This window comes from Arthrobacter sp. SO3, from assembly GCF_020532825.1.
GTDB lineage: Bacteria > Actinomycetota > Actinomycetes > Actinomycetales > Micrococcaceae > Arthrobacter.
Map to the genome: position 1 here is coordinate 19960 of NZ_MQTS01000192.1, position 56662 is coordinate 76621.

A 56662-nucleotide genomic window follows, 5' to 3' on the forward strand; every position below is an offset into this window, starting at 1 on the left:
TCACGAACCTCATGGGCGACGCGGGCCCGGACCGGTTCGTCAACGATCTTGCGGCCGTCCTTGCAGAACACACCCCCGGCCCGCAGCCGCACATCGGAGGCCGGATCGGGCTGCACTTCTACACCTTTGGCGGCCTGTCGGCGACGGCGGACTGGGTCCGGCAGTTCGTCTCCGAGCAAGGCTGAGGGGGCAGCGGTGGCACTCCACACCGAATCCCTGAAAGACCAGTCCTGCCTGATTGTCCACGGCCCCGACCAGCCCGGGATTGTCGCAGCGGTCGCGGCGCTGGTCACCCGCAACCACGGGAACATCGTCTCCCTCGACCAGTACTCAAGCGATCCGGCGGCGGGCGATTTCTTCCAGCGGGTGGTGTTCAACCGGCCCGACCTTGCGGCCGCGATGCCCGCGATTGAGGCCGACCTGGACAAGACCCTGGCCCCGCTGGGGCTCGCCTGGACGCTCACGGACCGGTCCGTCCCCAAGCGCATGGCCATCCTGGTGTCGACGTCCGACCACTGCCTGCTCGAACTGCTCTGGCGGCACCGACGCGGCGAGCTGCCCGTGACCATCCCCATGGTGGTCTCGAACCACACGAACACAGCCGAGGACGTCCGCTCCTTCGGGGTGCCCTTCTTCCACGTGCCATCACTGGGCTCCGACAAGTCGCGTGCGGAAGCCGAAATCCTGAAGCTGCTCGAGGGGAACGTGGACTTTGTGGTGCTCGCGCGCTACATGCAAATCCTGTCACCGGACTTCCTGGACCGGGCGGGCGTGCCACTGATCAACATCCACCACTCGTTCCTGCCCGCGTTCGTCGGGGCGGCCCCGTACCGCAAGGCCAAGGAGCGCGGCGTCAAGCTGATTGGCGCGACGTCGCACTACGTGACCAAAGACCTCGACGAGGGTCCCATCATTGAGCAGGACGTCGCCCGGGTGACGCATGCCCATTCGGCCACCGATCTCCAGGCCCGCGGCGCGTACGTCGAGCGGGCGGTCCTCTCGCGTGCCGTCCAGTGGCATGCCGAGGACCGGGTCATCCGGCACGGCAATCAGACGATCGTTTTCTGACCCAACCGATCCCAATGCCGCAGGCTTCGGCCCGGGGCACCGACAGAACAGAGGTTCAACGTGGCACCCAAGAATCTGCAGGAAGTCCTCAACGCGTCCCGGGGCGCAGTAGACCTCCTCCGCAACTCGCAGATCGGCTCGTACATCTACCCGGTGGTTCCGGCCGACTTCCAGAACTGGATCAAGGAGCAGACGGCCTGGCGCCAGACGGCCGTGCTTTACGACCAGTCCCACCATATGGACAATCTGTTCATAAAGGGCTCGGACGCGATCAAGCTGATCACGTCCACGGCCATCAATTCGACCGCCGTCTTCCCGGTCAACAAGGCGAAGCAGTATGTGCCCACGACGGACTCCGGGCACGTCATCGGCGACGGCATCCTTTTCCGCGAGGCCGAGGACGAGTTTGTCTACGTCGGACGCGCCCCGGCTGCAAATTGGCTGCTTTTCCACGGTGAGACCGGCGGCTACGGAAATCTCGACATCACGGTGGACCGCCGTTCTCCGTCACGGCCCTACGGCCACCCGGTGACCCGCCAGTACTACCGCTTCCAGATTCAGGGCCCGAATGCCTGGCAGGTGATCGAAAAGCTCAACGGGGGCAAGCTCGAGCAGCTCAAGTTCTTCAACATGTCGACCATGACGATCGACGGCACGACGGTCCGCACCCTCCGCCACGGCATGGCGGGCGCACCCGGCCTGGAGGTCTGGGGCCCGTACGCGGACCACGACCGAATTCGCGACGCGATCGTCGAGGCGGGCGTTGAGTTCGGGCTGGTTCCCGTCGGTTCCCGCGCCTACCCGTCCAACACCCTCGAATCCGGCTGGATTCCGTCGCCGCTGCCGGCCATCTACACCGGCGAAGCGGAGCGCGGCTATCGCGAATGGCTTCCCGCGGACGGATACGAAGCGACCGGAACCCTCGCCGGGTCTTTCGTGTCCGAGAACATCGAGGACTATTACCTGACCCCCTGGGAGCTCGGCTACGGTTCGTTCGTGAAGTTCGACCACGACTTCATCGGCCGCGACGCCCTGGAACGGGTCGATCCTGCCTCGCAGCGCAGGAAGGTGACCCTGGCCTGGGACGCTGGGGATGTCACGTCGATCTTCGCGTCGCTGTTCAACGTGGAAGGACCGAGCTACAAGTTCTTCGACCTGCCGCTGGCAAACTACGGCTCGGCGAACTACGACTCCGTTGTCGACGCCGACGGAACGGTCGTCGGCTACTCGATGTTCACGGGCTACAGCGCGAACGAGCGGCGGGCACTCTCGCTCGCTACGATCGACGCCAATGTTCCCGAAGGGACCGAGCTGAGGGTCGTATGGGGAGAGCCGAACGGCGGAACCGCCAAGGCCGCCGTCGAGCCGCACGTGCAGACCGAAGTGCGCGCCGTCGTCAGCCCGGTGCCCTACTCGACAGTCGCACGCGCCACCTATCAGGGCGGGTGGCGGACCAACTACCAGTCGGCCTAGGCTGGGAACCTCGGTACAAGGGGGCGACTCGCCCCCTTGTACCTCCAGCCACCCAAGGAGTACCGCATGAGCCTTCGATATGCGCTGCTTGCGTTGCTCCGCGTAGGCCCGCTCTCCGGCTACGAGCTGCAGAAAGAGTTCTCCTTATCGGTGGGGCACGTGTGGCATGCCCCCGACTCCCAGATCTACCCCGAGCTGCGCAAAATGGAGGCCGAAAAACTCATCGAGGGCGAAGAGCAACCGCGGGGCCAGCGCGCCACCAGGCGCGTCTATCACGTGACCGATGCCGGTGACCGGGCGTTCCTCGCCTGGATGCAGGCACCGCTGGAGTACGCACGAGTCCGCGATCCGGCCCACCTGCGGGCCGCTTATCTGGAAGCGACATCCCCCGCGGCGGCCCGCGAGTTCCTCCGCAGGCACATCGCGCAGTGGGAGCGCGAGCTGGCGCAGTGGGAGGGTGAACTCCTTCGGATCGCCGAAGTGTCCAACCCGATGCTGGTACGGCGCCTCGCGGTCACAGAACCCCAGGACCGCGAACGGACGATAGCGTTCAAGCGGTTTACTTATGAGGGCCTCGTTGACCGGGCCCGGGTCGAGATTTCATGGGCCCAGCGCGGACTCAAGCTCATCGATGAACTGGAAGCCGCCGGCGGAGTGACCCCTGATCCGAGCGCCGCCCGCGTGTAGCGTCCGTCACCGCCCAGGCGGAGCTGCACCTGCCCGCATCCACCCCGTTCGCCTTCCATCCCGTGCCGTCCAGCCCGTTGCCGTCCCGGTCCCTGGTCCGGTACGGCAACGGGATGCGGTTATGCCAGGCAGGCGGTTACCCGAAGTTCTCGGCCGTCGCGTATCCCTTTCCGTTGTACTTCTGGACGATGACCGACGACACGGCGGGCTGACCGTCGACTGTGGTGTCGATCGAGGTGCCCGAGAGCATCAGGGGTGCCTGCAGGCCCTTGATGTTCCGCAGGGCGGTCATGAAGCTGTCCCGCGTCGGACTGGTCATGTTCTTGAATGCCTGCTCCAGCGTGGCTCCCACCATGTAGCTCCACATGCAGTGCGGGAACGCCGGCATGTCCGGGTAGTTGCCGTACTGCTTGAGTTCCGAGAGGAACTTAACGACGTCGGGATCCTTGGCGAACGCCGGGCTCTGCGGCGCCTTGGCGAACGACACCGAGTAGATGCCCGGGTAGGCAGCCGCGCCGCCCGGCTCAAGGATCGCCGTAGGACTCGAGGTGTTGGACGGCAGGAACCAGCTGGGCTTCCAGCCGATCTGCTGCGCCTTCTGCAGCGCGGCGATCGTGAGCGGGGTGACCGACATCGCGTTGAAGAAGACGTCCGCCCCGGAGGAGGCGAGCTGGGTGAGCTGCGCATCCACCGAGGTGTCGGTGGCCTCGTAGGTTTGTTCTCCCACCACCGAGATGTTGCTGGCGTCCTTGATGGCCTCCTTGAAGCCCGAAACGTAGCCCTTGCCGTAGTCGTCGTTCTGGGACAGGAGGGCAACCTTGTGCTGGTCCTTGGAGGCAGCGAGCAGTTTGCCGAAGGCGGCCCCCTCATTCTGGTAGATCGGCACGAACCCCAGCTGCCAGGGGCTCTGCTTCTGATCGCTGAAGAGCGGATCGCCGGTCATCACGAGCACCTGCGGGAACTTTTCGCTGATGGCGGCGTCACGGTAGGCACGGTTGGTCGGAGTGCCGAGGCCAGCCGTGGCGGCGAAGACATTGTCGGACACCATCTGCTGGAAGTTCGCCAGCGATTTCTGCGGATCGTACGCGTCGTCGTAGGACTTGATGGTGACGGTGCGCGTCTTGCCGTCGCCGAACTTCACGCCACCCGCCGCGTTCACGGCGCCGAAGTAGGCCGAGACGCCTGCGACAGTGCAGGTTCCGGGGCCGGCGGTTGCGCCGCTGAGTGGAGTGGTGATGCCAAGAGTGATCGAAGTGTCGGTAATGCCGGGGGACGCCCCCGAGCCGCCGCCCTGCCCCGAGCCGCCGCGGGTGCAACCTGAGAGGGAGAGCGCGACGATCGATGCCATCGCGACGATGCCAAGGACCCCGCCTGGCTTTGTTCTAATCTTCATGGTCGATCTTGCCTCTCTGTGTTTTCGAGTCCCTCCCGCGCGGCTTCCGGAACCGGATGATGCGCAGGAGCGGTCTGCGGGGGATTCCCGGATGTGGGGCGAGCGGTCCGCCGACGGCCGAGCCGACGGATCACTCGCGGAAGACTGACCAGTCCTTCGGGCAACAGGAACAGCACCACGAGAAGTATCGCGCCTTGGCTGAGAGTGGTGAAGCTCGGATCGATCGCGTTCGTGAGTTGCGGAACGAAGACGTAATACGCGCCGCCGATGAGCGAGCCCGCGATGCTTCCGGCGCCGCCGATGACCATCGCCGCCAGGAGGCTGATGGAGTGGCCGAAGCTGAGGGTCTCGGGCGAGGTGTACTGCACGGCCGCGAGGTAGAGGAAGCCGCTCGCGCCGCCGAGGATCGAGGCAATGGTAAACGCGAGTACCTTGGTGCGGTACGGCGAGACGCCCATCGAGGCAGCGACGGCTTCGTTTTCCCGGACCACCCCGAACGCCCGCCCGTATTTGCCCTGCACGAGGCTTCGGGCCAGCAGGAACGCGGCGGCGGTCACCAGCAACACGATGTAGAACTGCCACTGGTCGCTGTACAGACCCGACCAGTCGGGTGCGTCCGAGAAGCGGGCGGAGATGCCCTGCGAGCCGCCCGTGAATTCTGAGAGGCGCTTGGCAAGGGGGACGCCGACAATCGGCAGCGCGATGGTGACCATCGCGATCGCCAGGCCGCCGAGCCGTGCAGCGGCGAGGGCCACAAGCAGCCCCACGATGCCGGCTATCGCGCAGGCCGCGACGAACACCACGATGATGTTCCAACCGTGGTTGACGCCGTAGGCGGTGACGTAGGCGCCGAGCCCGACGAAGAAGATCTGCCCGAGGTTGACTTGTCCGGTGTAGCCCATGACGATGTTCAGCCCCAACACCGCGACGGCATAGACGCCAATGCGCACCAGCGTCTGGTTGGCAAACGCCGGAAGGAGGAGTGGGGCGGCGATCAGTGCAATCGCAACCACCACTGTGAGTGCGATCCGCGCTGATCTGTTGCGTAGAACGGGCGATACGGTACTCATCAGACCCTCACCACGACCTTTCTCCCGAACAGGCCCTGGGGACGAAGGACAAGGATGACGAAGATCAACACAAACGGCACGGCGATCTTGAGGTCATGACCGATGAAGGGCACGTAAACGGCCACCAGGTTCTCAAGCACACCGATCGCCGAAGCGGCCACGACACAGCCGATCGGGCTGCTCAGGCCACCGAGGATGACGGCGGCGAGCGCGTAAACGAGCGCCGTGTCGAGCATGCCCGGGGTCAGCGTCAGCTGCGGAGCGACGAGGACGCCGGCGATTGCCCCGAGGGTCGCCGCAAGCCCCCAGCCGACCATGAGCAGCCGCCCCACCGGGAGCCCCGAGAATGCAGCGGAGGCTGGGTTGTCAGCCACCGCGCGGAGCGCGAGCCCGAGTTTGGTCCGGAGGAACAACAGCTGCAGAACGACCATGATCACCACGATCGTCACCGTGGTTGCCAGGGATCGGACGCTCACCACCGCTCCGAGGATTTCCACGCTTGTCAGCGGGAACAGAGAGGGGAATCCGAGGTTGTTGTAACCCCAAAGTACTGCGCAGAGGCCCGTGACAAGGGTGAGCAGCCCGACAGTCACGACGACGGCGGTGTCCGGATCGCCCCGTTCGAACCGGCGGACCAGAAATCGCTCCACCAGCGCCCCGATGAAGAACGACAGCACCACCGCAACGATGATCGCGAGGATAAGCGGCAGGCCCAGCCGGACGAAGACGTAGGCAATGTAGCTGGACAGCACGGCCAGGCCGCCCTGGGCGAAGTTGATCAGGCCGGTCGCCTGGTTCACGAGCACGATCGCCAGGGCCAGGGCCGCATAGATGGCGCCGGTGGATAGTCCGTCGACCACAAGTTGGATAAAGGTGCCCATGCCCATTCAACCCCCCAGATAGGCGCGGCGGATCTCATCCATGCCCTTGAGCTCGGCCGAGGATCCGGTCAGCACGTTACGGCCCGTTTCGAGCACGGTTGCCGTGTCGACCAGCGAGAAGGCGAGGTTTGCGTTCTGCTCAACGACCACCATGGCGATGCCTGACTCCCGCCGGAGCCGGCGGATCGAATCGTAGACTGTTTTGGCCGTGCTGGGTGCCAGCCCGAGGGATGCTTCGTCGAGGAGCAAAAGCTTGGGTTTGGCCATGAATGCCCTGGCCACGGCGAGCATCTGCTGCTCGCCGCCGGACAGCGCCGCCGCCCGCGAGCTAACGCGGTCCTGGAGTTGCGGGAACAGGTCCAGGCAATAGTCGACGTCCGCGGAAATTGCCTTCCTGCCTTTGCGAAGGTAAGCGCCAACCAACAGGTTCTCCCGAACGCTGAGTTGGCCAAGGGTTCCGCGGCCCTCCGGGACGTGGGCGATCCCCAAGGCGGCCACCTGGTCGGGGCGCAAACCCCGGATGTCGCGTCCGTCGAATGTGATCCGGCCACCGGTGCGCACTGTGCCGCTGACCGCGCGCAGGGTGGTGGTTTTGCCGGCTCCGTTCGCGCCCAGGATTCCTACGGACCCGCCCTCCGGCACGCTGAGGGAGACCCCGTCGAGCACTTGTACGGGCCCGTAGAACGCGGTCACATCGGCCAGTTCAAGCAGCGTCATCCGCTGAGTCCTTCCCGATGTAAGCCTCGATCACGCGGGGATCGGACTGCGCCTCTGCTGCGGTGCCGGCCATGAGCTTGCGGCCGTGGTCGAGCACGACGACCTGGTCGGTGAGGGCCGAGATGAGTCCCATGTGGTGCTCCACGATGATGATCGTGATGTCCTGCTCGGCGCGGATCCGCTTCACCGTTGCGATGAGTTGCTGCACCTCGCCATGGGATAGTCCCGCTGCGGGCTCATCGAGCAGCAGCAGGGCCGGCTTGGAGAGCAGGGCTCGCCACAGCTCGATACCCTTGTGAAGGCCATGCGAGAGTTCATCGGCCGGGAGTTCTGCCGCCCAACCGAGACCTGCGTGGTCGAGGAGTTCGAGCGCTTCCGCACGGATGGCGCGCTCGGCCCGCCCCGTGTACGGCAGCCGGAGCGCCCATGAAACGGGCCCACCGGGAAGCCGGATGTGCCCCCCGAGAAGCACATTCTGCAGGACTGTGGCGTTCAGTTGGAGAGCGGGGTGCTGGAAGGTGCGCGCCAGCCCGAGTCGTGCAAGGCGGGACGGGGCGCTCCCCCGCACCTCTTTGCCGGTGATGGTGATCGACCCGGAGCTCGGCTTGTAGTGACCGCTGATGCAGTTAAATAGCGACGTTTTCCCGGCCCCATTGGGACCGACCAGGCCCAGGATGACACCCGGCTCGACGTCGAAGCTCACGTCCTGCAGCACCTTGACGCCACCGAAGTGCAGGTTCACGTCCTTCAGGCTCAGGCTTGCGGCCACCCCCGTACCTTCCTGTCGCATCATTGCTAGGAAACGACGCGATCGGTCACGACCGCCCGAGACCGACGGTACGGATCGGAGACGAAATTGTCAACGATTTGGTTTAGGCCTTGCTGGACGTTGGGAGCGGCAGCAGACAGCGCCTAGCCTCCCGCGACGGACTGGATGATCAGGACCTCCTGGCCAGGGGACACCTCGGTGGCAAGCCCCCGCAATCGGCGGATCTCATTCCCGTTGACGTATATATTCACGTAGCGCCGGATCGCCCCGGTTTCATCCCGTAACCGCCTCGCCAGAGCCGGGTAATCCCCGGTCACCAGGTCCAGCACCGCCTCCACCGTCGCCGCCGCGTCTGCGGGCGCAGTCAGGTAAGACTGCCCGCCGGCCAGCGGCTGGAGCACGCTGGGCAAGACCACACTGATTTCGGCCACGGGGCCTCAAGCGTTCACAGCGGCGCCGGGCCCCGCGGGACCGGACGCGAAAGCCGGGGAGACTTCCGCCGCCCGCACGCACAGCACGTCCGGCAGGTGCGAGGCCACTTCGGCGAAGTGTTCACCCTCGTCCGCACTTGCGTAGACGCTGCCACCGCGCGTGCCAAAGTACACGCCGGCCGGTTCTGCCGCGTCGACGCAGGCCGCATCCCGAAGCACAGAGTTGAAATCTGACGCGGGCAGCCCGTCGTCCAGGCGCTTCCAACTCGCGCCGGCGTCGTCCGTCCGGTGAACCGCGAGCCTGCCCTCCGGCGGGATCCTTTCGCCGTCCGCCTTGAGCGGGATCACCCAGGCGGTGCCGGCCCGGCGGGGGTGCGTGAGCATCACGAAGCCGAAGTCCGCCGGCAGGCCTTCCGCAATGGATTCCCAGTTCTCGGCGTCGTCGTCACTGCGATAGACGCCATGGTGGTTCTGCGCGTAGAGGCGGCCGTCGACGGCGGCATCGGCCGCGATCTTGTGCACGCACTGGCCGAATTCCGGGTCGGGGTCGGGCATGAAGTAGGCCGAAATTCCCTTGTTCCGCGGCTCCCAGGAGCTGCCGCCGTCGAGCGAGCGGTACACGCCGCCGGTACTCATGGCAACATGCACCTTCTCGCCGGTCTGGTCGACGAGGATGGAGTGCGCCGCTGCCCCGCCGTAGCCGGCACCCCATTCGCCGCGGTGCGGATGGTCCCAGAGCCCGCGGTTGAGCTCGAAGTGTTCGCCGCCGTCGGTGGACTTCCAGACCGAGATCGGCTCACAGCCGGCCCAGACGACGCCGGGACGGGACTCGGCGTCGGGATGGATCTGCCAGACGCGCTCCAACGCAGCATCGGCGCCCTCGGGGAAGCGGATGGCGCCCTGTTCCGGCTCGTTCCATGTTTCGCCCAGGTCATCGGAGTGGAACACCGTGGGGCCCCAGTGCTCGGAACGGACGCCGACCAGGATCCGGGTCCGGCCCCCGCGGGTGTCTATGCCGATACTGGGGACTTCGCTCATCAGGAAATGCGGGCCGGAAAGGGACCAGTCTCTGCGGTCCGGGCTCGTCGCCAGCCAGAGACCTTTCTTGGTGCCGATCGCCAGGACATATCTCTCTGCAGTTGCCATGCCCCCTATGGAACCACCGCAGCAGGATGGCCGCAACGGTTTTCGGCCTGCTGGTTGCCCCGGATGTATCAGTCCACGAATTCGGACTGGGTTTCGATGAAGTCCCAGTCGGCGTCGGTCAGCACTCCGGAAACAACGTCCGGGTGTGGGCCTCCGGCTTCAGCTATGCCCTGCAGCACGGGCAAAGGCAACTCGGCCGCGCGCAGGTTTTCACGCAGCCACTCCTTGCTTGCCAGATCGAGATCCAGCCACCACATGAAGATTTCCACGGCGGTCACCCTTTCCTCTGTTCTTCAACGTTAGGCCCGGCACCGGAGGGCTTCAAGGGCCGCCTGGCCCTGGCGGCGTTCATGGCAGCGAGGACGTCCGCGGTCCGCTCGAGTGCGCCGGGGGCCTGCGCCGGCGGGGATTTTGAGGTGATGGGAGACCGTGGGCATTCCGGCGGAAAGACCGGGGAGTAAGTCCCTGTTCAGGCCGCGGACCGCGGGCCACAATAGGGTATGTCCGCCGAGAGCACGAGTGGTCCCCCGCCTCTCGTGGTCGGCGTGTTCCCGGGGCAGAGCCCCGAGGTGCTGCGCGCTGCCGCCTCGCTGGCAAGGCAAATCGCTGCCCCCCTGATCTGCGCCCATGTGGATGAGGCAAGCTACCTTGTGGAGTGGGATCCGGCGCGGTCCGCGCACCGGCTCTCACGGCACCCGGACACGGACAACGCCGAAATCCGGGCCGTGACCCAGGAATTGCGGAACAACATCGGCTCGGCCTGCGAGCCCCTGGGCGTGCACTGGACACTGCGGACGCTGGCGGGGGACCCGGCCCGGGCACTTGGCCGGCTGGCAGCCGAGGTCGGTGCCGCAATGATCATCGTGGGCACCCCGGAACCCGGCCTGGGCCACCGCGTGTCCGCCGCACTCAACGGTTCGGTGGCCGCGTGGCTCAGCCACCATCAGGACCATCCGATCCTGATCGTTCCGGTCCGGGCGGCATTCCATCACCGGACACAAAATGGCACCTGACAGGTTCCCGGCCGGAGGCCGGCGTGGCCGTGCCGCTTGACCGTGACTTTGTTGTTGCCGAATACCGGCGCAGTTGCGCAGAGCTCGAAGCGACCTTGGTGTGCCTGTCGCCCGCGGCACTGCAGCGCCGCAGCGCGGGCACCCGCTGGAGCAACGAGGAACTGCTCTACCACATGGTGTTCGGGTATGTTGTGGTGCTGGCACTGCTGCCTCTGGTGCGGGTCTTCGGACGGCTGCCCGTCCCGGTCAACCGCGGTTTCGCGTGGCTCCTGGACGCCGGAACGGCTCCGTTCGACGTCATCAACTTCTGGGGCTCCAAAGGGGGCGCGCGCCTCTTCAACCGGCGCCGGATGGCCGCCAAGCTGCGCCGGGTGACAACCGCACTGGCGCGGCGGTTGCGCCGGGAGACCGAAGCCGGCCTGGCCCTCCGCATGTCCTTCCCGACCCGCTGGGACCCGTTCTTCAAAGAAACCATGACCCTGGCGGAAGTCTATGCATACCCCGTGGCGCACTTTGATTTCCACGCCGCCCAGCTTTCCCTGGACCCGGATCCCGGGGCTTCCCGGCGTCCCCGAAAGTAAAGCGAAAGTAGTTATTCGGGGTGCTGGCTTTCTGCGCCTACCGCCCAGTATGCTTGAATTCGTAGGCGGACGATCGACTGCCGACCCAAAGACTGCTCCGGAGTGCGTATCCCCCAATAACGCACTCCGGAGCTTTTTTGTGTCCGGAGATCCACGGGGGCGCCCACGCGGAGATACCCCCAAGGGGTACTTGCGTCATACCCCTAGGGGGTATATGTTGAATTCATGAACGAGCCTGAAGTCCCCGTCATGGCAGCCGCGGACGCCGAGCTGCACCAACAGCACGGCTATTCCTCCAACAAAGAGGCCTACCTGCGGCGACTCAAACGGATCGAGGGCCAGGTGCGCGGCATCGCGCGGATGGTCGATGAGGACAAGTACTGCATCGACATCCTTACCCAGGTCGCAGCCGTCACCAAAGCCCTGCATGCCGTCAGCCTCGGACTGGTGGAGGAGCACATCGGCCACTGCGTCGTCGGCGCCGCCTCCGAACCGGACCCCCAGCTGCGGGCCGAAGCCATCGACTTCAAGGTCAAGGAGGCCACCGATGCCATCGGGCGCCTGCTGCGGTAGCGGCAACACCACTCACCACACATCCGGGCTGATGAACCATCAGCAGCCCACCCACAAGGAGCCAGCCATGAGCACCGTTTCCACCACCGTCAACGTTTCAGGCATGACTTGCGGTCACTGCGTCTCATCCGTCAGCGAAGAGCTCGAGGCGCTGGCCGGCGTTGAGACAGTCGACGTCGACCTCAACTCCGGCGGCATCTCCACTGTCACGATCACCTCCGCCGGGGCCCTGTCCAGCTCCGAGATCGGCGAGGCCGTCGCCGAAGCCGGCTATCTGGTCGTGGCCAACGAGGCCTGAACCCCACCCGCCCGGCACACCACGCAGAGCACGCCAACAGGATTGGGAAACACCGTGAACCGAGAGCAACTGCTGGACCTGTCCGGAACCCGGGTGATCGAGCTCGACATCGAGGGCATGACCTGCGCGTCCTGCGTCAGCCGGATCGAACGCAAGCTCGGAAAGCTCGACGGCGTCACGGCCACGGTCAACCTGCCCCTGGAATCAGCCCACGTGACGGCCCCGGCAGACATTACCGACGCCCAGATCACCGCCACAGTGGAGGCAGCAGGCTACAAGGCGAAGGTCCACGCCCTTAGGTACCCAGCCACACCGGCTGAGCCGGTCAGTGCGGCGATGTCGACACAGCCAACCACCGTCGGTGACCTTCCGGCGTCCGCGGCGGCAGCCAAGCTCCGCCCCCGCCTGATCGTGGCGGCCATCCTCACCGTTCCGGTGTTCCTTATGTCGATGTTCCCGGCGTTCCAATTCGCCAACTGGGGCTGGGTAGCAGGAGTCCTGGCCCTGCCGGTGGTTACCTGGGCGGCGTGGCCCTTCCACCGGGCAGCCGCCATCAACGCCCGGCACCTCTCCTCCACGATGGACACGCTCGTCTCCATCGGCGTGACTGCGGCGTACGTCTTCTCGGCCTGGCAGCTTTCCGTGGACCCGCTGATGACCGCTCCCCAGCAGGGAATGGAGAGCATGGAAATGGACTCCGGCGGTCTTTACTTCGAGGTCGCCTCGGTCGTCACCACTTTCCTGCTGCTGGGCCGGTACCTGGAGGCCAATGCCAAGCAAAAGGCCGGAGACGCCCTCAAGACCCTGCTGAACCTGGGCGCCAAGGACGCCACGGTCCTCCGCGACGGCCGGGAGGAGCAGATCCCGGCCGATCACCTGGCGGTGGGCGACCTCATTGTGGTCCGCCCCGGCGAGAAGATTGCCACTGACGGCATCGTCGTCGACGGGTCCTCCGCTGTCGATGCCTCGCTGGTCACGGGCGAATCGGTGCCGGTGGAAGTCGGCCCGGACAGCCCGGTCACGGGCGCCACCATCAACACCTCCGGTCGGCTGCTGGTCCGCGCCACACGCGTCGGCGCCGAAACCACCCTGTCCCAGATGGGCCGGTTGGTCTCCCAGGCGCAGACCGGCAAGGCGCAGATCGCACGCCTCGCGGACCGGATCAGTGCAGTATTCGTGCCGGTGGTCCTGGCCATCGCCGCGGTGACCTTCGGCGCCTGGCTGCTCGCGGCCGGCCCGGGGATCAGCGATGCCGAGCTCCGTGCAGCGTTTACGGCTGCCGTCGCAGTACTGGTCATTGCCTGCCCTTGCGCCCTGGGGCTGGCCACGCCCGTGGGGCTGCTCACCGGGACCGGCCGGGGCGCCCAGTTGGGCATCCTGATCAGGGGCCCCCAGGTCCTAGAGGACACCCGGACCGTCGACACCATCCTGCTGGACAAGACCGGCACCGTGACCACCGGCCACCTCGCGGTCGACGGCACGGAGGCATTCGGACCGTTCGAGCCCGCCCAGGTGCTGCGTTTGGCCGGAGCCCTGGAGGCCGCATCCGAACACCCGATCGCCCGCGCCATCGCTGCTGCGGCAGCCCCGGCCGAGGGTCCGGACAGCGCCTCAGCTACCCTTCCCGCCGTCGTCAATTTCCGCTCCGCGCCCGGCGGCGGTGTCCAGGGCACCGTCGAGGGCCGGCTGGTGACGGCAGGCCGTACGGGCTGGCTGGAGCAGAACGGCATCACTCCGGCCGCGGCGCAACGGGAGGCCCTCAGTGCCGCCGAGGGCTCCGGGGCGACCGTGATCTGGCTCGCCGTGGACGGGGAGCCGGCTGGCATCATCAGCCTCCGGGATACGGTCAAGCGTGGCTCTGCCGCGGCGATCCTGCGGCTCCGCGGGCTGGGTCTCCGGCCGATTCTCCTGACCGGGGACAACGCCGCCGTGGCCGCGCAGGTGGCAGCCGCCGTCGGCATCGCCCCGGAGGATGTCTTCGCGGGCGTGCTGCCGGAGGGCAAGGTCGAGGCGGTGCGGAAGCTGCAATCGCACGGCGCCACTGTCGCTATGGCCGGTGACGGCGTCAACGACGCCGCGGCGCTGGCCCAGGCGGATCTGGGCATCGCGATGGGTTCCGGCACCGATGTTGCGATCGAGGCCGCCGACCTGACGGTGATGGGCAACGAACTGGGGCAGGTCGCCCAGGCAATCGAGCTATCCCGCCGGACCCTGGCGATCATCAAGACGAACCTCTTTTGGGCGTTTTTCTACAACGCCGTGGGCATCCCCGTGGCGGCCCTGGGGCTGCTCAACCCGATGATCGCAGGCGCGGCCATGGCCGCCAGCTCCGTGCTGGTTGTGGCCAACTCGCTGCGGCTGCGCAGCTTCGGCAAGTAGCCCCCAGCATCGGTCTGCCCCTCAGGCCGCACCAAAGCGGACGGCAGCCCTTGCTTTCGCCTTGGCGGCCTCCTCCCCGCGGTCCCTTGCCGGGGCGAGAGTCACCAGGGAGTCGAGCAGGTGCTGCGTGGCGTGGGCAATCTCATGCACGGCCCGGTCGAAGGCCTCTTCGTTGGCCTTGGACGGTTTGGTGCTGCCACTGACCTTGCGCACGTATTGCAGCGCGGCGGCCTCCACTTCGGCGGTGGTGGCATGGGGTTCGAAATTATGCAGGGTCCGGATATTTCGGCACATATCTTCATGCTAGGTGCCATCCGTCGCGGGAACGAGTGCCCGACGCCTGAAATGGGCCGCTGCGGCCGGGCCGGACCGTGAGGGACAGCGAAGGGCGGTGCCGGCGGGATGGGGAGGGGTGCCCATCGACACTTTTTCGGCGGACAGGGTAGGTTCGAGGCAATGGACTTCCGGGAACAGCCGGGGGCCTTTGGGGGACGCCGGCAGGGCCCGGGTCCGTTCACTTTATTGGAGGAGATTTTCGAATGGCTATTTGGGGCGCAGACATAGCTCAGCTCAAGACTCTGGGGACGAAGCTGCAGGCGGGTTCGTCGGAGATCGACAAGCAGAAGTCGCTGCTGACCAAGGTGCTTGAGGGCACCGATTGGAAGGGCCCGGACGCGGACAAGTTCCGCAGCGAGTGGAACGGCCAGCACGTCGCCGCGCTGGCGAAGGTGTCCCAGGCGCTGCAGGAGGCCGGCAAGCACGCCAGCCGCAACGCCACGGAGCAGGAAAGCGCTTCCCGCTAAGCCCAGGATCGTCAGCACACGGCCCGGACGCACCGCGTCCGGGCCGTTTTTGCCGGCACCTGCCTACGGCACCGGCTCGACGTCGTTCGCGTGGTCGAGCGCCTGCGGCATTGCAGCACCCTCACCGGCCGTTGACCGGATCTCGTCCAGCCGGACCAGCACGACGCCGCCGACAATCAGCACCCCGCCGACGAGCTGGATGGGGCCCGGGAGTTCACCAAGGAGCAGCCACGCCCAGATGACGGCGAACAGCACCTCGGTCAGCGAGACAAAGGATGCCACCTTCGAGCCCAGTGCCCGCGCCGCCACAATGCCAGAGACGTACGCGAGTACGGTGGCCAGCACAACGAGCCCTCCCAGCGCCACCCACCAGGGTGTGGTCCATGGTCCAAGGCGGGTGTCGGCGGTGCTGAATGCCATCGGCAGCAATCCGGTTGCGGCCGCAAGCCACATGGTGACGGCGCCGACCATGAGCCCGCCGGAGGCGAGGATGATCGGCGGGAGCGTGTCGTTTTCCTTGGCTGTGATGAAGAAGTAGATGGCGAGGCAGACGGCAGCCGCGATCCCCCACAGCACGCCGATGAAGTCGATCTTGACGGCTCCGGTGAGGTCCAGCACCAGGACCAGACCGCCCAGGGACAGCAGGGTCCCGGCGACCGTCAGCGGCCGCGGGCGTTTCCTGCTGGCGGCCCAGAGCCAGAGCACGATGAGCACGGGAGCCAGGTATTCCAGCAGGAGGGCCACCCCCACCGACAGCCTGGCCACGGCATTGAAATAGAACAGCTGGCAGGCGGCGACGCCAATGAGGCCGAAGAGCAGCACGGTGAGCCAGTTGTCCCTGAGCTGGTGCCAGCGACCACGCAGCGCCGGTATAGCGGGAACTGCCAGGATCAGCGCCGCCCCGGTGAGGCGGGCGGTAACGGCTGCCCCGGGGGTCCAGCCAGTCTCCAGCAGCGCCTTGGCAAAGGAGCCGGACAGGCCGAAAACGGCCGATGAGAATAAGGCAACCCCCAGACCCGAGGCCATGAATCCCGTTGCCGCGGCGCGCTTGCCAGCGCCGTGGGTTCCGGCGGCGGGCAGCCCCGAATCGTGGATGGCCGGTGCTTCGGCGGAGCGGCGTGCGGCAGGCACAGGCTGCCTCCTGTCAGGAGTAAAATAGGGTTATGCTCATGACAGTACGCCACGCCAACGTAAGGAGTCAAGATGGTTTTTGCCCCTGACACAGAAGTGGCCCTGCGGTCCGTGGTCAACCTCATCAACACCGCGGCCAACGGGGACGAACAACTCTCCACTACGCGGGACCTGGATCGGTTCCTGAAGGCCGAGGGATTTACCGGCTCGCGCACCCGGGACGCCGCCGAACTGGCCGGCGTGCACCGGCTCCGCGGGGAGCTCGCCGCACTGTGGCTCGCTGAGGAATCCATGGCAGTAGATACCCTGAACAGGCTGCTGCGGGATGCGCGGGCGCTTCCCCAGCTCGTCAAGCACGATCAATGGGACTGGCATCTGCATGCCACCACCCCGGACGCGCCGCTGGCCGACCGGATGAGCACGGAGGCTGCGATGGCCCTGGTTGACGTCATCCGCAGCAAGGAAATGGACCGCCTGCTGGTCTGCGCTGCCGAGGACTGCAATGCCGTGGTGCTGGACCTCAGCCGGAACCGCTCCAAGCGCTATTGCGACACCGGAAACTGCGCGAACCGTGCGCACGTGGCGGCCTACCGGGCCCGGAAAGCGGCCTCCTGAGCGTGCCGCAGAGAAGCTTCCCGGGCCACAGACCGCGGCTTCGGGCGGAAAACACGCAGTTTCCCCATAGAATGGATTTATTCGGCAGGCCGCCTGCCGTCGAGCCCAATCTAGGGACATCACTCACAAGTACACGGAAGCCGTCTCCACTTCCACGCTGACCGGCGTCGTGGCGGGAACCCCGGACGACTTCGCCAAGTTCAAGGACGCCGCGAAGTTCGCCGGGCAGACGCCCTATTTCGTCTCGGTCAGCCACCGGATGGACAGCCTCAGCAAGGCATCCCTCGGCATCGGCGAGCCCAGGGTGACCGCCCAGCTCAAAGACGGATCCGACGCACAGTCACTCATCGTCTTCGGCGCCTTCGACCAATGCAAGAGCACGCGCTTCGATACCACCGGCACGGGGGATTCCCTGACCGTGGTGGCGGGCAGCACCATGGTGTCCTGCCAGGTCTTCCTGGCGCCGGTCGGCGATGAAATCAATACCGTCGAGTACACCGACTCCAAGTTCATCTACGCGAAGTACGGCGATAATCCCTACCTGAAGAATCCGATTTCCTGGACCAAGTAGCAGTTCCGCCCGGGCGGGCCGGCCAGCGGCGTTCGCGGACCTAGCGAATGTCGTCGCCGGGGCCGGCGTCCGGGGCGCCGGCATCAGGCTTGGACTGGGCCGGATGGCCGCCATGGCCGGAGTTGCCGGAGCTCAAGTTGATGCCGGACCCCTTGCCGAGGCTTTCGTCATTGGGCTTGTGGCCCATGGACAGCATGGCAATCACGACCAGGATAACGATGAAGGCGATGCCCGCTGCAGTGAAGGCCAGGTCGAAGCGGGGCGTTTTGGCACTGCCTCCGGAGGCGAATATAAGGGTGGCAACGAAGGCCAGCACAGCCCAGAACGCGGAGAACATGAGTGGTCCCTTGACCGAGGTCCGCAGGGTGCGCGGTTCTCCAGATTTCTGCTGAGCCAAGGTACTTCCTCCTGCAGCCGACGCCGCCAGGCGTGGCAGTTGTGATACTGCAATCGTTCTACGCAAGGTAGAACCTGTCCCTACTAGTTTACGGCCTCCGTGGAATCGGCCCGTGCATCGTGCCGCAGGGTGAGCCCGGCCAGCACCCAGAGCACGCCGCTGATGATGGCGCCGCCGCCTGCGACGCCAAGCAGTGCGTGCGGGCCGAGGTCAATGAAGAACGGAAGCAAACCCGCGGTGCCCAGCCCGACAACGCCGGAGGCCATCCAATCGCGTGCGAGCACGGACCGGCCACGGTTCGTGACGCCAAGGTAGAGTTCTGCAGCGCCGGCGACGCCAAGGCCCAGGGCCGCCAGGACACCGAAGACCAGACTGCCGGAGATCAAGCCGACGGCCGCCCCGGTTCCGGTCAGCACGGCGCCGGCAGCTGAAAGGACCTTGCCGGCAGGTGATCCGGCACGGAACCCCGTCTTGGTGACGCTCCAGAGCAGCAGCACACCGGTGGCCAGGAGGTAGATTCCGCCGGCCCAGCCCATGCCTTCCGGGGGCGGCGAAGCCCAGAACACGGTCAGCGCCCCGAAGCCGAGCGCGACGGCGGCCCGGACCAGCACGGGTTTCCAGAGATCCGCTGCGGCGGGCAGGGCAGTGGAGGAGTCAGAGGCTGCTGGGAGAGTCACCCGTTCAGTTTAGTGCGAAGCCGCGCCGGTGCGCGCCGGGAGCCCGGGCTGGCCGGCGCTGCCGGCCGGCAGTGCGGGCTTCCCGCTCAGTGCGCCCCGAGAACCATCCACCGGTCCGTCCGCGCCCGGAGGCCCAGCGTCAGGGCACGGGCCGCCATGTAGCCCAGTGAGAATGCAGCCCACAGCCAGAGCAGCCCCGCACCGCCCTCGGCCCCGGACTGCCGGACCGCGAGCAGCAGCGGCAGGTACACGGCGAGATTCACGACGCCGGCAATCGCCAGGTACTTCACATCCCCGGCACCGATCAGCACGCCGTCGAGGACAAAAACGTAACCGGCGAGCGGCTGTCCCGCAGCGAGCACCCACAGCGCCAGCGTGAGCGCGGACTGCACCTCGGCGTCGGACGTGAAGAGCAGGCCCGCCCACGGTGCCGCGGCGGCCAGCAGGATCCCGGTCAGGACGCCGAAGCCGAGACCCCAGCGGACCATGGTTCCGGTGAGCTCCCGCGCCGCGCCCGGGCGGGAACCGCCGAGTTCCTTGCCGATCAGTGCCTGCGCGGCAATCGCGAGGGCATCGAGGGCGAAGGCCAGGAAGGTGAAGACGGTCATCGCGAGCTGGTGGGCGGCCAGATTGACCGTCCCCTGCGCCGTAACCACCACAACCGTGGCGAGAATCGCGATGCGCAGGCTGAGCGTCCGCAGCATCAGCCACGACCCCACCTTGCTCAGGGCCCGGATGCCGCGCCAATCGGGGAGCAGGGACACACCGTGGTTCCGGGCATTGCGCTGGACCATCACCACGTAGACCAGCGCCATCGCCCACTGGGCGATGCTGGTGCCGATCGCCGAGCCGGCGACGGACCAGTGCAGGCCGTAGACCAGGAAGAGGTTGAGCAGGACGTTTAGCGTGAAACCGGCGGACGCCACCAGCAGCGGGGTGCGCGTGTCCTGCAGGCCCCGCAACACCCCGGTACCGGCGAAGATGAGCAGCATCGCGACAAGTCCGGGCATCGACCAGCGCAGGTAGTCCACGGCGAAGGCCCGCACCTCACCGCGGGCACCCATCAGGTCCAGGAGCGGTTCGGCCGCAACGAAGCCGGCGGCGGCCAGGACGATTCCGATCAGCAGCGCCAGCCAGACCCCGTCGCGTCCGGCGGCAAGGGCCCGGGGCAGCTGGCCGTTGCCGATCGCCCGCGCCACGGCCGGAGTCGTGGAGTAGGCCAGAAACACCATGAGGCCCACGACTGTGTGCAGCACTGCGGACGCCAGCCCGACTCCGGCGAGCTCGGCGACGCCGAGGTGTCCGACGATTGCCGCATCCGCGAGGAGGAACAACGGTTCAGCGATCAGCGCACCGAAGGCCGGAAGGGCGAGGCGCAGGATCTCCCGCCGCCGGGCCGCCACGGACGGCAGCTCAGCGGGATACGGGGAGGGGGGCACGAAACCACCCTAACGGCACTGTCGGCGTCGCACAGCTTCGCATTAGTTGACTTTTCAACTACACGCCGGAACACTGTAAGTTGAATCTTCAACTAAATCTGCGGCGGCCTGACCCCGCCGCGTCCCCACTTCAGAACGGCTTCCACATGAACCAGCCCACGCTCACCACCTCGGCCCGGACGATCCTGCGCATAGTCACCGGTTTCCTTTTCGCCGCCCACGGCTGGCAGAAGTTCAACGAATTCACGATTGCAGGCACCCAGGCCGCCTTTACGCAGATGGGTGTTCCGGCTGCCACCTTCGTCGCCCCGGTCGTCGCGACCCTGGAACTTGTCGGCGGTGTCGCGCTGATCGTGGGTGTCCTTACCCGCGTCTTCGCGGCCCTCCTCGCGGTGGACATGCTCGGCGCCCTGTTCCTGGTCCATGCCTCGGCCGGAATATTTGCCGCGACAGGCGGCTATGAACTGGTGCTGATCCTGGCTGCCGCCGCTCTGGCAGTAGCTCTCGTCGGCGCGGGCAAGATCTCCGTGGACAAGGCCCTCTTTGGCCGCAGCGGTTCCAGGCTCAGCGTCCTGGCCTAAGCAAACCGCCGCGCCAGGCGGCGCCCGACGGCGGGCGGTCACCTTCTGGTGGCCGCCCGCCGTCGTATCTGCCCGGTTGTGGCGTCCCCGTCCGCGTTTGTGTCCTCGCCCGCGACGCCTCCCCGGCCGGTCAGTAAACTCACACCATGAGTGAGACTGCCGCCAATACCGTGACCCTGCGCTTCCTTGCGTCGCCCACCGACGTCGGCCACAGCGGGTCGGTCGACGCCGGCACCGTGCTCGAGTGGGTGGACAAGGCGGCATATGCCGCCGCGGTCGGCTGGTCAAAGTCCTATTGTGTGACGGCCTACGTCGGGAACATCCACTTCGCTGACCCGGTCAACAGTGGTGACATGGTCGAAGTCCAGGCAACGATTGTCTATACGGGCCGGTCCTCCATGCACATCCGAACGATCGTCTCCTCGGGTGACCCTAAGGGCGGCCCGGCCACCATGCGCAGCCAGTGCATGGTGATCTTCGTCGCCGTTGGAGAAGACGGCAAACCCTCCCCGGTGCCCCAGTTTGAGCCGAAGACGCCGGAAGAAATCGAACAGCGCGACCATGCCCTGGCGCGGATCAAGGTGCGCGAGGACATCGTCCAGGCGATGAGCGGACAGCAATATACCGACGCAGGCACTGCCGAGAAAGTGGTTCTCCGCTTTATGGCCGCGCCCACTGATGTGAACTGGGGCGGCAAGGTGCACGGCGGCATCGTCATGAAATGGATCGACGAAGCGGCCTACGTCTGCGCCTCGCGATACTGCGGGATGGACACTGTGGCTGTCTTCTCCGGCGGCGTGCGCTTTTACCGGCCGCTGCTGATTGGCCACGTGGTGGAGGTGGAGGCCCGGCTCGTCTATACCGGAACCAAGGGAATGCATATTGCCGTCCACGTCCGCTCGGGGGACCCGAAGGGACGCGAACTGGAGCTTACGACCTACTGCCTGACTGTGATGGTGGCACGCGACGAGCACGGCACGTCCGTCCCCGTCCCGCAGTGGGTGCCGGTGTCCGAGGAGGACAAGCGGCTGCACGCACATGCCCGCGAACTGCTGGAGATCCGGGGCCAGGCGCCGGGGAACCGGCTGCCCAACCACCTGCTCCGGTCCGCAGGACAGTAGCCGCTAGAAGCCGCCGCCCCCGGCGTCTGCGGCCATATTGGCGAACCGCGAGTAGTGGCCCTGGAAGGCGACCACAATGTCCTTGGTGGGGCCGTTGCGGTGCTTGGCGATAAGGATGTCGGCTTCGCCGGCGCGCGGCGACTCCTTGTCGTAGACGTCTTCGCGGTGCAGCAGGATGACCATGTCGGCATCCTGCTCGATGGAACCGGATTCACGCAGGTCAGAAACCATCGGGCGCTTGTCCTGGCGCTGCTCGGAGCCACGGTTCAGCTGCGACAGGGCGATGACAGGGACCTGCAGTTCCTTGGCCAGCAGCTTCAGGGCGCGGGAGAACTCGGAGACTTCCTGCTGGCGGGACTCGACTTTCTTGCCGGAGCTCATCAGCTGGAGGTAGTCAAGGATGACGAGCTTGAGGTCATGCTGCTGCTTCAGGCGCCGGCACTTGGCCCGGATTTCCATCAGAGACATGTTGGGGCTGTCGTCGATAAAGAGCGGTGCGTCATTCATCCGGCCCATTGTGGTGGCGATCTTGGACCACTGCTCGTCCTTGATCGTGCCCTTGCGCAGGTCCTGGAGGCCGATCGTTGCCTCCGCGGACAGCAGACGCATGGCGATCTCGTTCCGGCCCATTTCGAGTGAGAACATGACGGTGGCGAGGTTGTTCTTGATGGCAGCGGAGCGGGCGAAGTCCAGTGCAAAGGTCGACTTGCCGACGGCGGGACGGGCCGCGATGACAATCATCTGGCCCGGGTGCAGGCCATGCGTGAGCTCATCGAGCTCGTAGAAGCCGGTGGGAACGCCCGTCATTCCCTCCTCCCGGTGCCCGGACGCTTCGATCTCGTCCACGGTGGACTCCATGACGTCCTTGAGGACAACGTAGTCCTCCGCCGTGCGGCGCTCCGCCACGGCGTAGATCTCGGCCTGCGCTTGGTTGACGAGGTCTTCGACTTCGCCGTCCTGGCCATAGCCGAGCTGGACGATCTTGGTGCCGGCATTCACCAGACGGCGCAACACCGCGCGTTCGCCCACGATTTCGGCGTAATAGCCGGCATTGGCGGCCGTCGGAACCGTCTGGATGAGCTCGTGCAGGTACGCGGGCCCGCCAATCCGGTTGATCTCGCCGCGCTTGGTCAGTTCATCCGAGACGGTTACGGCATCTGCTGGTTCGCCGCGGCCGTAAAGGTCGATGATGGCTTCGTAGATCGTCTCGTGGGCAGGGCGGTAGAAGTCCACGCCCCGCAGGATCTCGACAACGTCGGCAATGGCGTCCTTCGACAGCATCATGCCGCCCAGGACGGACTGCTCGGCGGGGATGTCCTGCGGCGGCTTGCGGCTGCCTTCGGCTCCACGAGTCCCCTCGACTGAGTCCAGATGCGTAACTGACAAAACTGCCGTCCTTCATTGTGTGCCGCGGCGGACATCCGTTCGCCGGCGACGCGTATGCCACGGGGCTTGGTGCCCGGTGGCGTCGGCGCCGGCGTGGGCCCGACGGGTTAATTACTATCAGCCGGCTCCGACACTTTGGCTGCCACCCCGCACTCCCGGATATCCACAGCCGGGTCGGGCCGTGCGGAACCCGGGATGAAAGGGAGGGCGTCATGCAGCCATCAGCGAATTTCGGTATCCGAGGCTCGATATCCAGCAACGTTAGCCCCCGATCCGGCGGGCACCAACCCGGGCAGTCGCCACCCCTGTGGATAACCTGTGCACTACTGCCCCCTGCTTGTGCACAGCCTGTGGAACCAGCTGTGGATATAAAAATAGTTGCCGCCGTAATCAGCTGCTGACCTGCGGAAACACTGGATTCACCTTGTGGACACAAAAGAATATTTGCCGCAGTTCATCCACAGCCGCTGGGGCGGGGCTGGGGATACCGGCTGGCGCATGAGGCCACAGAAGCCCACAAATACACGCATTTGGTGATGGTCCTCACAGGTAATCCCGGGACCGGCGCCGCCCACGGCGCAGGATATACCCATCGCAGAATGTGCTGTGGATAACTGCGATCTGGCATAAGCTCTTCACATGGGCGATGTACTGCTAGTCATACTGCCTGCCCTCATCCTGGCAGCAGTCCTCTGGGCGTTGGCCACGGCCCTTAGACCGCGCGATTTCGGTATATCCGACGCGGAACGTTACCAGCAGGAACTTGCGGTCCGTTCACAGGCGCACTATGCCGCACAGGTTCAGGCCGCCACGGCCGCACGCGCCCGCGTGGACGCAGCCACCCGACCGAGCCAGAACGAACAACAGCAGTCGCAGCAGGCCGATCACGCCCGCCTGGCGCTGCGGGCCCAGGCGGGCTCGGCGCCCGCCGTCGGGCAGCCCGGCTACCAGGGGCCCGTGTTGCCCGGTGGCCAGCTGAACCCACAGTTCGCACTGCAACTCCAGTCGCTGGCCCGGGACGGCAAGAAGATCCAGGCCATCAAGCTGCTGCGGCAGGCCACCCATTCAGATCTTTTGACCGCTAAGAAATATGTAGATCGGCTGTAGTTTCATGGAATCCCTGCTCATCCCCATCCTGATTCTGGCGCTCGTCGGTGCCGGCGTCCTGCTGGGCGCCCGCGCACTGGGCCGCCGCCGCGCCCGGCCCCGGCCCGAGGCGGCCTCCCAGCCTGGGCGCGACCCCCTCGAACTTGCACGCGCTTCCGCGGCGAAACTCAGCCAGGAGCAACACCGCCGCCTCTATGCGCTGATCGCCCAGGGACAGGCCATGGCCGCCATCAAGCTGTACCTCGAGGCCACCGGAGAGGGGCTGCGCGCCTCCCGGGACGCCGTGGGCGCCCTCGCCGCCCACCCGCAGCCCTTCCGGCCCGACGCGCCCCAGGAGGGGCCCAGCGAGGACGAGGACGACGCGCCGCAGCGTTTCGCCTACCGCTACCGTGCGATCGCCAGTAAGGGCGATGTCACCCGTGAGGTCAGCAGCAACATGCTGAACGATGAAATTTACGGCAGAATCCGCACCCTGGCCAAGAGCGGTGAGACCGAAGCTGCGGCTGAGGCCCTCACCCGCCACTCGGACATCTCCATCAAGCAGGCCCGAGAATTCATCGCCCTCCTGGAGGACTGACTCCCGTGCCCCAAGCGCCGGGGCCGAACAGGCCGCCGGCCGCGCGTCAGTGCCGGCCCGAAATGCCGGCGAGCAGCTGCTCGAAAGGCAGCGACTCCGGGGCAGCCGGCTTCTGCCGCGGCCGCGTGCCCTGCAGCAGGCCGGCAAACTCCCCCGCCGCACGGTCGATCCGCGTGGAGAGGGGCGAACCGCCGTCGTCGTTACTACCCCAGTCCTGGGGGCCGGCAAAGACGGCCGTATTGGCGGTCCGGGTGCGGAGGTAGGTGAACAGGGGCCGCATGGCGAAGTCCAGCACCATCTGGTGCCGGTCCGTTCCGGCGGTGGCGCCAAGCAGGACAGCCTTGCCCTCCAGCGCCTTTGGGTCCAGGACGTCAATGAAGGACTTGAAGAGCCCGCTGTAGGACGCGCTGAAAACAGGGCTGACTGCGATGATGCCGTCCGAAGCCTCGACTCCGGCGATCACCCCGGCCAGCTTGGGCGCCGCATAACCGGTCACAAAGTTGTTTGCGATATCCACGGCGAGGTCCCGCAGTTCCACCACCTCAATGTCGGCACTGTAGCCGGCGGCGGCAAGTTGACGTTCCGCGGAGGCGGCCAGCTGGTCGGCGAGCAGGCGGCTCGACGAGGGTACGCCGAGTCCGGCGGAAAGAACGGTGATGCGGCGGGATTCCACGGGGTGCTCCTGATGTTGTTTCACGGCCACAAACGCTGGTCCATGCGTTTGCATCTACCTGTAAAAGCAGGGGCCCATGCGCTTTATTCCCAGACCCCCGTTGCGCTATCACTTTTGGGCCCCAAACGGGCGGAATGGCAACTGCAACTGGGAGCGCAACTGGGACGCCCTTTGCCGGGTTCCATGGCTCAGAGCAGGACGAATCCCTCGATGCAGCTCACCGAGTTCCCGCCAATCCAGATGTCGTCCCCCGCCGCGTCGACGTGGACCCGGCCGGCCCGTCCCAGCGCGGTTCCCTGCGCGGCAAGGTAGGACTCCGGTGCCCGGCCGCTCCGGATCAGCCACTGGGCCGCGCCGGCGTTGAAGCTGCCGGTGACAGGGTCCTCGGCGGCGGCGTCACCAGGGATGAACGTGCGCACCTCGAACCCGACCTCGGAGCCGGCGGGATGGGGGCCGATCACGCCGACCTTGAGTTCCGCCATGGCCGCGTAGTCAGGCCGGATGTCGAGCACCAGCTGCGCCGATTCCAGCAGCACACCAATCCAGTCCGGGCCGTTGACCAGCCACGACGCGTCCAGCAGCGCCTCCCGCGGCAGCCTCAGTCCGGCGGCGACGCGGGCGAGGTCCGGCTCTGCCACGGGACCGGACCGGGTGAGCGGCGGGGCCGCGAAAGCCAGCCGACCGCCGTCGCGCTTCACCCTGACGAGCCCCGCCCCGCACTCCTGGACGACCACCCCGTCCTGCCGGGGAATGCCGCCTGCCTCGAGCCAGGCATGAGCGGAACCGAGGGTGGGGTGGCCGGCAAAGGGGAACTCTTCGCTGCCGGTGAAGATCCGAACCCGGTAGTCGGCCTCGGGGTCCGTGGGCGGCAGCAGGAACGTGGCCTCAGCGAGGTTGGTCCAGTTGGCGAACCGCTGCATCACCTCTGCATTGAGGTCCCCGGCGTCGAGGACGACGGCCAGCGGGTTGCCCCGGTAGGGCTCGGCGGAGAATACATCCACCTGGGCGAAGGGCCGGAGCCGGGGCACAGGAATAGCTGCAGGCTTAGAGGTCACTGCCGCAGGCTATCACCGGCGCAGGTCAGGCTGACAGGGCTTCCGAAACCCTGCAACGCGGGGTCACCTAGCGCCCATGGCGGCGCCCAACTTGGGCCGTAAGTGACCCCGCGTTGGCGTTAAAAAGCAGAAGGCCCCCGTGTCCGGTTCCCAAGGGAATCCGAAGGCGGGGGCCTTCCGGCAGTTCAGGACTGCAGAGCCGGTGAGGGCTACTTGCCTGCGACTACGTCGAGTTCGATCACAGCGGCAACGTCGTCGTGCAGACGAACGTTGGCCTGGTAGGAACCAACCGACTTGATGTGCGTCGGCAGTTCAACCTTGCGCTTGTCGATGCGGCCAAGGCCAGCGGCCTCAACAGCGTCGGCCACGTCGCCCTGCTTGACGGTGCCGAACAGGCGTCCGGTCTCGCCAGCCTTGACGACGAGCTTGACCGGCTTGGAGGAGAGTGCAGCGGCCTGCTTCTGAGCGTCTTCCAGGGAAGCGTGCTCGCGGGCGGCGCGGGCAGTCTTGATGGACTCAACCTGCTTCTCGCCACCCTTGGACCAGGTCAGAGCGAAGTTGCGGGGCAGCAGGTAGTTACGTGCGTAACCGTCCTTGACCTCGACAACATCGCCTGCAGCACCGAGACCGGTTACTTCGTGGGTCAGAATGAGCTTTGCCATGTTAGTTAATCCCTTCCTTAGCCGCGGCCAGCGCCGGAGTAAGGCAGCAGAGCAACTTCGCGGGCGTTCTTGATTGCCTGGGCGATCTTGCGCTGTTCCTGCACCGTGACGCCAGTGACGCGACGGGCGCGGATCTTTCCGCGGTCGGAGATGAACTTGCGCAGCAATGCTACGTCCTTGTAGTCGATGACTGTGATGTCAGCGGCCTTCAAGGGGTTGGACTTTGGTTTGGGCTTACGGAGTTCAGCCTTAGCCATCGTGGAGCTCCTATTCGATGGAGCCCGTGGATATTGATCCACGGGATGGTGGTGATCCGACAAAGGTCAGCGCCTTGCGCCTTGCGGCGTCCCGGCGGGTTCCGTCGTCGAACCTTAGATGTTTTTTAGAAGGGAGGTTCGGAATCCGGGCCGTTGCCCCAGCCGCCGCCTGCATTGCTGACACCGGGCGTGGCCCAGGGGTCATCCTGCTGCTGCGCGGGCTGGTTGCCGCCCCATGTTCCGCCCGAGTTGCCGCCGCCCTGGTTTCCACCAGAGCCGCCACCGAAGCCGCCGCCGCTGTTGCCGCCGCCGAAGCCACCCTGGGCACCGTTGCCGGTGCCCCCACCGCCGGAGCGCTGGGTGCGGTTGACCTTGGCGTTGGCGTAGCGCAGGCTGGGGCCGATTTCATCGACCTCAAGCTCGATAACGGTGCGCTTCTCGCCTTCTTTGGTTTCGTAGGAACGGCTCTTGAGCCGGCCGGAAACAATCACGCGCATGCCCTTGGTCAGGGATTCAGCGACGTTCTCGGCCGCTTCACGCCATACCGACGCGCGGAGGAACAGGGTTTCCCCGTCCTTCCACTCATTGGACTGGCGGTCGAACGTGCGGGGAGTAGAAGCGATGGTGAAATTCGCTACGGCCGAACCTGACGGTGTAAACCTCAGTTCGGGGTCACTGGTGAGATTACCGATGACCGTAATAGTGGTTTCGCCTGCCATCTACTGCCTCCTTGTTCGTTCCTGCGGGGTGAAGAATGAAAATCGGGAGCTGAAATTACTCAGCAACGACCTTCTGCACTTCGGGGCGGGTGATCTTGGTGCGCATGATGGTCTCATTGAGGCTCAGCTGGCGATCAAGTTCCTTGGCGGTAGCCGGCTCAGCGGTGAAGTTCACCACGGCGTAGATACCTTCAGACTTCTTCTGGATTTCGTAAGCCAGGCGACGGCGGCCCCAGATGTCAACCTTTTCGATGGTTCCACCATCGGTCGTGATGACGTTCAGGAACTTCTGAAGCGTTGGCTCAACGGTACGCTCTTCGACCTCGGGGTCGATGATTACCATCAATTCGTAAGGACGCATATGTGAACCCACCTCCTTTGGGCTAAGCGGTTACGGCATTTCCGTAACAGGAGGTTCATTTGCGGTGCCATGTGCCCGCATTGCTCCCAGGAACGGGGGCAGGGCGCAGCACAGACTTCAATAGCTTAGTGCATCGGGACCGGATTCCGCGATTCCATGCCGGTCCAGCGTAGGCGCGGCCGGCTCGGCCACGGCAGCCAAACTGGCCTCCATGTGGACAACGCTGTGCCATGATCGGGGAATGAAACCCGGATCCCCGATTAGCGGCAGCGCCCGGCCGGTCCGGCGCAGCCGGCTGCGACTGGCGACTATGCTCCTCGCCGGGTTGCTGGCGGCCACGGCGACCGGCCTGTCCGGACACTGGGTGGAGGCTCCCGCCGTCGGCTGGGGCACAGCCTCGTTGACCTACGTCGTCTGGGTCTGGCTGGTGATCGGCAGCCTAGACCCGACCGAGACCCGGGCGCATGCGACCGCGGAAGATCCTGCCCGCGGCATCACCGACCTGCTGATTCTGGCGGCCAACGTCGCCAGTCTCGGCGCGGTGGCCGTCGTCGTCGTTGCTTCCCACGCCAACGACGGCGGGTCCCGCTTCGGTGGCGGGCTCCTGGCACTGGCATCAGTGGCCCTGTCCTGGCTGCTGGTGCAGACGCTGTTCACGCTGCGATACGCAGAGCTTTACTACAGCACGGGCGGAAAGGCCGGCGCGGCAGTGGGCGGCATCGACTTCAACCAGGAACGTCCGCCGCAGTACACCGACTTCGCCTACCTTGCCACGAGCCTCGGCATGACCTACCAGGTCTCGGACACCGCCCTGCAGAACCACGGCGTCCGGGCCGAAGCGCTCAAGCACAGCCTGCTGTCCTACCTCTTTGGGACCGTCATCCTGGCCACGACAATCAGCCTCGTGGTCAGTCTGGCCTTCTGAGGGCCTGACGGTCCGACAGCAGTCCTGTTCGTGCCGGGAGACTGCCGCTGGAGATTTCCGGTCCAGAAAACAAGTACCGGACGCGAAAACTACGCGACTTCCGTCGATGCCCTACTCGACTATCCGTGCGGCCTAGGCCCCCGGCAGGCCCCCGGATATATTTGCTGTCAATATCACCAGCGGGACGACCCTTCCGCAACACGACCGCGGGCTTCATCCCTGCGGTGGAGCAGGGAACTCCGGTGGACGCTGTATCGGGAGTACCGGCACCATGAGCAAGCGGACGGTCACTTTTCTAACGGACGGGGACCGGATGCGTAAAGAGTGCCGGAGCGGGACGAGCTCCGATAACGGGAGGCGGATTCTTCTCCCTCCCCGCGGGCTGGCCAGGGTTGGCAGCCTGATCAATGCGCTGGGGCGTGCAGCCGCCGTCCGCCACCCGGGGCATGAACTTGTGGCATTCAAGTGGTGGCACTGGCACAGGAGCGGAGCGGTCTCATGATTCCCGGAATTACTGGCGGCGCGGAGCTGGCCATCCTGACCCCAAGTTACGGACCAGACGCCGAGTTGTGCGCTGATTTGAACCGTTCGGTCATGGAAATGACCGACGACGTCGAACACCATATCGTTGTCCCGCACAGCGACCGAAGGTACTTCAGCGACATGGAGGGAAAGCGAACATTCGTCCACGATGTCGGCGAATTCCTGCCACGCTACTTGGTGAAAACGCCGGGCGCGAACGTCTGGGTCAACGCGCGCCGCCCGTGGCCCCCCGTACGAGGTTGGATCGCCCAGCAACTGGTGAAACTCTCTGTCGCGGCCTCCTTCGAGGCCGGGGGCGTGCTGCTGATGGACTCCGACATGGTGCTGATCCGCAGGACTTCCCTTGACTCGTTCATGCTGAACGGGAGACCGGCGTTCTACCGCAATCCCGGGGCGGTTCATGCCGGCATGCCTTTGCACCGCAAGTGGCACGAAGCCTCCAGGTCGCTCTTGGGATTGGCGCCGCCGCCAGCGGGGAATCTCCCTGACTACATAAGTTGGCCGTGCCTCTGGGAACCCGCAATTGTGCGCAGTCTACTTTCGGCGGTCGAGACGCACACGGGCCGAACCTGGGCGACGGCCATTGGCAGTCAACTGCACTTCTCCGAAATGATTCTCTATGGGGTATATGTTGACGAAGTTCTGGGTGGTGCCCAATCAACCACCTCCCGGATGAAAAGCATCGCCTATTCGGAGGAACGCACTTTAGGCCCGGCAGAACTGTCCGCGTTGCTGGCAGGGGTCACGTCCGAAGATCTTGCCATCATGATTTCGGCCAAATCTGGAACCGGCCTCCACCACCGCCGCCAGGCGCTGGCCGAGGTTCGGAAGGCGCTGGCAGACGAAGGGGAGCGCAACTGATCATGGGCACCACACAGCGACTGACCGACATCGCATTGCGGCTGAAAAGGGACGGTGCAGGCGTCGTGTTGAGTTGGGGAACACGAAGAATCGCGCAGAAGGTAGGGGACCGGCTGGGCTGGGCCGATCTGGACTTTCCCCTCCGGCCGGAGGACATTGCAGATCAACGGTCGGTCCGCCCCTCGACGGACTACCCCGTGAGGTCCGGCAATCTGCACATCGGATGGGTCTGCACTCCGCCAGGCGCCCGATCCGGAGGGCACACGACTCTCTTCCGCATGGTCGAGGGCCTTGAGCGGCGTGGTCACAAGTGCACGCTGTTCCTCTACGACGTCAACTCTGACGACGTCAGCCGCCATGAGGACGTGATCCGGCGGTGCTGGCCGGGCATGAAGGCAGCCATCGAGTCGGCAACGCCCCGCATCGAGGGCGTTGATGCTGTTGTGGCCAGTTCATGGCAGACCGCCCACGTTGTGGCGTCCCGGGTTACGGGTCCCGTCCGCTGCTTCTACTTCGTCCAGGATTTCGAGCCATATTTCTATCCGCGCGGTTCCCTTTACACACTGTCAGAACTGTCCTATCACTTGGGGCTGGGACTCGTAGCCCTTGGCGACATGGTGGCCACGCGACTCGAGCAGGAATCGGGCATCACACCGGCTTTGACAGTCCCGTTTGGCTGCGACACAGAGGTGTATCGGCTGCTGGATGGGTCCCGCAGCGCCGGGTCGCGACGTGGAATTGTCTTTTATGCCAAGCGGAGCGCCGACCGCAGAGGATATCTGCTGGCCAAGCTCGCGCTGGAACGCTTCCACGAAATGCACCCGGACGAGGAAATTCATGTCTACGGCGACAACGTCGCGAACTGGAGGATTCGGGTCACCAATCACGGGAATCTCCCGCCGGCTGAACTGAACGCACTCTACAACCGCACCAAGGCCGGGCTGGTGATGTCATTCACGAACATTTCCTTGGCCGCCGAGGAACTCCTGGCCGCCGGTTGCAGGCCGGTCCTGAATGACTCGGCCCTGGCCCGTGCCGATTTTCCCGGCCCCGACGCCGTCTGGGCCCAGCCGTCCCCTGCGGCCCTGGCGGCCGCACTCTCCTCGGTGGTCCGCGATCAGGACGGTACCGCCCCAGCCGCCGCACCGTTTCGGGTGCGGCAGGGCTGGGGCCAAACTCAAACCATGGTGGCGGACCTGATCGAAGCGGCTTGTAGAGGTGTGCTGAGCCGCGGATGAGCCAACTGGCGCCGGAAGCGGCTTATCCAGAAACGCTTTTTCGAAAGTGGCTGTGCCGGAGGCGCTACTTGAGTAGGATGGCGCACAGGCGCGACCCGCCGGGCCGCCCTGCGAAGGCCGTCAAGCTCTGAAGAGGTTCATTTTCGCTCGGTTCGGATACCCGATCACTGAGTTGCCGGGACAGATCGATCGCTTCTTTCTGGCGTGAAATCCCGGGGTTGGTGCAGGACCAGCAAAGCGGCCCGCTGGTCCGACCCAACGTTCCCGCCCGATCCGCGGACACCCTCGCCTGCGCGCTGCACACGCCGCACCTGGACCGCAGACCGGGCACTGATGGTCGCCGGTCGGCCTAACGCATTGACAGCACCGGCCGGGGCGACCTCCTGGCCCGACTGATTCAAGGGGTATAGCCCGTGAAACGTAGCCCAGAACGGTCCCAAGCGGTGTTGACAGCCGCCCTTGGTCTAGCGATTGCGCTGCTGCTCAGCGGGAGCAGCGCGCCGGCCAGCCAAGCCCTTCCGGAGGGCGCCAGAAGCGTTGCGATCCCTGCAGAAAGTGCCGCGGCGGCCAAAGGTCTCCGCGAAGTGGATGGAGGGCCCCGCTTCTATGGCGGCTTCGAGAACTCGCTCCCGGCAACTCCGGACTACTTTCCCCTTGGCGTGTGGCTGGAAAGCATTTCGGAGCCGGGCGATATCGGAAAAGACAAAGCCGCCGGACTGAACACGTACGTGGACCTGACCGCAAACTCAGATACCTCTCTGCTGCGTCCGGGCGGTGTCCACGCTGTGACGAGCGGACCATCTCAATGGAGCTCGGGTCTTGTCCTCGCCGATGAACCGGACATGTGGGCAGGCCCCGGGTCGGCCGAATGGACGGGCAAGTGGCCAGGGCACGGTGAAATCTGCAACCCCGCGGGGGCACGTTGTGGCTATTCGGTGCAACGGAGGCTGTTAGCGTCGAGTGCCGACGGAACCCTGAAGTATGCCAACTACGGCAAGGGTGTCAGCTTCTGGGAGAGTGACGAAGAAGCATCTGTCTTCGTCAATGAGTTTCAGGACGTGGTTTCGGTCGACAACTACTGGTTCACCGATCCCAACATCTGCGGACAAAGCGAAGGTGGCGGAAGGCTCGGCGGGGGGCGGAACTTGACGGACCAGGAATGCCGGCTGGCCGCCAACTATGGCTGGACCGTCGACCGCGTCCGGTCTCTCGTCCGGCCGGCCGGCAGCAAACCGGTGTGGGCCTTTGTGGAGCTTGGACATCCGGCTGGCGAAGCTGCAGCCCCCACCATCACTGGCCCGCAGGTCAGGGCCGCCGTCTGGAGCAGCCTCATCCACGGAGCGCGGGGGATCATCTACTTCAACCACAGCTTCGGGGGCGACTGCCAGACGCAGCACATCCTGCGGGACCCTTGCGGTGACAAGGTCAGGCCCTGGGTGACCGCGGTCAATGCGCAAATCACCGGACTCGCGCCGGTCCTCAACGCTCCCTTCCTGGATGGAGCCCTGACCCACGGCGCGGGCGTTGACGCGGCCGTGAAAGTACATGGCGGCGCCCTCTACGTTTTCGCCGGCTCCGCGCAGGCGGGGGCGCTGCAAGCTGAATTCACCCTGGGGTGCCTGCCCGGCGCGGCAGTCACCGCAACAGTCCTGGATGAGAACCGCACTGTGACGCTCAGCAACGGCACGTTCCGGGACACGTTTGCGGACGGCAATGCGGTCCATCTCTACCGGATCGACGGGGCCGCCGCTTCCTGCGCCCCCTAACGCAAGGGCCGTGCCGCTGGCCTGCTCTTACACCGCGGTGCGGTAGAACCGTTCGGTCACTTTCGCGAGCCGGTAGGGGTCCTCCACGCCACAGAGTTCACGGGCCGAGTGCATCGAGAGCAGGGGCACGCCGACGTCGACCGTGCGGATGCCGAGGCGGGTGGCGGTCAGCGGGCCGATCGTGGAGCCGCAGGGCATCACGTTGTTGGAGACGAATTCCTGGTACGGGATGCCCGCGTCGGCGCACAGGCGGGCCCAGAGTGCGGCGCCGGTGGCGTCCGTGGCGTAGCGCTGGTTGGCGTTGATCTTCAGCAGCGGGCCGCCGTTCAGGGCCGGCCGGTTGGCCGGATCGTGCCGTTCGGCGTAGTTGGGGTGGACGGCGTGGCCGGCGTCGGCGGACACACAGAACGACGCCGCGAAAGCCTGCCGCCGCTGGCTCGCGGACGCTCCCAGTCCGTCGGAAATGCGCACCAGCACGTCCTCGAGGATGGGCCCGCTCGCGCCGGACCGGGAGGCGGAGCCGATCTCCTCATGGTCGAATGCGGCAAGCACGGCAATGGGGGCGCCGGACGGCTGCGGCGCGGCTGCGTGGGCGATGAGCGCGGTGAGCCCGGCATGGGTCGCCGACAGGTTGTCCAGCCGGCCGGACGCGAAGAACTCACCCTTCGCGCCGAACACGGCCGGGGCCTGGGTGTCCGCGATGACGACGTCGTAGCCGCCGATCAGGGCAGCATCCACATCCGCGCCCGGAACCCGGTCCGCCAACAGGCCGAGCAGGTCCTCCCCGGCCGGGTCGCCGAGACCGTAGACCGGGTTCATGTGCTGCTGCTTGTCCAGGACCAGCCCCTCGTTCACCGCGCGGTCCAAGTGGATGGCCAGCTGCGGAAAACGCAGCAGCGGCCCGGTGGCCGTGAGGTGCTGGGTGCCGTCCCGCATCACCAGGCGGCCGGCGAGCTGCAGTTCGCGGTCCAGCCAGGAGTTGAGCAACGGGCCGCCATAGACCTCGACGCCGGCCTGCAGCCAGCCGAATTTTCCGGTGGTGGGTTTGGGCTTGAGCTTGAAGGAGGGCGAATCGGTATGGGCGCCCAGGATGTTGAATCCGGTGCTCGGACCGGCCGTCTCCGGCGTGACCCAGGCGATGATCGCACCGTCGCGGACCACGTAGAACTTTCCTGCGCCGGCGGCCGCGTCCCAGGCCTGCAGCTCGTCGAGGGCGGTGAATCCCGCCTGGTCCAGCCGTCGGGCGGCCTCGTGGACGGCGTGGAAGCTCGACGGCGACGCGGTAACGTACGCGCCGAGGTCCTGGATGTGGGCTGCGGCGCTGGACTCTGAAGGCATGGCTCCGAGTCTAGCGCCGTGGCGCCGGCCGGACTGTCCCCTACACGGTGACGTTGAGTCCGGCCGTATATCCGCCGGACACCGACCCGGACATCGTGGCCAGCTGGTAGATGCCGCCGTCGTTTCCGAAGACATTGTCCGACTTCAGCGTGGTCCTGGGGAAGTTCCGGGCGCTGGAATCGTAGCCGGCCGAGGCGTAGACCTCCTTGCAGGCGGCGTCCGTCAGCGCGATCTGGGACACCGCGAGGACCTGCCCGGCCACCGTCGCGTTATTCATGGACTCGAAGACTTCGAAGTGGATGTGCGGCCAGCGGCCGCTGTACGCGCCGGGGAAGATGGTCTGGAAGGTGACCTGGCCGTTGGCGTTAGCCTCCTGGACGCCCCGGAGGTAGTTCTCGTTCTTGAGTCCGGCGTCGTACATGGAGTACTTGCCGTCCTTGTCGCAGTGCCAGGCGTAGACGGCGGCCCCGGCCAGGGGCGCACAGCCGTTGGCGTTCTCGAGCAGGGTCAGCGTGACGGTGAGCGGCACACCGCCGGCCTTGGCGCTGGAGGTCCCGAAACTGGAGGTGATGTCCTGCCGGACCACGCCCGATGCGGCCAGGACGTTGGGGCCGTTGGAGCCGTCGCCGGGGTAGGGTCCCGCTGTTTCCTGAGGTATTTCGACGCCGCACTCGGCGATGGCCCGCGTCAGTGTGGGAGAGGCGGAGGGGGTGCTGCTGGCGGCCGCAGTTCCGGAGGATGCCGGCGTCGACCCCGTCGCAGCGGCCGTGGCGGACGCGGCTCCAGTGGCGGTGCCGCCCGGGCTGCAGGCTGTCAGGGCGGCGGCCGTGCCGGCGCCGAGGAACATGCCCAGCGAGCGGCGGCTCAGCAGGGTGGAGAGGTCGAATTCAAGGCCGCGGTCGTGGTTGGGGTGCGGCTCGTGCGGGTGCTGCGGAGAAGTGGTCATGGGTTCATGGAACGCCGGGGTGCTATGCCCCGACTGGGCCCCTGCTGTGTGGCCGCTGTGGTTTGAGCCGGAACGGCCGGGGGCTGGCCGGGCGCGGGACATGCCCTCCGGGTGCGCCCGGGCCCAGACATGTCCCCTCGGTCACGTGGGACATGCCCTCCCCTGGCGGCGGCAAGTGGACATAGTGACAATATGTCCAACGCTGCACGGCAGGACTGGGCATGTCCATGGAGGTGCTGCTGGACCCGCGGGCACATGCCGTGCCCGCGGGCCCTCCGTGAGCTTCTACGCCGGGCCGGCACCCACGGTGGCGTCTTCAGCTGCCGCCACGGTTTCGGCGGCCCTGGTCTCGCCGGTTTCAGCGGCCGGTTCCTTCCCGCCGTTCCTGCGGTACCGCCAGAGGCCGATACCGACCACGACGGCGGCGAGGGCCAGGGAGAGCAGCAGTGATTCCCGGGTGGTATCCAGAATGACCATGCCGATCAGCAGCGCCACGATGCTGATGATGGCAACCCAGGTCAGGTAGGGGAACAGCCACATCTTCAGCTGGAGGTCCTTGGCCGCCGCGCCCATCCGGCGGCGCAGGATCAGCTGCGAGCCGGCGATCACGAGCCAGACGAACAGGGCAATGGCCCCTGAGGTGTTGACCAGGAACAGGAACACGGTGTCCGGGGCGATGTAATTCAGGCCCACGGTGACGAAGCCCACCACGGTGGAGGCCAGGACGGCGGCCGCCGGAACGCCGCGCTTGGAGATCCGCATCCAGGACCGCGGCGCGTCGCCGCGGCGGGATAGCGAGAACAGCATCCGGCTGGCGGTGTACAGGCCGGAGTTGAGGCAGGACAGCACGGAGGTCAGCACGACGATGTCCATGATGGCGCCGGCCCCGGGGATGCCGAACAGTTCGATGACGGCAACATACGGGCTCTTCGCCACGGAGGCGGAGTTCCAGGGCAGCAGGGTGACCACCACCGCGATGGAGCCGATGTAGAAGACGAGGATGCGCCAGACGGTGGACTTCACGGCCTTTTTGACCGCATCGACCGGGTTTTCCGATTCCCCGGCGGCGATGGTGGCGATTTCAGCACCAAAGAAGGAGAACACGACCACAAGGATGCCCGCCAGCACGGCGCCCGGACCGTTGGGCATAAAGCCGCCGTTGTCGAGCAGGTTGCTCACGCCGGGGGCCGGAACGCCCGGGATGAGGCCCAGGATTGCCGCGACGCCGAAGAGCAGGAACAGTGCGATCGCCGCGACCTTGATGGAGGCGAACCAGAATTCGAACTCACCGAAGGACTTCACCGAGCCCAGGTTGGTCAGGGTCAGCAGCACCATCAGCAGCAGCGCCCAAACCCACTGGTCGATGCCGGGCACCCAGCGGTGCATGATCGCCGCGCCGGCCGTCGCCTCGATGCCCAGCACGATGATCCAGAACCAGGCGTACAGCCAGCCGATGCTGAATCCGGCCCAGCGGCCCAGGGCCTTGTCAGCGTAGGTTGAGAACGAGCCGGTTTCGGGGTTGGCCGCGGCCATCTCGCCAAGCATCCGCATGACCAGGATAACGACGAGTCCCGCCGCAGCGTAGGCGACCAGGATGCCCGGGCCCGCCTGCTGGATCGCGGCGCCGGAGCCGACAAACAGGCCGGCACCAATCACCCCCGCGATGGCGATCATAGACAGATGCCTGGGTTTCAGGGACTTGGAGAGCTGCTGGTCAGCCTGCATGAAGCGCCGTCCTTCGTGGATTGTTTGGATCCGCGGTGGATCGTGAAAACTTGTGTGGCGGACCACATTGACGTCTCACAGTAAGCCCGGCACGGAGGCGTCCGTTCTGTGCAATCCCACAAATGACGGGCCGGCATTGCGGGCACAGGTCCAGGAAATGGGCGTAGGAGGCAAAAGATGTTGCCTCACGGACAATTATGAAATGTGCCTGAAACCACTGCTTCAGGCTCCCGCGGAGCGGGCCGGGCCGCCGACTCAGTAGTCCGGGTTGCTCGGCACCACCAGGCCGGTCTCGTAGGCGTAGACCACCGCCTGCACCCGGTCGCGCAGATGGAGCTTGCTGAGGATCCGCCTCACGTGCGTTTTAACCGTGGCTTCGGAAAGGAAGTACCGGTGCGCAATCTCGGCGTTCGAGAGCCCCTCGGCCATCGCCCCGAGCATCTCGGTTTCGCGCGCGGTGAGGTCCTCCAGCAGCGGATCCTTGGCCGGCCTGGCCCCGGCGGGGGATCCCGGTCCGGGGGCGTCCCCGGACTGGCCGGTGCCCGCCCCGTCGCCCCGGACATACTCTTCCAGCAGCCGCCGGGTGACGCGCGGCGCCACCACCGCGTCCCCGCTCGCCACCACCCGGACGGCACTGATCAGTTCGGCCGGCGCCACGTCCTTGAGCAGGAAGGCCGAGGCCCCGGCCTGGAGCCCGGCGAAGGCGTACTCGTCCAGGTCGAAGGTGGTGAGGATGATGACCTTGGCGTGGGCTCCGGATGCGGTGATCGCCCGGGTGGCCTCGATCCCGTCCAGCACCGGCATCCGCACGTCCATCAGCACGACGTCGGGGGCGAGGTCCCGGACCTGGCCCACCGCTTCGGCGCCGTCGGCGGCCTCGCCCACAACGCTCAGGTCATCCTCGCCCTCCAGGATCAGGCGGAAGCCCATCCTCAGGAGCGGCTGGTCATCCGCCAGCAGGATGCGGATCGGTCCGGTCCCGGCCATCGGTTGCCCTTCACTCATGTGCCCTCACTTCCCGTTGTCGCCGTTCCAGTGCAGCACGGCGTGCACGCGCCAGCCGTGCTCGGCGCTGCGTCCCGCCTCGACGGTGCCCGCGTAGATGCGGGCCCGCTCCAGCATTCCGGCGAGGCCCTGGCCGGTGCCCACGGACCCCGAATCACGTGCCCCCGCCGCTGCCGCGCCGCCCGAACCGACGGAGCCCCTGCCGTCGTCGACGACGTCGATGGTGACCGCGGATCCGTCCCGGACGACCGCCACGTCCACCCGCCCCAGGGAACGTCCGTAGCGCAGCACGTTCGTGAGTGACTCCTGCACGATCCGGTAGACCGTCAGCTGGAACGCCGCGTCGTCCGGCAGCGACGGGCCGGTATGCGAATAGTGCAACGGGAGGCCCGCAGTGCGGAAACCTTCCAGCAGTTTGCCCAGGTTGTCCCCTGCCACGAGCGGCTCACGCGGAGCCTGCCCGGGGGCGGCATCCTCACGCAGCACACCGAGGACACGGCGCATGTCCGCCAGCGCGGTGCGGCCGGTGCGGGAGAGTTCGCCGAGTACCTCCGCCGCCCGCGCCGGGTCCTTCTTGAGCACGACGGCGGCCCCGTCCGAAAGGCTGATCATCACGGTGAGGGAATGCGCCACGACGTCGTGCATTTCGCGGGCGATCCGGTTCCGTTCCGTGACTGACGCGAGCCGCCCTGCCCTCGCGGCCCAGGCTGCAATCTCCTGCTCGTGCGCGCGCCGCTGCCGGACCGAGACGCCGATTCCGGTGGCGATGACGTTGGAGAGGGCAATGCTGACGCAGGCCGCGATGCTGCTGATCAGCTGGAAGTTCTCCGGCGTGTTCATACCCATGTCCGGCAGCCGGCCATCCAGCGGGCCGACGGCCAGCCGGACGTACAGCAACACCAGCGGCGCTGTGGCCGCCGCGAGGCACCCCAGGGCGAAACGCCGGCTGCGCACCACTGCCACCGCGTAGAGCGCAAACCACAGCCCGGCGGAGACGTTGGAGCCCCACGGGTGCAGCAGGGTCACGCCGGCTTCCAGCGCAGCCACCACGGCTACCACCGGTACCGGATGGCTCCGCCGGAACGACAGCGCCACTGCGGCTGCTGCGAGCAGCACGGCCGCCGGCCAGACGCCGTCGTGCACTGATTCCACGGCTGTGGGGATGACCAGGAGCAGATAACAGGCCACGACAACGGCATCCATGGCCCGCGGATGCTGGAACAGGTAGCGCCGGATCCGGCCCCTCCGCCGGGCGGTGATCTCAGCGAAGGACGCGTCAGCCTGGCTGGCTGGCGCGTCCTTCACGGTGACTGCATCGATCATGCTCTGAGCCTAGACGGTGAGCCGGCGGGCCTAGACGTCCCGCTTTTTCAGCAGCACGGCGGCCAGGACCACGGGGATGACGACCCAGGCGCCCAGCACCAGGGCGGCCTGCCAGGCCTCCAGGGTGTCCGGGACGTGCTGCACGGCTGTCATCGGGTCGACCGTGTTGCCGGGCAGGTACTTGCGGGCCTGGACGAAGAAATCGCCCGGGATCAGCTGGAAGGCGATCGGTGCCACGAAGAACAGCCCGACCAGACTCATGATGCCGCCGGCTGAGTTGCGGATCAGCGACCCCAGGGCCATGCCGATCGCGGCAACGGCCGCAACGTAGACGCTGTTGACGAGCAGCATCTTGACTGACTGCGAGCTGGCGAGGTCCAGCTTGAGGCCGTAGTTGTCCAGGATCGGCAGCGACACCAGGCCGGCCAGGAACACGGAGGCCGCGGTGAGGACGAACGCCGTCAACATGACCACGAGCAGTTTGGCGGCGAACGCCGGGATCCGCTTCGGGACGGCCGCGAAGGTGGAGCGGGCCATGCCCGTGGTGAACTCGGAACTCATCAGCAGCACACCGAGGGAGCCCAGGATCAACTGGGCGAACGCGATGCCGGAGGTGGGGACGCCGACGGCGAGATCCCCGCCCTGGGCGGCGAAGGCAGCGGCAGCTTGCGGATCGGTGGCCGCGGCCTCGGAGAACTGACCCGTTCCCCAGGCGGAGAGGGCGCCGAAGCCAACAACTACCAGGACGGTGCAGCCGAGCAGGATCAGGGTGGACAGGAGGGTGCGGAACTTGATGATTTCCGAATTCAGCACGCGCAGAAAACTGGGGCCCGGGCCGGTGCTGGTTCCCGGCAGCTTGCCGGCAGGGTCACCGGCGGCGTGCGCGCCGTGGCGGGAGGGATCTAGGGTGGTGGAACTCATGGCTTAGTTGCCTCCGGACTGGACGGGGGCGGCGGCACCCGTGGCGATCAGCGAGTGGTATTCGACCTCATCCTTGGTCAGTTCCATGTAGGCCTCCTCAAGGCTGGCCTGAAGCGGGGTGAGTTCGTAGATCATGACGTGGCCGTCCAGGGCAGTGCGGGCGATCCGGCGCGGGTCCAGGCCCGTGACCTCGAGCAGTTCATTGTCCTGTAGCTCCACGGAGACGCCGTCGCCGGCGAGCAGGTGCATCAGCTGGTCCGGCTGGTCGGTGCGGACGCGGGTGCGGATCCGGCCCTTGCCGTTGATGATGTCCTGGATCGGCGCGTCGGCGATGATCCTGCCGCGGCCGATCACGATCAGGTGGTCCGCGGTGACGGCCATTTCGCTCATCAGGTGGCTGGAGAGGAACACGGTGCGACCCTCGGACGCCAGATGCCTGACGAGATTGCGGACCCAGACGACACCCTCGGGATCCAGGCCGTTGACGGGCTCGTCAAGGATGACGGTCTGCGGGTCGCCGAGGAGCGCCGCGGCGATGCCGAGCCGCTGTCCCATGCCGAGCGAGAAGCCGCCGACCTTCTTTTTGGCCACATCGGCCAGGCCCGTCATTTCGATGACTTCGTGCACGCGTCGCTTGGGAATGCTGTGGGTGGCGGCCATTGCCAGGAGGTGGTTGTAGGCCGAGCGGCTCGTGTGGACGGCCTTGGCGTCAAGCAGGGCGCCGACGTCGCGCAGCGGCGCGGCGTGCTGGGCGAACGGGGTGCCGTTGACGGTGACGGTGCCCGACGTCGGCCGGTCCAGCCCCATGATCATGCGCATGGTGGTGGACTTACCGGCTCCGTTCGGGCCCAGGAAGCCGGTGACCCGGCCGGCTTCGACGGTGAAGTTGACCCCGGCGACGGCGGTCTTGTCGCCGTAAACTTTGGTCAGGCCTCGTGCTTCGATCATGGAAGCGTTCCTTTAGCTAGCGGTGGGTTTGGCGTACACACCACGCTACCGAGCCGGGGAGCCGAATTCGCCGGTCCCAGGGATGATTCAGGGTCGGATCAGGGTAGTCCGGGAGGATGACGGCGCCGGCTGTCAGGATGCCGGCGAGTAGGGCGAGTAGTAGGTCAGGGCGCCCGGCAGGACCGAGAATTCAACGCCGCGCACCCCCGGCATGACTTCGCCGTCCACCGCGAGGACCATCGTGGTGTCCCCCGGTTCGACCCGGATACTCCTGGTTTCACTGAGGTGGGTGATTCCGGAGGTGGCGACGGTCCCGGTCAGCACGGACCACAGCAGCCGGAGCCGGGCGAAGGATTCGTCTGCGGTGATCATCCTGAGGTCGAAGACACCGTCGTCCAGGACAGGCCGGACCAGGGGGGCATGGTCGCGGGGGTAGTAGCGTCCGCGGCCGATGTAGAGGATCCAGAGTTTGTGCCGCACGCCGTCGACGATCAGGGTGGTGGGCGTCCCGGCGGCGAAGGTCCGGAACATGGCGACGACGCCGGCCAGGGGTTTGCCGAGGGCCGGCTGGAGCAGTTCGCGCCGGCGGACCAGGTTCGGGTAGAGGCCGATGCTGGCGGTGTTAAGCATGGTCACCTGCACCTGTTCCGGGCCGCCGGGAAGACCGCGCTCCACGGCCACCCGGCCCAGATCCGCCCGTGCCGCCTCGCCGCGGGAGGCGGCTTCAACGGCGGCCGTGAGGCTGGGGGTCCCGGCGTCGCGGGCGAAATGGTTCAGCGTTCCGCCCGGCAGGACCAGGAGCGGAAGGGAATGTTCGACGGCGGTCGCTGCCGCCGTGCCGACCGTTCCGTCCCCGCCCCAGACGCCCAGAGCCACGACTCCGGGCCGGCTGGCGACCCGGGAGATCCCCGCTGCAATGTCCTTCTCCCGGCCAATTTCATGTATATACGCCTTGGGGAATACCTTTTGGAGGGCGGCTGCCGTCTCCTCAGCGTAGGATCCGCCCAGGGTGTTGACCGCGATCCCCAGGCCCTCACCCTCCGGGAGCTCCGCGGCCTTCACGGCGGTCCGCCTGACCTCGGGGAAGGGCGGCCGGACCGGCCACCATTTCCGCGTCATTATGGCCGCCCCCGCCCCGATCGCCGACCCGAAGACGACATCGGAGGGCCAGTGCGCGCCGGTGTGAACCCTGGAGTAGGCCACGCCCGCTGCGAGGGGGGCCAGCGCGGCGCCGAGCGCCGGCCGCACAAGGCCCACGCCGAGGGTGAACGCCACGGCCGAGGCGGAGTGGCCCGAGGGCATCGAGGAGCTTGTGGGCTGGGGATGGACAAACCTGAAGGCCGGCAGGTGCTCCGGCAGCGGCCGGGCGCGAGGCAGCAGCGTCTTGAAGCCCACATTCGTCACCGCGGAGGCCACGGCCTGCGCCAGCACCCCGTGGAGGGCCGCCCGCCGTGTCCGCCCGGGGAAGAAGGCCATCACGGCGGCGATGCCGAACCAGAGCTTGCCCTTGTTCGCCGCGGCGGAAAGCCGCCGGAAGAGCTCGTCATGGTGGCCCCCGGGGAGGTCGGATATGGCGCGTACAAGTTTCCGGTCCAGCTTCCCCAGCCGTCGCGGCGCCTTCTTCAGCATGCTGCGCATCCGACCACCTTACTGCCAGCGCGGGCCGGAAACATATGCCGGAAGCCTAGCCGGCGCGCAAGGGTTTCGCGGCGCCGGCGAGCAGCAGTGCACCAAGAATCGGAAACATGATGGTCAGCAGCGCCACCCGGATTCCCACCAGGTCGCCGAGGTAGCCCAGCAGCGGCGGCCCGGCCAGGAAGGCGATGTACCCGATCGTGGATACGACCGACACGCGGGCGGCGGCGTATCTGGGATCGTCAGCCGCAGCCGACATGCCCATCGGGAACGCGAGGGCAGCCCCGGCTCCCCAGAGAACCGCACCGGCCGTGGCCAGCCAGAGGTTGCCTGCCAGCACGAAGAGCCCCAGCCCGGCCGCGGCGGCGGCCATGCTGGCACGGAGCACCGCCACCCGGCCGTAGACGTCGATCGCCCGCCCGCCGAAGAAGCGCACCGCGGTCATGGCCAGGACAAAGGCCGCAAACAGCAGCGCACCGGTGGATTCCGAGGCCTCCAGTCCGTCGACGGCGGCTTTCGCGATCCAGTCATTGCCTGCGCCCTCGGTGAGGGTCGCCCCCAACACCACCACGCCAATCAGCAGCGTGCGCCCGTCCCGCCAGGCCGAGCGGGCCTTGGGTTCCTTCGGCTCCCCGGCATGCGGCGCGGGTGCCGGGGTGTGCGGCAGGAAGTAGCGCGGGGCAAAGAGTGTCAGCACGGCGACGACGCCGGCGATCACCAGCAGGTGCGCCGGCAGCCCGACCCCGAGTCCCGCCAGGCCGGCGCCAATCAGGGCGCCCAGGAACGCGCCGCCACTGAAGGCGGCGTGGAACTGCGGCATGATGGTGCGCCCGAGCTGGTGTTCGACGTCGGCGCCTTCGATGTTCTGGGACACGTCCCAGAGCCCGACTCCCATGCCGAAGAAGAACAGGGCAATGGCCGTTCCCGGAACGGACTCCGCCAGCAGCGCGAGCGACACACCGACGCCGGCCGCGGCGGCGAGGAGGCCTGCGCCCCGCACGGCGTTGGCCGTCCCGATCCGTCCCACCACGGCGCCGGCGGTGGGCAGTGCGATCAGGGACCCTGCCGCCACGCACAGCAGCAGGGTTCCCATCTGCCCCGAGGAGATGTGCAGGATGTCCGTCACCGCGGGGATACGGGCGGCCCAGCTGGCGAACACGAGCCCGTTGATCCCGAAAATCAGGAAGGTCGCCGCGGCAGCGGCCTTGAGCTGAGGGCGGGTTGCTGTCTTGGTCATACGATCACTGCTTCCACCGAGTGTTGGGCGAGCTGGTCAAGTTCTTCGGGACTGAATTGCCGGTCTGTCACGAGGACGTCCACGGCATCGAGGGACGCGACGAGCGCGACGGCGCTGGCGTTCCATTTGGTGCCCGAGCAGGCGACGATCACCCGGCCCGCGGATTCCAGGCCGGCCCGTTTCACGGCCGCATCGTCCAGGTCGTGGGCCAACAGTCCGTCCCGCAGGTTCAGGGCGCAGGGCGTGACCACGGCCGCATCAAACCTCAACGAACGAATGTTGGATTCCGTCATCGGTCCACGGAAGGACAGTTCCCCGGCGATCAGGCTCCCGCCGGGCAACAGGAGTTCGGGACGCCGGCCGGCGGCCGGGCCACCTTCGGCCAGTACGTTGACGGCCCGCAACGACATCGGCATCAGGGTCATGTCCCGCTGCCGCAACTGGCGGGCCACCTCGGTGGCCGTGGTGCCGCTGTCCAGCCAGACGTGCCCGCGGTCCTTGAGCAGCGCGGCAACGCCCGCTGCGATCCGCACCTTCACCGCGTGGTCCTCGAGTTCGCGCTGCCCGTACTCGGGGTTCCCGCCGCGCAGCACGAGGCTGCGGGCGCCGCCGTGGACCCGTTTGAGGACTCCGTGGAGTTCCAGGACATCCAGGTCGCGCCGGATCGTGGCACCCGAGGCGCCGCATACGGTCATGAGCTCGTTGACCGTCACATCCTCCCGGTGGCGCAGCAGGTCAGCGATGCGCCGGTGCCGCTCCTCACTACTCATGTACAAATGCTAATGGAGAATGATCATTTAATCATTATCTGCGCAAAACGTGGTCCGGCGGCAGGGCAGACAGCAACGCGGGGTCACATCGGGCCCATCCTGAACCTCCGGACGGGCGCGATGTGACCCCGCGTTGCTGGGATTAGCGGGTGAGCTCCTCCAGCAGCTCCAGCACGTGCCGGTACTGGGCGCCCGTGGCCCGCGTCATGCCCAGTTCGCAGGTGCGGTTGCACGAGGCGTGGGCGGCGGCGCCCATTTCCACTACTTCCGCAGCCTGTTTCGCGGTCGCCGATTCCGTCAGTTCGGGGTGCAGCATGCCCCGGTCGCCGGCGAACGCGCAGCAGCCCCAGTTTTCCGGGATCTCAACCCGCTCGGCCACGGCCCCGGCGACGGCACCCAGCGCGTCGTTGAGTCCCATCCGGGTGGACGAACAGGTGGGGTGCAGTGCCAGGGACTCCAGTTTCCCGTGGTCGGGCAACCTGGGCAGGATCTGTTCAGCGGCGAAGTCCACGGCGTCCACCATGCGCAGGGCTCGCTGCCCTGCCGCGGGTACCTCCGATTCCACGGCCTGGCGCAGGCCCTCGGTGCAGGAGGAAGCGTCGCACACGATCGCGAGTTCGCCGTCCCGGGTTGCTTCCCGGAGGACGACGAGGGTCTTCTCCCGCATCGTTGTTTGGCCTGCTGCCATCCCCTTGGAGGACCAGGGCGTGCCGCAGCACAGGCCGTCGATCCCGGCCGGCACCAGAAGGGTGAGCCCGGCCCGGGCACAGAGCTGTTCGAAGCTGTACTGGACGCCGAGTCCTTCTGCGTCCGGACCTGCTCCTGCGGGTCCGAACATGGTGCCGACACACGCGGGGAAGTAGACGGCGTCAGCCTCGCCCGCCGGTGCCGGACGCTTCCGCACCGAACCGCCGCCCGGCAGTTCGGCCGAATACAGCGGCACGGTGTCTTTCCCGAGCACTGCCCGCGCTGCCTTGTTGGGCGGTGCGATGGCGGCGGCCGGGAGCTTGTTGACGACCGTCAGCGCCAGGGACGCGCCGCGGGTGACGCCGTCCCAGTGCCTGGCGGCGGCGTCCCAGGCGCCGTTGGCGAGCGGACCGGAGTCGGCCTTCCGGAGGCTCTTGATGAGGGATCCGGTGTTGATGTCCACCGGGCAGGCGGTCTGGCACATCCCGTCCACGGCGCAGGTGTCCACGGACTCGTACTCGTAGTCCTTTTCCAGCTCCTTGACCAGCGCAGTGTCCCCGGCCAGCCGTGCGGACTCGATGGCGCGCAGGGTGACGATGCGCTGCCGCGGCGTCAGGGTGATGTCCTTGCTGGGGCACACCGGCTCGCAGTAGCCACACGAGACGCAGCGGTCCACTTCCTCCGCGACGGGCGGCGCCGTCTTGATGTGCCGCAGATGCGCCAGCGGGTCCTCATCCATCAGCACGCCCGGGTTGAGCATGGCGGCGGGGTCGAAGAGCTGCTTGATGGTGCGCATGACGTCGTAGAGCTCGTCGCCGTATTGCCGGCGGACGAAGGGGGCCATGACGCGTCCGGTCCCATGCTCCGCCTTCAGCGAGCCGCCCTCGGCCAGGACCAGGTCCACCATGTCTTCGGTGAAGGCTCCGTAGCGGTCCAGTTCGGCCGCGGAGGCGAAACCGTCAGTGAGCATAAAGTGGACGTTTCCGTCCTTGGCGTGGCCGAAGATCACGCTGTTGCTGTAGCTGTATTTGTCGAAGAGCCGGATCAGTTCCCGGCAGGTACGCCCCAGCACGGGGACCGGGACCACAATGTCTTCCAGCAGCGCGGTGGTGCCCTGGGGGCGCGCTCCGGCGACCGAGGCGTAGAGCCCCTTGCGCAACTGCCAGAGCTGGCCGCGTTCCCGGGAGTCGCCGGTGAACCGGGCAGGGGCGGACAGCCCGAGGCCAGGGAGGATGCCCTCGCCGTGGCGCTGGAGGTCCGCCAGTTGCGCGGCGCTGCCGGCGGAGTACTCCACGAGCAGGGCGGCATGGTCCCGAACTGCCAGGTCCTGCACGACGGCGGGAGTTCCCTTGAGTGTCTGGCCCACCTTGAGGGACAGGGCATCCATCAGCTCAACGGTGGCTGCCCCGGTCCCGACGAGGGCCGGCAGGGCTGCGTTGGCGGCCTCGAGATCCGGGAACACCAGCAGGCCTGCGGCGGCGTGCGGGAGCCGCGGGATGGTGCGGAAGACCGCCTCGGCCACGAAGCCGAGGGTGCCTTCGCTGCCAACGATCAGGTGGGCCATGATGTCCACCGGGCTCTGGAAATCAAGCAGCGAGTTCAGGCCGTAGCCCATGGTGTTCTTCATCGAGAACTGCTGCCGGATCCGGCGCACGGAGTCCGCATTGTTCCGGACGCGCTCCGCCAGCCGGGCCAGGCCTGCGTAGAGTTCCGGCTCGAGGGCACGGAGTTTCCGGTCGGCGTCGGGTACACCGGTGTCGATCACGGTGCCGGAGGGCAGCACCACCGTCAGGGATTCCAGGGTTTGGTAGGTGTTGTCCACGGTGCCGCAGTTCATGCCGGAGGAGTTGTTGGCGACGACCCCGCCGATCGTGCACGCCGCCTCGCTCGCCGGATCAGGGCCGAATTTCCGGCCGTAGCGGGCAAGTCTCGCATTCAGCGCCCGCACGGTGACGCCGGGCTGGACGCGGACCCGCGCGCCGCCGTCGAGCACCTCGATGTCCCTGAAGTTGCGGCGCACGTCCACGAGGACACCGTCGGTGACCGCCTGCCCGCTCAGGCTGGTCCCGCCGGAGCGGAAGGTCAGCGGCACGCCCTGGGCGGCGCTGGCGCGCAGCAGCCCCCCGACTTCGGCGGCGCTCCCGGCCGTGACGACAGCCTGCGGGATCAGCAGGAAGTGCGAGGCATCATGGGCGTTGGCGTGCAGGTCGATCGCCCGGGTCTTCACCTGGGCGGGATCCTGCACCGCCGAGCGCAGGCCCGCCAGGTCCAGGGGCGCCATCAGGGAACCATCCAGCCGAGGACGGGGGTGGACTGCAGGAAGATCAGCACGGTGATGATCGCCAGCAGGCCGAGGCTCCAGCCGATCAGCTTCCGGAACAGGGTTCCCTCCGCGCCGTCAAGGCCCACGGCGGCGGCGGCAACGGCCAGGTTCTGCAGCGACAGCATCTTGCCCATCACTCCGGCGGATGAGTTGGCGGCGGCCATCAGCACCGGCGACAGGCCGGTCTGGACCGCGGCGGTGGCCTGCAGCTGGCCGAACAGGGAGTTGGAGGACGTGTCGGAACCGGTGAGTGCGACGCCGATCCATCCGATCAGCGGCGAGAGGATGGCGAAGAAGCCGCCCGCGGAAGCCAGCGCGACGCCCAGCGTGGTGGTCTGGCCGGACAGGTTCATCACGAAGGACAGCCCGAGGACGGCGGTGACGGTGACAATCGTCCAGCGCAGCTGGACCACGGTGTCCCGGTAGATGCGGAGGGCCTGTGAAGCCGTGATCTTGTAAAGCGCCATGGTGATCAGCCCGGAAAACAGCAGCAGGGTGCCGGTCGCCTTGAGGTGGTCGAGCTTGAACTTGGTGGCGGCAACCGGCTTGCCGGCCGCATCGGTGATGTCCAGGCCGGGCCAGGCGAAGGTCACGCTGCCGACCTGGCCAAGCCACGTCTTGACGGCCGGGATCTGGGCCACGGAGAACACCGCGATGATGATGAGGTAGGGGGCGATCGCCATCCAGATCTGCCGGGGTTCGGGCCGGGAATTGTCGGTCGGCACCGTGGTGCCTGCCGCAGACCCTGACGAAGAGCGGCGGGCGGGGGTCTCGTCGGCCGATCCGCCGACACGGGCTGCGCTGCCTGCCGCGACGGCGGCGGCGGCGTGCGCGGCGTCCGGAGCGCCCTCAACGGCACCCTCCATGCCGACGATTTCCTTCGGCTGCCACACCTTCAGCATCAGCAGCACCGCGGCCACCGTCACGACGGCGGCGACAACATCGGTGAGTTCCACGGCGAAGAAGTTGGACGTGACGAACTGGGCCACGCCGAACGCGGCACCGGCCACGAGGGCCACGGGCCAGGTCTGCTTCACGCCGCGCCGGCCGTCGACGATGAACACCAGCAGCAGGGGAACGATCAGGGCGATGAACGGCGTCTGGCGCCCGGCCATCGAGGACAGGTCATGCAGCGGCAGGCCGGTGACACCGTTCAGGGCGATGATGGGCGCGGCCATCGCGCCGAAGGCCACGGGAGCGGTGTTTGCCAGCAGCGAGACCACAGCGGACTTCAGCGGCTTCATGCCGGCAGCCATCAGCATCGCGGCGGAGATCGCCACCGGGGCGCCGAATCCGGCCAGGGATTCCAGCAGGGCGCCGAAGCAGAAGGCGATCAGGATGGACAGGATCCTCAGGTCGTTCGAGATGGAACGGATGGTGCGTCCCAGCACTTCGAACCAGGGTGTGGCCACGGTGAGCCGGTAGATCCACAGCGCGTTGACCAGGATCCACAGGATGGGGAACAGGCCGTAGAAGATGCCGGCCGCGGTGGCGCTCAGGGCCTGGTTCACCGGCATCTGCCAGCCGACGGTGGCCAGCACGAGGGACAGGGCCAGGCTGGCGAGGGCCGCCTTGGGGGCCTTGACCTTGAAGACGCCCAGTAGGACGAAGAGCAGGATAAGGGGAAGCGCCGCGCAGAGGGCTGAAATCATCAGGGACCCGGCAATGGGGTCGAGGATCTGCTGAAACATGTGTCTCCAGATTGTGTTAGGCGTCACAACACCGTGGCGCCCTATGATTGTCTAACAAGTACACATGATGGTCAAGAGAGACTTGTTGTCTTGTCTGGCAGGATTGGATGGAAAGCAAGAAATTTTCGCGGGAAGGGAGCTCCGGTGGCTGGCCGAATTGCAGCAGTCTCGATTGTGGAAGCGGTCGCTGCGGATCTGCGCACCCGGATTTTTGCCGGCGAGCTTGGGTCCGGGGAGTCCCTGACGGAATCACAGGTCGCCTCCACCTATGACGTGGCCCGGCCGACAGCAAAGGCCTCGATCGAGAAGCTCGTCGCAGAGGGCCTGCTGGACCGGGGGACCCACAAAACCGCACGGGTGGTCGAACTCGGCCCGGACTCCGTGCGGGATATCTATCTCGCCCGCGCCTATCTGGAAAGCGAAGTGCTCCGCCGGCTCGCCCGCACCGGGGACGTGCCCGAAGCGGCGGTGCAGGCCAACCGCGACATTGCGGCGCTGCAGACCGGCGCTCCGCTCGACGTCGTCGAACCGGACATGCGGTTCCACACCAGCCTGATCGACGCCGTCGGCAATGAACGGATCAGCCGGATGTACCGCTCGCTCGTGGGTGAAGTGCGGTTGTGCATGGTCCGGGTCCAGTCCCTGCAGCTCCTGGACACGGCGTTGATCCAGGCCGAACACCAGAAGATCCTCGAACTCATCGAGGCCGGCCAGGGCGAGGAAGCAGCCGGGCTGCTCGACGAGCACCTCGGCCGTGCCCGGGAACGGCTGGTCGCCGCTATGGGCGGAACCCCCGGTCCGGAGGCCGAACAGCCGTCCGGCCTGCTCCCGCAGTAACCCACCCCACCACCCCAACGCGGGGTCACTTGGCGCCCATAAACCCCTCGGGAATGGGCGCTAAGTGACCCCGCGTTGCTGGTGGCTGGCGTTGCTGGTGGCTGGCGGGGGCGTTGGTTAGCGGGCGCGCTCGACGCGCTTTTCGTCCCAGACCGGCTCGGCTGATTCGTAGACCTTGCCGTCGGAGCCAAAAACGAGGAAACGGTCGAAGGTCCGGGCGAACCAGCGGTCGTGCGTCACGGCCAGGACGGTTCCCTCGAAGTGGTCGATGGCGCGTTCCAGCGCCTCGGCGGAGTGCAGGTCCAGGTTGTCCGTGGGCTCATCGAGCAGCAGCAGGGTGGCACCCGAGAGCTGCAGCAGCAGGATCTGGAACCGGGCCTGCTGCCCGCCGGAGAGGGATTCATACTTCTGCTCCGACTGCGGGGCCAGACCGTACCCGTCCAGGGCACCGGCCGCCGCCTCACGCCCCATCCCGGAGCGGTGTTCGTCGCCGCGGTGCAGGATTTCCAGCAGCGTTTTGCCCAGCAGGTCGGGCCGGACGTGGGTCTGCGCGAAGAAGCCGGGCCGGATCCGGGCGCCGAGTTTCACCGTGCCCTCGTGCGGGACTTCGGCGATGTCGACGTCGGACACCGGCAGGTGCTCCCGTTCCGGGTCGGTGCCTCCGGTGGCGAGCAGGCGCAGGAAGTGGCTCTTGCCGGAGCCGTTCGAGCCGAGCACGCCCACGCGGTCGCCGAACCAGACCTCGGTGGAGAACGGCTTCATCAGCCCGGTGAGTTCCAGTCGCTCGGCGACGACGGCACGCTTGGCGGTCCGGCCGCCCTTGAGCCGCATCTGCACGTTCTGCTCGATCGGCAGCGCCTCGGGCGGGCCGGCTTCGAGGAATTTCGCCAGCCGGGTCTGCGCGGCGTGGTACCGGTTGGCCATGTCCGAGCGGAACGCGGCCTTGTTCTTGTACATGTTGACGAGTTCCTTGAGCTTCACGTGCTCCTCGTCCCAGCGCTTCCGGAGCTCCTCGAAGCGCGCGTTCCGGTCCGCGCGGGCGTCCACATAGGAACCGAAGCCGCCGCCATGGATCCAGGCGCCGGCGCCGTTGATCCCCGGTTCGAGGGTCACGATGCGGCCCGCGGCGTTGTTCAGCAGCTCTCGGTCGTGGCTGATGAAGAACACTGTCTTTTTCGACTCATTGAGTTTGGCCTCAAGCCAGCGCTTGCCCGGGACGTCGAGGTAGTTGTCCGGCTCGTCGAGCAGCAGCAGCTCGTCGGGGCCGGCGAAGAGCGCCTCGAGCACCAGGCGTTTCTGCTCACCGCCGGAGAGGCTCGACGCCGGGCGGTGCTGCGCGCGGTCAAAGGGCAGGCCCAGGGCCGCCATGCAGACCTCGTCCCAGACGGTCTCGACGTCGTAGCCGCCGGCATCCCCCCAGTCCACGATCGCCTGGGCGTACTTCATCTGGGTGGGCTCGTCGTCGTGTTCCATCATCGCCAGTTCCGCTTCGTCCACGGTGCGGGCAGCAGCCGCCAGCGCGGGCGGTGCGGCGGAGACGAGCAGGTCACGGACAGTGGATTCGTCACGGACCTGGCCCACGAACTGGCGCATGATGCCCATGTTGCCGGAACGTCCGATCACGCCTTCATCGGCGATGAGATCGCCGGAGATGATCCGGAACAGCGTCGTCTTGCCGGTTCCGTTGGGGCCGATCAGGGCCGTTTTGGTCCCGTCCGGGACCTTGAAGGTCACCCCGTTGAGCAGCTGGGTGCCGTCGGAGAGGAAGTAATCGATGTTGGAAACGTCAATATGAGCCACCCCTCCATCCTCCCACGGACGCTGCCGCAGTCGGTCAGCGGACCTCAGCCCGCAGCGGTGAGGAACTCCTTCAGGAGCGGCCCGGAGACGGTGGCGCCGAGCCCTCCTTCCTCGACGAACACGGCGACGGCGAGGTCCCCGTGAACCGCCACGATCCAGGCGTGGGTCTTGGGCGGGTTGTCGGAACCGAACTCCGCGGTTCCGGTCTTGGCGCCGACGGGGGCGCCCGGAACGGATGCCAGGAACCCGGCATGCCCGCTGGTCACGACGGCACGCATCATGTCCGCCAGTGCGGCGGCCTCCGCTGCCGCTACGGGCGCCGCGGCGGATGGCGCGGGTGCCGGCGGGGCCGACGCCGTCGTGTCACCGGACGGCGGGACAGCCTGAGACGTGCCGGATGTTCCGGTGGCGCCGGGGCTTCCGGCGCCCGGCGAGGTAACGCCCTCGTTTGGATTCAACACCAGCTGGGCGGCCACCGGGGCGCCCTTGCCGACGGAGCCCGCCATGACCGCGGCGGACAGCGGGGACAACAGCACCCTCCCCTGGCCGATCATCGAGGCCGCGTGCTCGGTCCCCGCGGCATCGCCCGGAACGGAGCCCAGGAAGGCGGACGCTCCAAGCGAGGGGGCTTCCACCGCGACGCCGAGGGAGGTGGCTGCGGCTTCCAGCTGGGCCTGGCTGACCGTGTCGCGGGCGTTGATGAACGCCGTGTTGCAGGAGTGCGCGAAGGCATCGCGCAAGGTCACGGAGCCCAGTGAGGAGGCCGGGTAGCCTTCCGCGTTCTTGAAGGTCCGGCCGTCGACGGACAGAGTAGCGGGGCACTCCACGGTGGACTCGGGGGTCATGCCGTTGCGGATCATGGCCAGGGAGTCCACGATCTTGAAGATGGAACCGGGGGCGTACTGGCCCAGCATGGCGGTGTCATAGCCGTTGCTGCCCGGTCCGGATGCGGCGGCGAGGACGGCGCCACTGGAGGGGCGGAGCGCCACGATGGCCGACGCCGGTCCCACCTTTCCCAGGATGTCCTCGGCCAGCTGCTGGAGTCTGGGATCCAGGGTCGTCTTCAGCGGCGTTCCCACCTTGATTTCGACCTGGAAGAGGGCCCGGCGGCCGCCGTTGAGCAAGGTCTGCCGTTCCTCGCGCGTGAGGCCTGCCTTTTCGGCAAAGACCTGGATCCCGTCGCTGCCGCGCAGTTGCGCGTCGTATTGCTGCTGCAGGCCTCCGGTGCCTGTGGTGTCCCCGGTTTTGAGCGTCCCGTTCGATTTCTCGATTTGTTCGGCATTCGCCTCGGCTGCGGTGCCCAGCAGGGCGCGGGCGAAGGTGCGGGAGGGCGACAGGGGCAGGGAATCGGGGATGGCGCGGGCGCCGGGAATCGCGCCGATCTGGTCATCGGTGATGGTCCGGCCGTCCTCGCGCAGGGTGATGGCGTTAACGAAAGCCTCGGGGCCGGCCGCCTGGACCTGCTGGGCGTAGGCCGCGGGGTCCACGCCCACCAGCTGGGCAAGCTGGGTGGCGGATGCGGCCGGATCGGACGAGGCCAGCCGGGGTTTGTCGATGCCGACGTTCACGACCGGCCGGTAGGTGACCAGCTTGGCGTCTCCGGCGCCCAGGATTTCCGCCCGCGCCGGGGACTGGGACAAGGTGCCCAGGATTTCACCCTCGGCCAGCCCGGGCGCCAGCAGACCAGGGCTCCAGACGGCGAGCCACTTGCCGTCAGACTTCTTGAACTGGGCGGAAGTGCTGTACTTCCACTCTCCGGAGCCGATCTTCCAGCTGTAGTCCAGCGGGACAGTGGCCGTACCGGAGTCCAGCGTCAACTCGCCGCTGTCCACCGTTGGCTTGACCGGGTCCAGTGCCTTGAACACCTGCCGGAGCTGTTCAGTGGCCGCACCGGAGTCCTTGCCTTCGAAAGCGACGGGGCCGACGTCAAGCGCTGCGACAGCGGAAGCAAGCTGCTTCGCCGCGTCCTGAGCGCCGGCGCGGCCGTCGTCGCAGGCCACCAACGAGGCGCCCAGAATGAGACCAATAAGGACAGATGAAAGTTTTGATATGTTCCCCACCGCGCCATTATGCCCTGTGCCGCGGAGATTTTCCTTGTCACACATCGCCCGCCAGTGCCCCGGCCCCTCCTGCCCGGCCCTACGTCCCCGTCGGGTTGCTTAGAAACGCCGGATGATCCTCCGCTGCGCGGCCACGGGGATCGCGGCGGTGCGGTTGTCCGCGTGGAACTTGCCGACCAGCAGGACGCGGATATCGTTCACTGTTCGTTCCTGGCCGGGAAATCCGAGAGGGGCAGCCGGATGGCCACCACCGTTCCTTCGCCGGGCGCGGACTCGATATCGAGGCTGCCTTGCAGTGCCGTCACGCGCTCCTGGAGTGACTTCAGCCCGTAGCCCGAGCCGTCGGGGCGCCGTACGGGGTCCGTAGCCTCGGCGGGATCGAAGCCTGCGCCGTCGTCGTAGATATCCATCGCCACCTCGCTGCCCAGGAAAGACAGGGTCACGACGGCGGTGCCCGCCCTGGCGTGCACCCAGACGTTCGCGAGGCTGGCCTGCGCCGCCCGGAGCAGGGTGGTGCGGTACAGGTTGGGCAGTTCCATCGGGGTTCCCTCAAGGTCGAAGCGGCAGCGCAGCCGGGTGCCGCGGGCGGCCGCCTCGGTTTCCGTCTTGTCGCAGAGCCGGCGCAGGCTGTTCACGAGGGGATCCTCCGGCGGGTTCCCCGCCAGGTTTTCTGCCGGGTTTTCTGCCGGGTTCCCCGCCAGGTTTTCTGCCGGGTTCTCCGCTAAAGCGGGTGGCTGAAGGCCGCGGACAAAGTTGCGCGCCTCGGCCAGGTTGGCCGAGGCCGTCTGCTGCACCGTCCGGAGCCGGTCCCGGGCGGTGGCCGAGTCCCCGTCGTCGAGCGACTTTTCCGCCGCACGGCCCATGAGCAGGATGCTGGAAAAGCCTTGGGCAAGCGTGTCGTGGATTTCGCGGGCGAGCCTGGCGCGCTCGGCCAGCGTGCCGGCGTCGCGCTGGCTGCGGGCGAGTTCGGCGCGGGTGCGGCGCAGCTCCTCGGCGGCCGACCGCTGGTTTTCCGCTTCCAGGTAGAGCGCCCGGTAGCCCAGCCCGGTGACCACGGCAAAGGCTGCCCCGAACGCCGGTCCCAGCACCATGGGCAGCTGCAGGGCGCCCCCGTCGGCTCCGGCGTTGTGGAACCACAGCGCCATGATGACCAGAATGGTGCTCAGGGCGATCGCCGGCAGCGCCAGCCGCAGTGCCAGCACGTGCAATTGCAGGAAGAAGAGCGGGAAGGCCAGCCAGACGAAGTCGGCGCTGACCGAGATCAACAGCACCCAGAGCAGGCAGACAGCACCCAGCCACAGGTGCGAATACGGCCGCGGGTCGAACCGGGACGGATCCGCGGAGTGGCGTTTCTCCAGGACGGTGCCCAGCAGGTAGAGGGCGGCGAGTATGAGCGCGAGGCCCAGGGCAAACCAGTCCGTGCCCTGGAGTCCCGTTCCCATCAGCCGCCCAACGGCGACGAACAGCAGCAC

Annotated in this window: 55 protein-coding genes and 1 pseudogene (1 of these 56 cut by a window edge); 21 read left to right on the plus strand and 35 right to left on the minus strand. The window is 66.9% G+C overall.

What is annotated here, in order from left to right; all coding sequences use genetic code 11:
* The 4 genes and pseudogenes from BJQ90_RS18075 to BJQ90_RS18090 all read left to right on the plus strand — a co-directional run.
* A pseudogene (locus BJQ90_RS18075) lies at positions 1 to 185 on the plus strand (hypothetical protein); the annotation flags it as partial.
* Between the two features lie 10 nt (positions 186 to 195).
* Positions 196 to 1068: a formyltetrahydrofolate deformylase gene (gene purU / locus BJQ90_RS18080; RefSeq protein WP_226761587.1), complete on the plus strand. Its 873-nt coding sequence runs from the start codon at positions 196 to 198 to the stop codon at positions 1066 to 1068.
* Positions 1069 to 1128: 60 nt separating this feature from the next.
* Complete coding sequence (gene ligM, locus BJQ90_RS18085) at positions 1129 to 2541, plus strand: vanillate/3-O-methylgallate O-demethylase (protein ID WP_226761588.1); 1413 nt, start codon at positions 1129 to 1131, stop codon at positions 2539 to 2541.
* 66 nt (positions 2542 to 2607) lie between these two features.
* Positions 2608 to 3228, plus strand: a complete 621-nt coding sequence (locus tag BJQ90_RS18090) for a PadR family transcriptional regulator (RefSeq protein ID WP_226761589.1) — start codon at positions 2608 to 2610, stop codon at positions 3226 to 3228.
* A 136-nt stretch (positions 3229 to 3364) separates the two neighbouring features.
* On the opposite strand, the gene BJQ90_RS18095 is transcribed toward BJQ90_RS18090, so the two are convergent.
* The 8 genes from BJQ90_RS18095 to BJQ90_RS18130 all read right to left on the minus strand — a co-directional run bounded on the left by BJQ90_RS18095 (position 3365) and on the right by BJQ90_RS18130 (position 9904).
* Entirely contained in the window at positions 3365 to 4621 is a 1257-nt protein-coding gene (locus BJQ90_RS18095) for an ABC transporter substrate-binding protein (RefSeq protein WP_226761590.1), read from the minus strand.
* A complete protein-coding gene (locus BJQ90_RS18100) occupies positions 4618 to 5691 on the minus strand; it encodes a branched-chain amino acid ABC transporter permease (RefSeq protein ID WP_226761591.1) in 1074 nt (357 codons plus the stop codon). Before BJQ90_RS18100 ends, BJQ90_RS18095 begins: the two co-directional genes overlap by 4 nt.
* Positions 5691 to 6572, minus strand: coding sequence for a branched-chain amino acid ABC transporter permease (locus BJQ90_RS18105; protein WP_226761592.1), 882 nt, complete (start codon positions 6570 to 6572; stop codon positions 5691 to 5693). The genes BJQ90_RS18100 and BJQ90_RS18105 overlap by 1 nt, the downstream gene beginning before the upstream one ends.
* Before the next feature lie 6 nt (positions 6573 to 6578).
* Positions 6579 to 7289 (minus strand): ABC transporter ATP-binding protein, encoded by a 711-nt coding sequence (locus tag BJQ90_RS18110; RefSeq protein WP_226761593.1) that lies wholly within the window; start codon positions 7287 to 7289, stop codon positions 6579 to 6581.
* Positions 7276 to 8058, minus strand: a complete 783-nt coding sequence (locus BJQ90_RS18115) for an ABC transporter ATP-binding protein (protein ID WP_226761594.1) — start codon at positions 8056 to 8058, stop codon at positions 7276 to 7278. The genes BJQ90_RS18110 and BJQ90_RS18115 overlap by 14 nt, the downstream gene beginning before the upstream one ends.
* 143 nt (positions 8059 to 8201) lie before the next feature.
* The gene (locus BJQ90_RS18120; protein WP_226761595.1) at positions 8202 to 8489 is read right to left on the minus strand and encodes a MoaD/ThiS family protein; all 288 of its coding nucleotides are present in this window, start codon (positions 8487 to 8489) and stop codon (positions 8202 to 8204) included.
* 6 nt (positions 8490 to 8495) lie between these two features.
* The gene (locus BJQ90_RS18125; RefSeq protein WP_226761647.1) at positions 8496 to 9644 is read right to left on the minus strand and encodes a WD40/YVTN/BNR-like repeat-containing protein; all 1149 of its coding nucleotides are present in this window, start codon (positions 9642 to 9644) and stop codon (positions 8496 to 8498) included.
* Positions 9645 to 9703: 59 nt separating this feature from the next.
* A complete protein-coding gene (locus BJQ90_RS18130) occupies positions 9704 to 9904 on the minus strand; it encodes a hypothetical protein (RefSeq protein WP_226761648.1) in 201 nt (66 codons plus the stop codon).
* Positions 9905 to 10135: 231 nt separating this feature from the next.
* On the opposite strand from BJQ90_RS18130, the gene BJQ90_RS18135 reads away from it, so the two are divergent.
* The 5 genes from BJQ90_RS18135 (at position 10136) to BJQ90_RS18155 (ending at position 14479) form a co-directional block, all read left to right on the plus strand.
* Entirely contained in the window at positions 10136 to 10648 is a 513-nt protein-coding gene (locus BJQ90_RS18135) for a universal stress protein (RefSeq protein WP_226761596.1), read from the plus strand.
* 23 nt (positions 10649 to 10671) lie between these two features.
* The gene (locus BJQ90_RS18140; RefSeq protein WP_226761597.1) at positions 10672 to 11229 is read left to right on the plus strand and encodes a DinB family protein; all 558 of its coding nucleotides are present in this window, start codon (positions 10672 to 10674) and stop codon (positions 11227 to 11229) included.
* 225 nt (positions 11230 to 11454) lie between these two features.
* Positions 11455 to 11802, plus strand: coding sequence for a metal-sensitive transcriptional regulator (locus tag BJQ90_RS18145; RefSeq protein WP_226761598.1), 348 nt, complete (start codon positions 11455 to 11457; stop codon positions 11800 to 11802).
* Positions 11803 to 11869: 67 nt separating this feature from the next.
* Positions 11870 to 12100 (plus strand): heavy-metal-associated domain-containing protein, encoded by a 231-nt coding sequence (locus tag BJQ90_RS18150; protein WP_226761599.1) that lies wholly within the window; start codon positions 11870 to 11872, stop codon positions 12098 to 12100.
* A 54-nt stretch (positions 12101 to 12154) separates the two neighbouring features.
* A complete protein-coding gene (locus BJQ90_RS18155) occupies positions 12155 to 14479 on the plus strand; it encodes a heavy metal translocating P-type ATPase (protein ID WP_226761600.1) in 2325 nt (774 codons plus the stop codon).
* 21 nt (positions 14480 to 14500) lie between these two features.
* Here BJQ90_RS18155 and BJQ90_RS18160 read toward each other — a convergent pair whose 3' ends face one another.
* Positions 14501 to 14773, minus strand: coding sequence for a DUF2277 domain-containing protein (locus tag BJQ90_RS18160; RefSeq protein WP_226761601.1), 273 nt, complete (start codon positions 14771 to 14773; stop codon positions 14501 to 14503).
* A 245-nt stretch (positions 14774 to 15018) separates the two neighbouring features.
* Here BJQ90_RS18160 and BJQ90_RS18165 point away from each other — a divergent pair, with 245 nt between their 5' ends.
* Positions 15019 to 15282, plus strand: coding sequence for a hypothetical protein (locus BJQ90_RS18165; protein WP_226761412.1), 264 nt, complete (start codon positions 15019 to 15021; stop codon positions 15280 to 15282).
* A gap of 63 nt (positions 15283 to 15345) precedes the next feature.
* Here the strand turns inward: BJQ90_RS18165 and BJQ90_RS18170 are convergent, their stop codons facing one another.
* Positions 15346 to 16308, minus strand: a complete 963-nt coding sequence (locus BJQ90_RS18170; RefSeq protein WP_226761649.1) for an EamA family transporter — start codon at positions 16306 to 16308, stop codon at positions 15346 to 15348.
* A gap of 177 nt (positions 16309 to 16485) precedes the next feature.
* On the opposite strand from BJQ90_RS18170, the gene BJQ90_RS18175 reads away from it, so the two are divergent.
* Entirely contained in the window at positions 16486 to 17028 is a 543-nt protein-coding gene (locus tag BJQ90_RS18175; protein ID WP_226761602.1) for a CGNR zinc finger domain-containing protein, read from the plus strand.
* Between the two features lie 169 nt (positions 17029 to 17197).
* The gene (locus BJQ90_RS18180; protein WP_226761603.1) at positions 17198 to 17599 is read left to right on the plus strand and encodes a hypothetical protein; all 402 of its coding nucleotides are present in this window, start codon (positions 17198 to 17200) and stop codon (positions 17597 to 17599) included.
* Positions 17600 to 17639: 40 nt separating this feature from the next.
* Here BJQ90_RS18180 and BJQ90_RS18185 read toward each other — a convergent pair whose 3' ends face one another.
* The 3 genes from BJQ90_RS18185 to BJQ90_RS18195 form a co-directional block, all read right to left on the minus strand.
* Entirely contained in the window at positions 17640 to 17996 is a 357-nt protein-coding gene (locus tag BJQ90_RS18185; RefSeq protein WP_226761604.1) for a hypothetical protein, read from the minus strand.
* Positions 17997 to 18079: 83 nt separating this feature from the next.
* Positions 18080 to 18673 carry a hypothetical protein gene (locus tag BJQ90_RS18190; protein ID WP_226761605.1) on the minus strand — a complete coding sequence of 198 codons (594 nt, stop codon included), beginning with the start codon at positions 18671 to 18673 and terminating at the stop codon, positions 18080 to 18082.
* Between the two features lie 86 nt (positions 18674 to 18759).
* Positions 18760 to 20112, minus strand: a complete 1353-nt coding sequence (locus BJQ90_RS18195) for an MATE family efflux transporter (RefSeq protein ID WP_226761606.1) — start codon at positions 20110 to 20112, stop codon at positions 18760 to 18762.
* Positions 20113 to 20258: 146 nt separating this feature from the next.
* On the opposite strand from BJQ90_RS18195, the gene BJQ90_RS18200 reads away from it, so the two are divergent.
* Together BJQ90_RS18200 and BJQ90_RS18205 are read left to right on the plus strand one after the other, a co-directional pair.
* Positions 20259 to 20693: a DoxX family protein gene (locus BJQ90_RS18200; RefSeq protein ID WP_226761607.1), complete on the plus strand. Its 435-nt coding sequence runs from the start codon at positions 20259 to 20261 to the stop codon at positions 20691 to 20693.
* 146 nt (positions 20694 to 20839) lie between these two features.
* Complete coding sequence (locus tag BJQ90_RS18205) at positions 20840 to 21814, plus strand: acyl-CoA thioesterase (RefSeq protein WP_226761608.1); 975 nt, start codon at positions 20840 to 20842, stop codon at positions 21812 to 21814.
* 3 nt (positions 21815 to 21817) lie between these two features.
* Here the strand turns inward: BJQ90_RS18205 and dnaB are convergent, their stop codons facing one another.
* On the minus strand, positions 21818 to 23200 hold the full coding sequence (gene dnaB, locus BJQ90_RS18210) for a replicative DNA helicase (RefSeq protein WP_024367946.1): 1383 nt from the start codon (positions 23198 to 23200) through the stop codon (positions 21818 to 21820).
* Between the two features lie 639 nt (positions 23201 to 23839).
* On the opposite strand from dnaB, the gene BJQ90_RS18215 reads away from it, so the two are divergent.
* Positions 23840 to 24307 carry a hypothetical protein gene (locus BJQ90_RS18215; RefSeq protein WP_226761609.1) on the plus strand — a complete coding sequence of 156 codons (468 nt, stop codon included), beginning with the start codon at positions 23840 to 23842 and terminating at the stop codon, positions 24305 to 24307.
* 4 nt (positions 24308 to 24311) lie between these two features.
* Positions 24312 to 24884 (plus strand): hypothetical protein, encoded by a 573-nt coding sequence (locus BJQ90_RS18220; RefSeq protein WP_226761610.1) that lies wholly within the window; start codon positions 24312 to 24314, stop codon positions 24882 to 24884.
* Positions 24885 to 24930: 46 nt separating this feature from the next.
* On the opposite strand, the gene BJQ90_RS18225 is transcribed toward BJQ90_RS18220, so the two are convergent.
* The 6 genes from BJQ90_RS18225 to rpsF all read right to left on the minus strand — a co-directional run bounded on the left by BJQ90_RS18225 (position 24931) and on the right by rpsF (position 28611).
* Entirely contained in the window at positions 24931 to 25557 is a 627-nt protein-coding gene (locus BJQ90_RS18225; RefSeq protein WP_226761611.1) for an FMN reductase, read from the minus strand.
* Positions 25558 to 25745: 188 nt separating this feature from the next.
* Positions 25746 to 26612 carry a PhzF family phenazine biosynthesis protein gene (locus BJQ90_RS18230; RefSeq protein WP_226761612.1) on the minus strand — a complete coding sequence of 289 codons (867 nt, stop codon included), beginning with the start codon at positions 26610 to 26612 and terminating at the stop codon, positions 25746 to 25748.
* Between the two features lie 209 nt (positions 26613 to 26821).
* On the minus strand, positions 26822 to 27274 hold the full coding sequence (gene rplI / locus BJQ90_RS18235; RefSeq protein WP_226761613.1) for a 50S ribosomal protein L9: 453 nt from the start codon (positions 27272 to 27274) through the stop codon (positions 26822 to 26824).
* 17 nt (positions 27275 to 27291) lie between these two features.
* Positions 27292 to 27531 (minus strand): 30S ribosomal protein S18, encoded by a 240-nt coding sequence (gene rpsR / locus BJQ90_RS18240; RefSeq protein WP_003800144.1) that lies wholly within the window; start codon positions 27529 to 27531, stop codon positions 27292 to 27294.
* 125 nt (positions 27532 to 27656) lie between these two features.
* Complete coding sequence (locus BJQ90_RS18245; RefSeq protein ID WP_226761614.1) at positions 27657 to 28250, minus strand: single-stranded DNA-binding protein; 594 nt, start codon at positions 28248 to 28250, stop codon at positions 27657 to 27659.
* Between the two features lie 55 nt (positions 28251 to 28305).
* Positions 28306 to 28611: a 30S ribosomal protein S6 gene (gene rpsF, locus BJQ90_RS18250; protein ID WP_024366241.1), complete on the minus strand. Its 306-nt coding sequence runs from the start codon at positions 28609 to 28611 to the stop codon at positions 28306 to 28308.
* Positions 28612 to 28852: 241 nt separating this feature from the next.
* Here rpsF and BJQ90_RS18255 point away from each other — a divergent pair, with 241 nt between their 5' ends.
* The 4 genes from BJQ90_RS18255 (at position 28853) to BJQ90_RS18270 (ending at position 33944) form a co-directional block, all read left to right on the plus strand.
* Complete coding sequence (locus BJQ90_RS18255) at positions 28853 to 29536, plus strand: DUF1345 domain-containing protein (RefSeq protein WP_226761615.1); 684 nt, start codon at positions 28853 to 28855, stop codon at positions 29534 to 29536.
* A gap of 498 nt (positions 29537 to 30034) precedes the next feature.
* Positions 30035 to 30940, plus strand: a complete 906-nt coding sequence (locus BJQ90_RS18260) for a DUF6492 family protein (protein WP_226761616.1) — start codon at positions 30035 to 30037, stop codon at positions 30938 to 30940.
* 278 nt (positions 30941 to 31218) lie between these two features.
* Positions 31219 to 32178: a glycosyltransferase family 1 protein gene (locus BJQ90_RS18265; protein ID WP_226761617.1), complete on the plus strand. Its 960-nt coding sequence runs from the start codon at positions 31219 to 31221 to the stop codon at positions 32176 to 32178.
* 584 nt (positions 32179 to 32762) lie between these two features.
* A complete protein-coding gene (locus BJQ90_RS18270; protein ID WP_226761618.1) occupies positions 32763 to 33944 on the plus strand; it encodes a hypothetical protein in 1182 nt (393 codons plus the stop codon).
* A gap of 27 nt (positions 33945 to 33971) precedes the next feature.
* On the opposite strand, the gene BJQ90_RS18275 is transcribed toward BJQ90_RS18270, so the two are convergent.
* The 12 genes from BJQ90_RS18275 to BJQ90_RS18330 all read right to left on the minus strand — a co-directional run bounded on the left by BJQ90_RS18275 (position 33972) and on the right by BJQ90_RS18330 (position 50493).
* Entirely contained in the window at positions 33972 to 35282 is a 1311-nt protein-coding gene (locus tag BJQ90_RS18275) for a M18 family aminopeptidase (RefSeq protein ID WP_226761619.1), read from the minus strand.
* A gap of 40 nt (positions 35283 to 35322) precedes the next feature.
* The gene (locus BJQ90_RS18280) at positions 35323 to 36228 is read right to left on the minus strand and encodes an intradiol ring-cleavage dioxygenase (protein ID WP_226761620.1); all 906 of its coding nucleotides are present in this window, start codon (positions 36226 to 36228) and stop codon (positions 35323 to 35325) included.
* Between the two features lie 285 nt (positions 36229 to 36513).
* Positions 36514 to 37953, minus strand: coding sequence for an amino acid permease (locus BJQ90_RS18285; protein ID WP_226761621.1), 1440 nt, complete (start codon positions 37951 to 37953; stop codon positions 36514 to 36516).
* Between the two features lie 255 nt (positions 37954 to 38208).
* Complete coding sequence (locus BJQ90_RS18290; protein WP_226761650.1) at positions 38209 to 38940, minus strand: response regulator; 732 nt, start codon at positions 38938 to 38940, stop codon at positions 38209 to 38211.
* Positions 38941 to 38964: 24 nt separating this feature from the next.
* Complete coding sequence (locus BJQ90_RS18295; RefSeq protein WP_226761622.1) at positions 38965 to 40281, minus strand: sensor histidine kinase; 1317 nt, start codon at positions 40279 to 40281, stop codon at positions 38965 to 38967.
* Positions 40282 to 40311: 30 nt separating this feature from the next.
* Positions 40312 to 41202 (minus strand): ABC transporter permease, encoded by an 891-nt coding sequence (locus BJQ90_RS18300; RefSeq protein WP_226761623.1) that lies wholly within the window; start codon positions 41200 to 41202, stop codon positions 40312 to 40314.
* Between the two features lie 3 nt (positions 41203 to 41205).
* Positions 41206 to 42150, minus strand: coding sequence for an ABC transporter ATP-binding protein (locus BJQ90_RS18305; protein ID WP_226761624.1), 945 nt, complete (start codon positions 42148 to 42150; stop codon positions 41206 to 41208).
* A gap of 132 nt (positions 42151 to 42282) precedes the next feature.
* A complete protein-coding gene (locus tag BJQ90_RS18310) occupies positions 42283 to 43788 on the minus strand; it encodes a bifunctional phosphatase PAP2/diacylglycerol kinase family protein (RefSeq protein WP_226761625.1) in 1506 nt (501 codons plus the stop codon).
* A 46-nt stretch (positions 43789 to 43834) separates the two neighbouring features.
* On the minus strand, positions 43835 to 45022 hold the full coding sequence (locus tag BJQ90_RS18315; RefSeq protein WP_226761626.1) for an MFS transporter: 1188 nt from the start codon (positions 45020 to 45022) through the stop codon (positions 43835 to 43837).
* Positions 45019 to 45792: a DeoR/GlpR family DNA-binding transcription regulator gene (locus BJQ90_RS18320; protein WP_226761627.1), complete on the minus strand. Its 774-nt coding sequence runs from the start codon at positions 45790 to 45792 to the stop codon at positions 45019 to 45021. The genes BJQ90_RS18315 and BJQ90_RS18320 overlap by 4 nt, the downstream gene beginning before the upstream one ends.
* 142 nt (positions 45793 to 45934) lie before the next feature.
* Complete coding sequence (locus BJQ90_RS18325) at positions 45935 to 48760, minus strand: FAD-binding and (Fe-S)-binding domain-containing protein (RefSeq protein ID WP_226761628.1); 2826 nt, start codon at positions 48758 to 48760, stop codon at positions 45935 to 45937.
* Positions 48760 to 50493, minus strand: coding sequence for an L-lactate permease (locus tag BJQ90_RS18330; protein WP_226761629.1), 1734 nt, complete (start codon positions 50491 to 50493; stop codon positions 48760 to 48762). The genes BJQ90_RS18325 and BJQ90_RS18330 overlap by 1 nt, the downstream gene beginning before the upstream one ends.
* Positions 50494 to 50637: 144 nt before the next feature.
* Between BJQ90_RS18330 and BJQ90_RS18335 the strand changes: the two genes are divergently transcribed.
* Complete coding sequence (locus BJQ90_RS18335; RefSeq protein WP_226761630.1) at positions 50638 to 51330, plus strand: GntR family transcriptional regulator; 693 nt, start codon at positions 50638 to 50640, stop codon at positions 51328 to 51330.
* 117 nt (positions 51331 to 51447) lie between these two features.
* On the opposite strand, the gene BJQ90_RS18340 is transcribed toward BJQ90_RS18335, so the two are convergent.
* The 3 genes from BJQ90_RS18340 to BJQ90_RS18350 all read right to left on the minus strand — a co-directional run.
* Positions 51448 to 53130, minus strand: coding sequence for an ABC-F family ATP-binding cassette domain-containing protein (locus BJQ90_RS18340; protein ID WP_226761631.1), 1683 nt, complete (start codon positions 53128 to 53130; stop codon positions 51448 to 51450).
* Between the two features lie 44 nt (positions 53131 to 53174).
* Positions 53175 to 55190 carry a penicillin-binding transpeptidase domain-containing protein gene (locus BJQ90_RS18345; protein ID WP_226761632.1) on the minus strand — a complete coding sequence of 672 codons (2016 nt, stop codon included), beginning with the start codon at positions 55188 to 55190 and terminating at the stop codon, positions 53175 to 53177.
* Positions 55191 to 55387: 197 nt separating this feature from the next.
* On the minus strand, positions 55388 to 56662 hold the 3' portion of the coding sequence (locus BJQ90_RS18350; RefSeq protein ID WP_226761633.1) for a sensor histidine kinase. The gene runs 102 nt beyond the window's last position; 1275 of the gene's 1377 nt are visible here — the last part of the coding sequence; its start codon lies off the right edge, out of view; its stop codon occupies positions 55388 to 55390.

Bases quoted from the DNA above. Each gene is read 5' to 3' on its own strand.
- BJQ90_RS18090 (WP_226761589.1), top strand. From the start codon at position 2,608: ATGAGCCTTCGATATGCGCTGCTTGCGTTGCTCCGCGTAGGCCCGCTC.
- BJQ90_RS18095 (WP_226761590.1), bottom strand. From the start codon at position 4,621: ATGAAGATTAGAACAAAGCCAGGCGGGGTCCTTGGCATCGTCGCGATG.
- BJQ90_RS18100 (WP_226761591.1), bottom strand. From the start codon at position 5,691: ATGAGTACCGTATCGCCCGTTCTACGCAACAGATCAGCGCGGATCGCA.
- BJQ90_RS18105 (WP_226761592.1), bottom strand. From the start codon at position 6,572: ATGGGCACCTTTATCCAACTTGTGGTCGACGGACTATCCACCGGCGCC.
- BJQ90_RS18110 (WP_226761593.1), bottom strand. From the start codon at position 7,289: ATGACGCTGCTTGAACTGGCCGATGTGACCGCGTTCTACGGGCCCGTA.
- BJQ90_RS18135 (WP_226761596.1), top strand. From the start codon at position 10,136: ATGTCCGCCGAGAGCACGAGTGGTCCCCCGCCTCTCGTGGTCGGCGTG.
- BJQ90_RS18145 (WP_226761598.1), top strand. From the start codon at position 11,455: ATGAACGAGCCTGAAGTCCCCGTCATGGCAGCCGCGGACGCCGAGCTG.
- BJQ90_RS18150 (WP_226761599.1), top strand. From the start codon at position 11,870: ATGAGCACCGTTTCCACCACCGTCAACGTTTCAGGCATGACTTGCGGT.
- BJQ90_RS18160 (WP_226761601.1), bottom strand. From the start codon at position 14,773: ATGTGCCGAAATATCCGGACCCTGCATAATTTCGAACCCCATGCCACC.
- BJQ90_RS18165 (WP_226761412.1), top strand. From the start codon at position 15,019: ATGGCTATTTGGGGCGCAGACATAGCTCAGCTCAAGACTCTGGGGACG.
- BJQ90_RS18170 (WP_226761649.1), bottom strand. From the start codon at position 16,308: ATGGCCTCGGGTCTGGGGGTTGCCTTATTCTCATCGGCCGTTTTCGGC.
- BJQ90_RS18175 (WP_226761602.1), top strand. From the start codon at position 16,486: ATGGTTTTTGCCCCTGACACAGAAGTGGCCCTGCGGTCCGTGGTCAAC.
- BJQ90_RS18200 (WP_226761607.1), top strand. From the start codon at position 20,259: ATGAACCAGCCCACGCTCACCACCTCGGCCCGGACGATCCTGCGCATA.
- BJQ90_RS18205 (WP_226761608.1), top strand. From the start codon at position 20,840: ATGAGTGAGACTGCCGCCAATACCGTGACCCTGCGCTTCCTTGCGTCG.
- BJQ90_RS18215 (WP_226761609.1), top strand. From the start codon at position 23,840: ATGGGCGATGTACTGCTAGTCATACTGCCTGCCCTCATCCTGGCAGCA.
- BJQ90_RS18220 (WP_226761610.1), top strand. From the start codon at position 24,312: ATGGAATCCCTGCTCATCCCCATCCTGATTCTGGCGCTCGTCGGTGCC.
- rplI (WP_226761613.1), bottom strand. From the start codon at position 27,274: ATGGCAAAGCTCATTCTGACCCACGAAGTAACCGGTCTCGGTGCTGCA.
- rpsR (WP_003800144.1), bottom strand. From the start codon at position 27,531: ATGGCTAAGGCTGAACTCCGTAAGCCCAAACCAAAGTCCAACCCCTTG.
- BJQ90_RS18245 (WP_226761614.1), bottom strand. From the start codon at position 28,250: ATGGCAGGCGAAACCACTATTACGGTCATCGGTAATCTCACCAGTGAC.
- rpsF (WP_024366241.1), bottom strand. From the start codon at position 28,611: ATGCGTCCTTACGAATTGATGGTAATCATCGACCCCGAGGTCGAAGAG.
- BJQ90_RS18255 (WP_226761615.1), top strand. From the start codon at position 28,853: ATGAAACCCGGATCCCCGATTAGCGGCAGCGCCCGGCCGGTCCGGCGC.
- BJQ90_RS18260 (WP_226761616.1), top strand. From the start codon at position 30,035: ATGATTCCCGGAATTACTGGCGGCGCGGAGCTGGCCATCCTGACCCCA.
- BJQ90_RS18265 (WP_226761617.1), top strand. From the start codon at position 31,219: ATGGTCGAGGGCCTTGAGCGGCGTGGTCACAAGTGCACGCTGTTCCTC.
- BJQ90_RS18275 (WP_226761619.1), bottom strand. From the start codon at position 35,282: ATGCCTTCAGAGTCCAGCGCCGCAGCCCACATCCAGGACCTCGGCGCG.
- BJQ90_RS18280 (WP_226761620.1), bottom strand. From the start codon at position 36,228: ATGACCACTTCTCCGCAGCACCCGCACGAGCCGCACCCCAACCACGAC.
- BJQ90_RS18285 (WP_226761621.1), bottom strand. From the start codon at position 37,953: ATGCAGGCTGACCAGCAGCTCTCCAAGTCCCTGAAACCCAGGCATCTG.
- BJQ90_RS18290 (WP_226761650.1), bottom strand. From the start codon at position 38,940: ATGGCCGGGACCGGACCGATCCGCATCCTGCTGGCGGATGACCAGCCG.
- BJQ90_RS18295 (WP_226761622.1), bottom strand. From the start codon at position 40,281: ATGATCGATGCAGTCACCGTGAAGGACGCGCCAGCCAGCCAGGCTGAC.
- BJQ90_RS18300 (WP_226761623.1), bottom strand. From the start codon at position 41,202: ATGAGTTCCACCACCCTAGATCCCTCCCGCCACGGCGCGCACGCCGCC.
- BJQ90_RS18305 (WP_226761624.1), bottom strand. From the start codon at position 42,150: ATGATCGAAGCACGAGGCCTGACCAAAGTTTACGGCGACAAGACCGCC.
- BJQ90_RS18310 (WP_226761625.1), bottom strand. From the start codon at position 43,788: ATGCGCAGCATGCTGAAGAAGGCGCCGCGACGGCTGGGGAAGCTGGAC.
- BJQ90_RS18315 (WP_226761626.1), bottom strand. From the start codon at position 45,022: ATGACCAAGACAGCAACCCGCCCTCAGCTCAAGGCCGCTGCCGCGGCG.
- BJQ90_RS18320 (WP_226761627.1), bottom strand. From the start codon at position 45,792: ATGAGTAGTGAGGAGCGGCACCGGCGCATCGCTGACCTGCTGCGCCAC.
- BJQ90_RS18325 (WP_226761628.1), bottom strand. From the start codon at position 48,760: ATGGCGCCCCTGGACCTGGCGGGCCTGCGCTCGGCGGTGCAGGATCCC.
- BJQ90_RS18330 (WP_226761629.1), bottom strand. From the start codon at position 50,493: ATGTTTCAGCAGATCCTCGACCCCATTGCCGGGTCCCTGATGATTTCA.